Below are 56,268 nucleotides of genomic sequence, written 5' to 3'. Positions count from 1 at the left end.
CTGCATGAAGTCGGCTCAAACAATCCGGACGGCATCGAAATTAAGGGGAAGAAGGACACAAACGGCATTCCGCTCGACGGCATTCCGTTCCATCCGTACTACTCCGTGCACGACTTCATGGGCGTCTCGGTGTTTCTGATCATTTTCGCCGTGATCATCTTTTTCGCGCCGGAAATGGGTGGGTATTTCCTTGAAGCGAACAACTTCATTCCCGCCAATCCGCTGCAAACGCCGCCGGAAATTGCGCCAGTGTGGTACTTCACCGCGTTCTATGCGATGCTGCGCGCCACCACCGATCCGTTCAAGATCGTGCTGATGATCATCATCGCGCTGCTGGGCCTGCTCGCGCTGGTGCGCGCGCGCGGCAAGTGGAAGAAGCTTGGGCTTCCGGTGCTCGCGGTGCTGGTGATTCTGGCGATGGCGTTCACCGAATCGAAGTTCTGGGGCGTGGTGGTGATGGGCGGCGCGGTCATCTCGCTGTTCTTCCTGCCGTGGCTCGATCGTTCGCCGGTGAAGTCGATTCGCTATCGGCCGTTTTTTCACAAGGTGTTCTACGGGATCTTCGTGCTCGCTTTCCTGACGTTGGGCTTCCTCGGCACCAGACCGCCGTCGCCGGCTTCAACGTTGATTGCGCAGGTGTGCGCGCTGATCTACTTCGCGTTTTTCCTCGGTATGCCGTTCTGGACGCGGCTTGGCACGTTCAAGCAGCCGCCCGAACGGGTGCGGTTCAAGCCTCACTAATCGCGAGCCAGGAGAACATGAAATGAAAAAGCTGCTTTCGACGTGCGCGCTAATTGGCGCGACACTGCTCGCGGTGCTGGCAGGTCCGGCGCACGCGGACGAGAATTTTCCTCTCGACCGCGCGCCCGATAACGCGGAGAATTTCGCTTCCTTGCAGCACGGCGCGCAATTGTTTGTAAACTATTGCCTGAATTGCCACAGCGCGAACCTGATGCGCTACAACCGGCTGACCGACCTCGGCATTACGCCGAGCGCAATTCAGGCGAACCTGTTGTTCACCACGGATAAAGTCGGCAACACGATGACCGTGGCGATGCGCCCGGACGACGCGAAAGCGTGGTTCGGCGCGAGTCCGCCGGATTTGTCGGTGGAAGCGCGAGCGCGCGGCAAGGACTGGCTGTACACGTATCTGCGCAGCTTTTATCGCGACAATACGCGGCCGACCGGCTGGAACAATCTGGTGTACGAAAACGTGAGCATGCCTCATGTGCTGTGGCAGCTTCAGGGGCAACGTACCGCGAAGTTCGGCGACGAAATCGACGAAAAAACAGGCGAAACGGTGCACAAATTTGTCGGTTTCCAACAGGTCACGCCGGGGACGATGTCGCCGGTAGATTATGATTCTGCTGTGGCCGACCTTGTGTCGTACCTGTCATGGATGTCCGAACCGACGCAGAAAACCCGCAAACAGCTTGGCGTGTGGGTACTGCTGTTCCTTGGCATCCTGAGCTTTTTCGCCTGGCGATTGAACGCCGCGTACTGGAAACATATCAAATAATCACGCCGTCACCGGCGTGGGGCCGGCGCCAGGAAAAACCTGCTGAACGGTTTTTCCGCGCGCTGGCCCTTCAGCTTTTTGAGGAAACGTAAACATGATGGTTCTGTATTCCGGCACAACTTGCCCGTTCTCCCAGCGTTGCCGGCTGGTGTTGTTCGAAAAGGGCATGGACTTCGAGATCCGCGACGTCGACCTGTTTAACAAGCCGGAAGACATCGCTGTGATGAATCCGTATGGTCAGGTGCCGATTCTCGTCGAACGGGACCTGATTCTGTACGAATCGAACATCATCAACGAGTACATCGACGAGCGCTTCCCGCACCCGCAACTGATGCCGGCCGATCCGGTTCAGCGCGCCCGTGCCCGCCTGTTCCTGCTCAACTTCGAAAAGGAATTGTTCGTCCACGTCGGCACGCTCGAAAACGAAAAGGGCAAGGCCGCTGAAAAGAATCACGAAAAGGCACGCCTCGCGATCCGCGATCGCCTGACGCAGCTCGCACCGATCTTCCTGAAGAACAAGTACATGCTCGGCGAAGAGTTCTCGATGCTCGACGTGGCGATCGCGCCGCTGCTGTGGCGTCTGGATCACTACGGCATCGAGCTGTCGAAGAACGCTGCACCGCTGATGAAGTACGCCGAGCGCATTTTCAGCCGCCCGGCTTATATCGAAGCGCTGACGCCTTCGGAAAAGGTGATGCGTCGTTGAGTTTGGCTTTGGGGTGAGGGCGCCGCGCTCATGGTTTTGCGCGGGTCCGCACCGGTAAGAGGACTGTTGATGCAAGAGATTTCCACCAAGCCTTATCTGTTGCGCGCGCTGTACGAGTGGTGCACGGACAATGGCTACACGCCGCACATCGCGGTGCGGGTCGACAATCAGACGCGGGTGCCGCGTCAGTTCGTGCGCGATAACGAAATCGTGTTGAACATCAGCTTCGAGGCTACCAGTCAGTTGCAGATGGGCAACGAGTGGATCGAGTTCAGCGCGCGTTTCTCCGGCAAGTCGCACAAGATCGAAGTGCCGATCGCCAATATTCTCGCGATTTACGCGCGCGAAAACGGGCAAGGCATGGCATTCCCGGTCGAATCGGCGGGCGGCGAGGCGCTGGATTCGGGCGCCGATGCAGAGCTGGCGGACGAAACCGAGTCGCCGGCCGCGCCGAGCGGAACTGCACCGCGCGCGGTTGTTGCGTCGCCGGCTGCGGACAGCGCGTCCACTAAAGCGGATGACACGGCCGACGGACCGCAACCTGACGACGATGGGTCGAAAGGTGGCGGAAGAGCTCGCCTCAAGATCGTGAAATGAAGTAGAATTACGGCCTCATGCCGGCTTAGCTCATCAGGTAGAGCGCTTGACTTGTAATCATGAGGTGGCGGGTTCGAGTCCTGCAGCCGGCACCAGTAGTACGAAACGGGTTTCTGAAAATTTTCAGAAACCCGTTTTTTTTATTTTAAGCAGCGTTTAGGCGCGTTCAACGCGCAAGCAATAACCCGGCGCAATGCGGGGGAGTAGTTGGCTTTGATTGAGATGTGAATGTGGCTTTAACGCGCAAGCTGGCTAAGTAATAGCTGATTCAGCTGATTCGGAAAAATACTAGTTGCGGACGCAATATGTGTCCGCAACTGAATGTTGGCTTTTTTGAATCGATGCTGTAGGAGTTGTTGTAAATGCGCCAGCGCCACTCTCTCAGGTTCTATTTTGCAACGGTGTGTCCCCGTAGTTGATGCGACTATACAGAAGCTATACGGGTCTGTCTAATTTCTTGCCGGAAAGTGAATATGCATTTTGAATGAACGGACGTGTTTTTGTTCTGGTGAGTGGTGCCGATTACCCATGCAGACAGGTATTTCTATACTGCAGCGCGAATGTTTGCGCTGTACGAAATTCTCACCCGTGACTCAATCGAGACACACTCGGGTGAATCGGCAAAGCGCGCTATTCGGCCACGTGCGCGAGATGGTCGAGGGGAGGCGCTTGTATAATCGTTTCCCGGATATTTAACAAACAAGGCCGCCGTGTCCGACAAGCGTCAGCAGATTCTCGATACCGCAACGATCCTGTTCAGCAAGCATGGCTACCATGCCGTCGGCGTGGACTGGATCATTGCCGAATCGGGCGTCGCGAAAATGACCATGTACCGGCACTTCCCGTCCAAAACCGATCTGGTCATTGCGGTGTTGCGGCAGCGTCAGGAACAATGCGCGGTGTCGCTCAAGGCGTTTGTCGCCGAGGCGGATTCGCCGTTCGCCCGTCTCGAGCGTGTCTTCGAATGGCATCAAGACTGGTTCAGAAGCGCGATGTTCACCGGCTGCATGTTCGTCCACGTCGCTTCCGAATTCGCCGATAAAGGCAGCAGCATCCACGGTATTACCGTCGAGCAGAAGGCCGACCTGACGCAATTTATCGAGCAACTGGCCGCCGACATCGTGCCTGCCGAGCAGGCAAAGGCACTGGCACCGGTGATCGTGATGCTGCTCGACGGCGCCACGCTCGCGGTGCAAATCTCCGGCCGCAAAACTGCCGCAACCGATGCCTGGAGCGCCGCACGCGACTTGCTGGCCATGCATTCGACGTCCGCGGCGTAGTGCGGGGCAGGGCCGTCGGTCAGGCCACGCCGATGCAAAAACAGCCGTTTCTGCCCAGATCTCTTTCACCTTGTCGATATTAGACTTTTTGGTCTACGAGGCGCGCTTTGAAGGCGGCAAAAGCCGTGGCATCGGCATCCTCAGCGGCGTTCGCTAACGAATACCGCACCGCGAACCGAGGCGACAGAGTTACTATTCGGGCGTCAGTCGGCATCGCAAGAAAATCACTCCGGCGGGCAAAGCCCCCGACGACGCGCCGTTTCACCGCGTCACGCCCGCAAAACACATCCCACCTCATCATGATCAGCCCCGCAACCATCACCTGGCCCGAAGCCGACGGCCCCCGCACTGCGCGTTGGCGCTCCGAAGCAGCAGTGCCGCCGCCAAAGCGCGTCGTCGTCGCCGATGACCGCACGACCGCCGACTCTGCCTACCGCCTCGCGTGCGAAGGCACCGCGCTGCTCTGGAACGGCGACTTCCAGAATGCCCGCCAACTATTGCAAGCGGTCACGCGCCGTCTGGAGCGTAAGCCGCGCAAGCAGGGCGAGACGCCGCTCGATGCGTTCAACCTGCATCGTCAGGCGCAGTCGCAACGCGCCCGCACGCTCGGTATGATCCTGATCCCGCTCGATGCCGCCTACGCAATACCGCTGCGCCGCGCGCCTGAAGTGCAGCAGGCTTGCATCGAAACCTATGGACCGTCGACTGATGAGCCGTCGGTCGTGTCGCTGCGCGAATTGCTCGGACTGATCGGTGCGCACGAGTGGCGCAAGAAAGGCGTCGACATTCCCGCGCTGGGCGAGCGCATTCATCCGCACTACGGTGTGTTTTCACCGGTGCGCGGCGAATATGTGGACCTCGTCGCACGCACGCCGTTGCCGTCGCTGAACAAGGCGTTCGATATCGGCACCGGCACGGGCGTGCTGGCTGCGCTGCTCGCCAGACGCGGGGTGAAGAAAATTATCGCGACAGATCGGGATCCGCGAGCCCTCGCCTGTGCACGCGAAAACCTCACGCGTCTTGGTTACGATCAGCAGGTCGATGTCGTGGACGCGGATCTGTTCCCCGAAGGCCGCGCGCCGCTCGTGATCTGCAATCCGCCATGGGTGCCGGCACGGCCCGCGTCGCCGATCGAATACGCGGTCTACGATCCGGAAAGCCGCATGTTGCTAGGCTTCCTCAACGGCCTGGCGGAGCATCTGTCGCCAGGCGGCGAAGGCTGGCTGATCATGTCGGATTTCGCCGAGCATCTCGGTCTGCGCACGCGCGAATGGTTGCTCGCCGCGATCGAAAAGGCCGGGCTGACGGTGGTCAGCCGCGAGGACATTCGTCCGCGTCATCCGAAATCGACCGATGAGACCGATGCGCTGCACGCGGCGCGTGTGGCTGAGGTGACGTCGCTGTGGCGGCTGAAAGCGCGCTAGGCCACGGACGATGAAGCGCGACGCGCCGCTGAAAAGAAAGCGGCGTGCTAGACCGGCGCGTCGCGCGCCGCGAGATACGCTAGCGCGCCGCGTCCCGCCACAAGGCCGCTAGCGAAGCAGGCCGTCAGCAGATAGCCGCCGGTCGGCGCTTCCCAGTCGAGCATCTCGCCCGCGCAGAACGCGCCGGGCAGACGCTGGATCATCAACTGCGCGTCGAGCGCTTCGAAAGGTATCCCGCCAGCGGTGCTGATCGCTTCCTCGATTGGCCGCGTGCGGATGAGCCGTACCGGCAGCGCCTTGATTGCCTGAGCCAGTTGGTTGGTGTCAGCGAAAGCTTCCTTCGACAGAATCTCGTGCAGCAACGCGAGTTTTACGCCTCCAATACCGATTCTGCCTTGCAGATGACTCGACATTGAACGCGAGCCGCGCGGCCGCGTGACTTCGGCGACGATGCGCTCCAGCGTCAAGCCTGGCACCAGATCCAGCGTGATCGTGACGTCGCCGTCGGCGAGAATTCGCTCCCGGATTACTGCCGACAAGGCGTAAATCAGGCTCCCTTCGAGGCCTGTTTCGGTCAAAAGTATTTCACCTTGTCGATTGTGGACTTTTTTGTCTATATCCTTGACCGCTATGGCGACGGGCTTGACCGGCTCGCCTGCGAAACGCTCACGCAGATAGGGGCTCCAGTCGGCATCGAAGCCGCAGTTCGCGGGCCGTAACGGCGTCACCTGCACCTCGCGCGCGCGCATCAGCGGCACCCAGGCGGCGTCCGATCCGAGCCGTGGCCAGCTTGCGCCGCCGAGCGCGAATACGACGGCGTCGCAGCTCACGGTTTGCTCGCCTTCGGATGTTGCGAAGCGCAGGGCGTGCGGAGCGACGTTGTTGTCCTGGTCGCACCAGCCGATCCACTTGTGGCGCATATGAAAGCGCACCCCCGCTTCTCGCAATCGATGCAGCCACGCGCGCAGCATCGGCGCGGCTTTCATATCGGTCGGAAAAACCCGGCCCGAACTGCCGACAAAGGTTTCGACGCCGAGCTCGTGCAACCAGGCACGCAACGCCTCGGGGCCGAACGCATCGAGTAGCGGCGTGATCTGTGGGCGGCGCGGGCCATAACGGCCGAGAAACGGCTCGAGCGGCTCAGAGTGGGTGATGTTCATGCCGCCTTTGCCCGCCATCAGAAATTTGCGGCCAACCGACGGCATGGCGTCGTAGACGTCGACCTGCACGCCATGGCGGGTCAGCGCCTCGGCGGCCATCAGACCGGCGGGGCCGCCGCCGATCACGGCGACACGAGTGGAATCAAAGGAGGGTGACATGCGGTCCTGCAGATGAGCGGAGAGGCGGCGCGTTTGCACGATGCAATGATCGAGCGGCGCGAAGGGCGCTATTTTCACACTGCCGGCACGCCAGGGCAAACGGGCAGCTCCGCTGGCTGGCCGAAAACGTCTGAGTTCGGGCGTTTTGGCATTCGTTGAACTCGCGCGCGCTGCTATGCAATTCAGGTGCGCGAACTATACTTTTCAAAGACCTTCCATCGGACGCCGTTCGCGTCTTCCCCACGCCAAACCGGCTCAACACCTCCATGTCGCTCGACGCTGCCGTTGCGCTGCGGGTCGGTGAGATGGTTTGCGCGCGTGCTGTTGCCTAGATGACGGAGACTGTCATGACCCGCAAATATATCGACTGCCGTGAGTTTCCAAGCGAAATGAATTGCACGGTTGCGTTGTCCGCCGATACCGAGAGCGAATTGCTCGACGCGGCTGTGCAGCACGCGGTCACGGTTCACAAACACACGGACTCGCCGGAACTGCGCTCCCAGCTAAAGACGCTGTTTCATGAAGGCACGCCGCCGACGGAGGCGCCGCGCAAGTGATCTGTTCTTTCGTGAGAGTGGATGCCGGCTGACGAGAACGGGCGGCATGCGTTGCCCGCTTTCGTCGCGGCGTTGCTGGTTCAGCCGGGGTACGCCTCGTCCACTTTGAGGCCGGCGAGCTTGAAGATCACCCGCAGCGTTTGCGGTTTGATGTCGCGGCGCGAAGCGAGCGTGGTCATGACGAAGTCGAGCACCTTCGCGTATTTGAGCATTGTCAGGCATGTTTCCATGTCCACGCGGCCGTCGCGCATGACTTCGGCCAGACGCAGCATTTCGGTGGAGATATCGCGCGCCATCTCCAGTTCGAGTTGCTGCTTCTCCGACCACGCGGGCGTGGCGGTGAGCTTCGCCATCATTTCCTGAAACTTCTGCTCGACGTTTCCGTTGGGTATCGTATCCATTGCTGCCTCTTCTATTATCCGAGCGCGCTTCCGTTTGAGATCGCGGCGCGCTGCTGGTTACGTAACGTTCGGCCCGTGTTCCGGGTCCGCCATCCCCACATGCATTCGGTTCGCGTAATCGACGCGACGGCCGGCAGCCTGTTGTTATGCGTATGCCGGCTTGGGCTGTTGGTCGAGCCGGCACGCATGGTGTGTTGCGCCGCTTTGGAAACGTTCCGCGTACCGTTCGTCCAGCAGGAAGTGTTCCAGGATGCGGTGTTTTTCGTACGGCCTTCGCGGCTACTCAGGTGAGCAGGCCGCGCTTTGGGTAAACTGGCAGCAACTTTCCCTTTTTTCCGTCATCTGTCGCACGTTCGCGTTGCAATTGATGGCGGTACCCACGATGTCCAGCAAAACCCACGAAATCCGTCCGAACCAATCCGTCGAACTGCTGAAGGAACTTCATATCCTGACGCGCGACGGCAAGATGAACCAGGACAGCCGCCGCAAGCTGAAGCAGGTCTACCACCTGTTCCAGTTCATCGAGCCGCTGCTCAAAGAGCTCAAAGACAAGCAGGGCGACGTGACGCTCGTCGACCACGGCGCGGGCAAGTCATATCTAGGTTTTATCCTGTATGACCTTTTCTTCAAGGAGTTTCAGGGCGCCGCTGGTGGTGTTTCGCACATATACGGCATTGAGACGCGCGAGGATCTGGTGACCAGGTCCGAGGCACTGGCAGCACGGCTTGGCTTTACGGGGATGTCTTTTCTGAATCTGTCGGTGGCTGATTCGATCACTTCGGAGCGCTTGCCCGCAGAGATCGATATTGTGACGGCGCTGCATGCGTGTAATACCGCTACTGACGATGCGATTCGGTTTGCTTTGGAAAAGCATGCCAAATTTATTGTTGTGGTGCCGTGTTGCCAGGCTGAAGTGGCTGGGGTCTTGCGACAGAATAAGGGTAAATCACTCGGGAATGTCTTGACGGAGATCTGGCGGCATCCTTTGCATACGCGAGAGTTTGGGAGTCAAATTACTAACGTATTGCGGTGTTTGCAGCTGGAAGCTCATGGATATCAGGTGAGTGTTACCGAGCTCGTCGGGTGGGAGCACTCCATGAAGAATGAACTCATTATTGCGCAGTATAAGGATTTGCCGGGACGGCGGTCTGCTGAGCGGCTTAATGAAGTTATGGAGACGCTTGGGATTGGGGAGTTGAAGGAAAGGTTTTTTGTGTAAAGGTGATTTTCCTTGCAGGGGCGGCGCTGATGAACCAATAAGACAAAAAAAGCCAACGCCGCGGGCAAGCAACCAATCACTCGCCGCTGCGTTCCATCAACTCATTCCAGCCTGCAAGGCCGATCCTCCTGAGAGTCTCCTGATTCCGCTCGTAAATATCCTCCGCATCAGGAAAGGCCTGAACAGCTCGTTCAATACTTTCCTCGCGGAGCAAATGAAGAATCGGATACGGTGCCCGATTAGTATAATTTTCAATATCATCCGGCCCGCTGCCTTCAAACTGGTAATGAGGATGAAAACTGGCAATCTGAATTACACCTTCAAGTCGAAGCTGCTTGATCATCCGATCACAAAAAAACAAGCAATCGTTAAATTCCAGAAAATCGCCAAGCGTCTGCGGAAAAATTAACAGAGTGGTATCCACCGCATCAGGATCGGCGGCGACCAGCGCCTGAAGCTCGTTTTCGAGATCGATCAAAACCCCTTCCATATCGGCCGCCTCGCTAACGGCATAGCGAATTTGCCCCTTCACATGCACGGCCTTGGCAAAAGGGCACAAATTGAGCCCGATCACCGCTTTCGTCAGCCAATGACGGGTAGCAGCAACAACGGCATTACGAGACTCGGCAGGCAGCGGCATAAGAAAGCGGCAACGAAAGAGAAAACGTTATCTTACCGGGCCAAAGCCGGCCTGCCATGGCCCCAAAGTTCAAGCCACCGGCGCCGCACCGCATGAAGCGGCAATTAACTGCGCCGCCACCTTGGGTGCGGCAAGAATCGGCCCGCAACCCGGTCCGTAAGTCTGGCTGGCCGCATACACGCCCTCGATCATCAAACCCAGCGCATTGGCCAATGCCACGGGATTATCCGCCCCCGCAGCGGTCGTCAGCTCCGTGATCCGCGCAATCAGCCGTTCCTTGTTGCGAAACACGAACTGGCGAGCCGGATGCGACGTGTCCGGGAATTCCACTGAAACATTCACGAACGGGCAACCGCGGTAGTCATCGATCGACGCACGCGCCGCCAGGTCGTCGAAATACTGCTGGAGTTGCTTCGCCGGTTCGCCAGGATGCTTCGCAAAGCTCTTCTCCACGTACCCAAAAAACTGCTGGTCCTTGCGCTCCAGGTACGCCATCACCAGTTCGTCTTTCGACGAAAACTGGCGGTACAAGCTCATCTTGTTCACGCCGGCGCGCTCGACCACCGCGTCGACACCGACTGCTCGCACGCCCTCGCGGTAGAACAGTTCGTCCGCGGCGCGTAGCAAATGCTGCTGCGCTAGCGGCCCGGCGGTTTGCGCGCCGCGCGCGCGCCGTACACCGGCTGGCTTGGGAGTTTCGCTATCGGACATGGCGTGTCACCTGAATTGAATTGACGCCTTGACATGTTACCGATCAGTAACTAACATCGCAACACCAATTGTGACTGATTTGTCACAAGTCTTTTACCGAAGCTGTAACAATACGAAGCGGCGCAGCCTGCGGGGTACGCGTCGATTGGAGAGCCGATGAACTGGGCAGCGAGACTGATTGGCGGGCGTTTCCACTACGGCTGGTTGACCGTGGCGGTGGTGTTTCTGGTGTTGTTGGCGGCGGCCGGCACGCGCGCGACACCGAGCGTGATGATGGTTCCGCTCGAGCATCAATTTGGCTGGAGCCGTGCGACGATCTCGCTCGCGATCTCCGTGAACATCGCGCTTTACGGCCTGATGGGGCCGTTCGCGGCCGCCGCGATGCAGCGCTTCGGCGTGCGCCCGACGCTGCTCGCCGCGCTCGGCACGATGGCGGCGGGCGTGGCGCTGTCGTCGCTGATGACGCATCCGTGGCAGATGGTTCTGATCTGGGGCGTGATGGTCGGCGGCTCGACGGGTGTGGCGGCGCTGTCGCTGTCGGCCACCGTCGTGACCCGCTGGTTCACCACGCATCGCGGGCTGGTGATGGGGATTCTCACCGCCAGTTCGGCCACCGGCCAACTGGTGTTCCTGCCGATGCTCGCGGCCATCGCCGAGCATTACGGCTGGCGCCAGGTTGTGTGGGTCGTTGCCGGCGCAGCCGCGATCGTGTTGCCGCTGGTCGCATTTCTGCTGCCGGAGCGGCCGGCCGACATGAAGCTGCGTCCTTTCGGCGAACCGGCCAATGCCCCGATCACCACGACCGTCACGAAGCAGAATCCGCTGGCGATCGCCTTCGGCACGCTCGCAATGGCCAGCAAGACGCGCGATTTCTGGCTGCTGTTCTTCAGCTTCTTCATTTGCGGCGCGAGCACCAACGGCTACGTCGGCACGCATCTGATCGCGATGTGCGGCGATTACGGGATGACCGAAGTGCAGGGCGCATCGCTGCTCGCCGCGATGGGCATCTTCGATCTGTTCGGCACGACGCTGTCGGGCTGGCTTTCGGACCGCTTCAATAGCCGCGTGCTGCTGTTCTGGTATTACGGCCTGCGCGGCTTGTCGCTGATGTATCTGCCGCACGCGTTCGGCATCGACTTCTTCGGCCTGCCGGTTTTCGCCGTGTTCTATGGCCTCGACTGGATCGCCACCGTGCCGCCCACCGTCCGGCTCGCCACGGACGTCTACGGCAAGGAATCGGCTCCTGTCGTGTTCGGCTGGGTGGTCGCCGGTCACCAGCTGGGCGCAGCGTTCGCGGCGCTCGGCGCGGGCATGCTGCGTGCGAGCCTCGGCACCTACACAGTGGCGTCGATGATTTCGGGCGGCTTGTGCCTGGTCGCCGCCGTCATCGTGCTGCGCATCAACCGGCCGGCTCGGGTGCCGGAGGCGCAGGCGGTTTAAAGCCACACGTCAAAGCCAAGCGCTTGAACGCCAACGGCCCGCACGGGGCCGTTTTCCATTGCACTCTACGTAAAAACTAACTGCACGCTTGATGGAGCGCGTGCGGTAAAGCCCGGTTATGCTATGTGGCCCCGGGCAGCCGCCCGTCGATCATGAATTTCGACCGAGACAAGCGTATGGCCAACAAACCCGCTCCTACCGAAGTTGCCATTCACGAACTGATTGCGGGCCGCTGGAGCCCGCGTGCGTATTCGAGCGAGCCGGTGAGCCGCGAGCAACTGCATGCGGTTCTTGAAGCGGCGCGCTGGGCGCCGTCTTCGTATAACGCGCAACCGTGGCGTTTCCTCGTTTTTGACCGCAGCGTCGATGAAGTGGCCTTCAAGCAGGCTTTCGCCACGCTGGTGCCGTTCAACCAGGGCTGGAATGCGCCGGCGCCGGTGCTGATCGCCGTGACCACGCACACGCTTACCAGCAAGGGCGAAGTGAACCGTGCTGCGTCGTACGATGCGGGTGCGGCGGCGATGTCGTTGGTGTTGCAGGCGCACGCACTCGGTCTCGCCGCGCATCAGATGAGCGGCTTCGACCCGAAAGCGTTCCGCACGGCATTCACGCTGCCGAACGACGTCGACGTGATCGCGATCATTTCGCTCGGCCACTATGGCGACGCCGATAAGCTCGATCCGGTGTTGCGCGAGCGTGAGAAGTCGGTGCGTCAGCGTCTGCCACTCGCCGACATCGCATATGGCGGTGGCTGGAAGAAGGCGTTCTGAGCGCCGCGCAGTCGTAGCCGGTTGTAGTGTCAGGAAGCGCGCGGCGGCCGGCCGCGCGATTATTATTCGGCGTCGTCCGCGACGCTCGACAGCGGCGCGGCGACATGCTCCAGCGATTTGCGCTCGGCATCCACGCCCCAGATCGCGGCGATCACTGCCGCCGCCAACATCAGGCCCGAGCCGACCAGATAGCCCGAAAACACTTCGCTGCGTTGATGCGTGTCGATCAGCCGGCCGAAGAACGCCGGACCGACGATGCCGCCGAGCGCCGTGCCGAACGCATAGAACACCGCGATCGCCAGGGCGCGGATTTCGAGCGGGAAGGATTCGCTGACCGTCAGATACGCCGAACTGGCCGCGGCCGACGCGAAAAAGAAGATCACCATCCAGGCGATCGTCTGCGTGACGACAGTCAGCAGCTGTTGCTCGAACAGATAGCCGCTCAGTGTCAGCAGAATCGCGGAGAGTCCGTAGGTCGCCGTGATCATCTTGCGTCGGCCGATTACGTCGAAGAGCCGGCCCAGCACAAGCGGCCCGAGGAAGTTGCCGAGCGCGAACGGCAGCAGATACCAGCCGATGCGCTCGCCCGGCACCTGATAGAAATCGGTGAGCACCAGCGCATAGGTGAAAAAGATCGCGTTGTAGAAGAACGCCTGCGCGGTCATCAGCGAAAGTCCGACTAGCGCACGGCGTCGATGCAGGTTGAACAGCGTGTGGAACACCTCGCGCAGCGGCGTATGTCCGCGCGAGCGCAGGCGCAGCCCTGTCAGTTCATCGTCCACGAGTTGGTGGCCTTTGTCGCGAAATCGCGTTTCGATGCCCTCGACAATCGACCGCGCGTGGGGTTCACCGCCGTGCGTGAGCAACCAGCGCGGGCTTTCCGGCACCCACATGCGCATCGGCAAGATCGCGAGTGCCAGCACTGCGCCAATGAAGAAGCACGCGCGCCAGCCCCAATCGGCAGGTAGCAGGCGCGGATCGAGCAACACCAGCGAACCGGCCGCGCCCAACCCGGCGCCGACCCAGAACGTGCCGTTGATACCCAGATCGGTCCAGCCACGCACGCGTGCCGGGGTGAATTCCTGGATCGTAGAATTGATCGCCGTGTATTCGCCGCCGATGCCCGCGCCAGTCAAAAAGCGAAACAGCAGAAAGCTGGCGAGATTCCACGCCAGCGAGGTGGCCGCGGTGGCGGCCAGATACAGCGTCAGCGTGATGAAGAACAGCTTGCGCCGGCCGAGCCGGTCGGTCAGCCAGCCGAAGCCGAGCGCGCCGAGCACCGCGCCGGCGATGTAAGCACTGCCGGCGAGGCCCACTTCGGCGTTGGTAAAGTGCAACGATGGGCTAGACTTCAACGCACTTGCCACGGCGCCCGCCAGCGTCACTTCAAGACCGTCGAGCAGCCAGGTCACGCCCAGCGCCACGACGATCAGCGAATGGAAGCGTCCCCAGGGCAAGCGGTCGAGCCGCGAAGGGAGATCGGTTTCGATGACAGCGGACGTTTTTTCGTCGACAGCGGCGGTGGGCGGCGCGTGCATTGCTAGAAGTCTCCTGAATCTCGAAAATTGGCGGCGTATTCTGTCCGACTGAGCAATTTTCGTTCCGCTGAGCCGGTCGTGGTCAGGGTGGCGAGCGTCCCCGACGCGTTAGTTGATGCTAATTGGGCTTTCGTGATACAAAGCCGCTCCTCCTTCTGTCCGCGCCAGCCGTGAGCGGCGATTCCTGCCATGAACTATTGCGCGATTGACTTCGGTACTTCCAATTCGGCTGTCGCTGTGCCCGACGGCGCCGCGCTGCGGCTTGCGCCGGTCGAGGGCGCCTATACGACGCTGCCGACCGCCGTCTTTTTCAACACCGACGAAGACACCCGCGAATTCGGGCGCTCGGCGCTGGAGGCGTACATCGACGGTTTCGACGGCCGCCTGATGCGCTCGATGAAAAGTATTCTCGGCTCGCCGCTCGCCGAGAATTCGACCGATCTCGGCGACGGCTCGGCGATCAAATACACCGATGTGATCGCGATCTTCGTCGATCACCTGAAACGTTCGGCTGAAGCCAGCGCCGGTGGTCCGATCAGCCGCGCCGTGCTGGGCCGCCCGGTATTTTTCGTCGACGACGATCCGCGCGCCGACCAACTTGCGCAGCAGCAGCTCGAAGCGGCGGCGCGCTCGGTCGGTTTGCGCGAGATTCACTTCCAGTATGAGCCAATCGCCGCAGCGTTCGACTACGAATCGCATCTGACGGAAGAGGGCCTCGTACTGGTGGCCGACATCGGCGGCGGTACGTCGGACTTTTCGCTGGTGCGGGTCGGGCCGGAGCGGATGAAGCGCGCCGAGCGTAAAGACGACGTGCTGGCGCACCACGGCGTGCACGTCGCGGGCACCGACTTCGACCGTCGCGTCGAACTCGTGACGATCCTGCGCGAGCTGGGTTATCAAACGCTCGACCCGGAAGGCCGCGAGATTCCGAACCGGATCTATTTCGATCTGGCGACGTGGCACCTGATCAACACCGTCTACGCGCCGAAACGTGTCAGCGAACTCGCGCTGATGCGGCATCTGTTCACCGAGATCAAGCATCATGACCGGCTGATGCGGGTCGTGGAGCGCCGCCTGGGGCATGCGCTGGCGGCGCACGCGGAAGAGGCGAAGATCGGCGTGGCCGCGGGCGGCGAGACTGTGATCGATCTCGATCAGGTGGAAGACGATTTGCGCCTCGCGTTCGACGAGGCTCAGCTCATCAAGGCCGGCCACGACGAGACGCTGCGTATCGTGCAAGCGGCGCGTGACACGGTGCAGGCAGCCGGCGTAGCCACACGCGACGTCGGCGCGATTTACTTCACGGGCGGTTCGACCGGTCTGGCGTTTCTGTCCAGCGCATTGGCGGCTGCCTTTCCGGATGCGAAAGCGGTATTCGGCGATCGTCTCGCCAGCGTTGCAACAGGCCTTGGGATTCACGCACGGCGGGTGTTCGGATAACCAATCGCATACAGCGAAGATAATCCGTCTACCCAATTGCGACGGATATAAAAAAACCCCGCCGAGGCGGGGTTTTTTGCGTCCAGAAGGAAGCGTGCTTGCTTACACCGGCTTGATGTTAGCAGCTTGCTTGCCCTTCGGGCCCGTCTTCACTTCAAACGTAACCTTTTGGTTTTCTTGCAGCGTCTTGAAGCCTTCCGTGCGGATTTCCGAGAAATGCGCGAACAGATCTTCGCCACCGCCGTCCGGCGTGATGAAGCCAAAGCCCTTTGCGTCATTGAACCACTTGACGGTACCGGTTTCCATATTACTTGTTCCTAAAGATGGTGAATAAGGCCGAAGCCCAATGGGTGCATGAAAATCAAGGAAGGGGGTAATGGGACCAACCGGAGTACCGTTGATGGGCGAACTACGAAAGACCAATTCACTCGCCGCTTGAAATCCTGCCCGAACGTTATACGGCGATTTCGAGAGAAGGTCAACTGTCTCCCCTCATCTTTACGGAAATTCGATCAATCGGCGCAAAAATTGCTTACAAACCTTGCTATTCGTCCGAGAATTTTGCCAGGGAGAACCCTTAATTCCGCTGCAGCGGAAGGGTGCAACCGTTAAACTACGCGCCGCGCACCGGTTGCACCGGTCGCGCATGCATGCGCGTCACCCGTTTCCAGCGCCACAAGCGATGTCACGCGGTGTCGACACATGGTTTTGATGCAATCTGCATGGGACCGGAGTAAGTGCTATGGGACCGGAGTAAGTGCTATGGGACCAGAGTAAGCGCTAAAGCGCCAACTCTGATCGACGCGCCAACTCTGGTCGACACGCTCACTCCGGCCGACACAGGAGAAGACGTGAATAGTTCTATACAGAGGAACATCGGGCCGGTCGCGTTGCTGCTGACCGGCTTGGGTTCGATCATCGGCTCGGGCTGGCTGTTCGGCGCATGGAAGGCCGCAAAAATTGCCGGGCCGGCTGCCATTTGTGCATGGGTAATCGGTGCGGTCGTGATTCTCGCGATTGCGCTGACCTATGCCGAACTCGGCGCGATGTTCCCGGAGTCCGGCGGCATGGTGCGTTACGCGCGCTATTCGCACGGCGCGCTGGTTGGCTTCATCAGTGCATGGGCCAACTGGATCGCTATCGTCTCGGTGATTCCAATCGAGGCCGAAGCATCCATTCAATACATGAGCACGTGGCCGTATCCATGGGCGCATGCACTATTCGTGAATGGAGAATTAACGGCCAATGGGCTATTGCTATCCGCCGCATTGGTGATCATTTACTTCCTGCTGAACTATTGGGGCGTCAAGCTGTTCGCGCGTGCCAATTCGGCGATCACGATCTTCAAGTTCCTGATTCCGGGTGCGACGATTGCCGGTCTGATGTTGACGGGCTTCCACAAGGAAAACTTCGGCGAAGCGAGCACCTTCGCGCCGTACGGTTGGTCGGCTGTGCTGACGGCAGTGTCGACGAGCGGTATCGTGTTCGCGTTCAACGGTTTCCAGAGCCCGATCAACCTCGCCGGTGAAGCGCGCAATCCGGGCAGGAGCGTGCCGTTCGCGGTAATCGGCTCGATCCTGCTGGCGCTGGTGATCTACGTGCTGCTACAGGTCGCGTATATCGGCGCGGTGAACCCGAGCGACGTGATGAAGGGCTGGGGCCACTTCAATTTCGCTTCGCCGTTCGCTGAACTGGCGATCGCGCTGAACCTGAACTGGCTGGCCATCCTGCTGTACGTCGACGCGTTCGTCAGCCCGAGCGGTACCGGCACGACCTACATGGCGACCACCACCCGCATGATCTACGCGATGGAGCGCAACAACACGATGCCGAAAATGTTCGGCAACGTGCACCCGTTCTACGGCGTGCCGCGTCAGGCGATGTGGTTCAACCTGCTGGTGTCGTTTATTTTCCTGTTCTTCTTCCGCGGTTGGAGTTCGCTGGCTGCGGTGATTTCGGTCGCGACGGTGATTTCGTACCTCACCGGCCCGATCAGCCTGATGGCGCTGCGCCGCGCGGCGACGGATCTGGAGCGTCCGCTGCACATTGCGGGCATGAAGATCATCGCGCCGTTTGCATTCGTGTGCGCGTCGCTGATTCTGTACTGGGCGAAGTGGCCACTGACCGGCGAAATCATTCTGCTGATGGTCGTTGCGCTGCCGGTGTATTTCTACTTCCAGGCGAAGTCGGGCTTCGGCGGCTGGGGCCGCGATCTGAAGGCAGCCTGGTGGCTGGTGGCCTATCTGCCGATCATGGCGATCCTGTCGCTGATCGGCAGCAAGGAATTCGGTGGCCGCGGCATCCTGCCGTACGGCTGGGACATGCTGGTGGTGATCGCGTTTTCGCTGGTGTTCTACTACTGGGGCGTGAATAGCGGCTACCGCTCGGAGTATCTGGAAGAGCGTGAAACGCACGACGAAGTGCTCGAAGGCATGAGCGTGCATTAAGTTGCTGCGCTGACCCTGTCCGCCGGATCGCGGTCCGGCAGAACATGCGGAAAAAGCCCGCCTGAATTGCTCAGGCGGGCTTTTTCGTTGGTGCGCCGTTGGTGCGTTCCAATTTCAGTCAGGCGGTGCCGAACACGTAGTTCGTCATTGCCAATGAGCGCTGGTAGGTCCCGAGTGACTGAATCGCCAGCGAATAATCGTCGTCGGCCGCACCGAGCGCCGCGAATACCGGCAGCAGATGCTCGTCGGTCGGATGCATCAGCACCGCGTGCGGCGCCTGACGGCGATAGTCGAGCAACGCATCGATGTCGTGCGCGGCGAGCCTTGCCTCGAACCAATCGGTGAATTCGGCGACGCGCGGATCGGCGTCTTCTGGTCGAGCCGAAAAGTCGGCGGCGCGCAGGTTGTGCGTGATCTGGCCCGAGCCGATCACCATCACGCCGTCGTCCTTCAGCGCACGCAGCGCCCGCCCGACGCGGAAGTGATGTGCGGCGTCCATGTGCGGCTGGATCGACAACTGCGCGACCGGCATGTCGGCTTGCGGAAACATCAGCAGCATCGGCACCCACGCGCCGTGGTCCAGGCCGTGCGGCTGGGCATCGGTGAGGATGCCGTGTTCGCCGAGCAGCACGGCGGCGCGGCGCGCTACGTCGGGCGCGCCCGGAGCCGGGTACTGAATCTCGTACAACTGACGCGGAAAACCATAGAAATCGTGGATGGTCTCCGGCGCGGTGGAAATGCTCGCCACCGGTTGTGCCGTGCCCCAGTGGGCCGACAGCATCAGAATGGCTTCCGGACGTGGCAGTTGCGCCGACAGCGTCGCGAATTCCGCCGACGGCAGCGATGGGTCGATCGGCAGCGTGGGCGCGCCGTGGGAGAGGAAAAGCGACGGTAAGCGATTCATGGCAGCAATGCCGCCGCGTAGGGGCGGCGCAGAGGTTGGGTTGCTATCAATATAGATCTGCACCGGCGTTTGATAAACGGGTGAAAACAGAATTGATTGTGTCGCAGACGTTGTTAATTGGTTCGACGCAGCGACCCAGCTCTGGCCCAAACGCGATGCAAGCGTGAATTATTCCTGTGCGCCGCGCAATCCCCGCCAAGCTGGCGACAACGCCGGACCGAGCGCGAACAGATCCAGCACGCGTGCCACCGTATGATCGACCATCTCATCGATCGAGGCAGGCTGGTTGTAGAAGGCGGGTAAGGGCGGAAAGATCACGCCGCCCATTTCGGTGACAGCCGTCATGTTGCGCAGATGCGCGAGATTGAACGGCGTTTCGCGGACTAAAAGTACGAGGCGGCGGCGTTCTTTCAGCGTCACATCGGCTGCGCGGGTAATCAGGTTGTCGGAAAGGCCGTGCGCGACGCTGGCGAGCGTTTTCATTGAGCAAGGGGCGACCACCATGCCGTCGGTCGCGAACGAGCCGGACGCGATGCTCGCGCCGACGTCGCGGACCGAATGGACGACATCCGCGAGCGGATGCACGTCTTCTTTGCTCAACTGCAGTTCGTGCTGGATATTGAGCCAGCCGGCGCTCGAAATCAGCAGATGGCTTTCGACCCCGCCTAGCTTGCGCAACGTCTCGAGCAACCGGATGCCGTAGATGGCGCCGGTTGCGCCGGTGATCGCGACGATCAGCCGGCGGGGCGCCGCAGCGCGTGTTTCCATGGCTCGCGGCGCCTTATTGGAGCGGGTCTTCGAACAGCGGTCGTTCAGACCGCAGCAAACAGTTGCTGCAGTTCGCCCGATTCGTACATCTCCATCATGATGTCGGAGCCGCCGACGAATTCGCCCTTCACATAGAGCTGCGGAATGGTCGGCCAGTTCGAGAACTGCTTGATGCCCTGGCGGACTTCGTCGTCTTCGAGCACGTTGACGGTCTTGAACTCGCTGACGTTGCACGCCTTCAGGATCTGGATGGCGCGGCCCGAGAAGCCGCACATCGGGAACTGGGCATTGCCCTTCATGAAGAGCACGACGTTGTTTTCGTCGACGATTTGCTTGATGCGTTGTTGCGTATCCATGACTGACCTTGCGGTTCCGTTATGTGTAGGGAATAGGCTGAAATGATAGCGGATTTCAGTAAGACCGGCCGAGGCCTGCTCTGGCCTCCTGGCTATTAAAGCCAGTAATCTTAGCCGGGCAACCGCCCGCCGCTGATTCGCTCGATGCCGGCAAGATCCTGCTCCGAGTGGACTTCTACGAAACCTTGTGCGGAAAGAAGCGCGCGAACGGCTTCTGCCTGATCGTACCCGTGTTCGATCAACAATACGCCATTGGCGCTCAAACGTGTTGGCGCGCCGGCCACGATGATGCGGATCGCGCTAAGGCCGTCGGCTTCGTCGGTGAGCGCGCCGCGCGGCTCGAAGCGCAGATCGCCTTCGGACAGATGCGGATCGCCGCTCGCAATATAGGGTGGATTGCTGACGATGACGTCGAAGCGCCGCGTTGTGTCGAGGGTGTCGTACCAGTTGCTTTGCATGAGCACCAAAGCGCCGCCGGGACGCCTTGCGTCCAGCAGGCGCGTGGCATTGCGCGTGGCGACCACCAGCGCTTCGACGGAACGATCCAGCGCCCAGACTTGCGCATCCGGACGCATCGACGCAATCGCCACCGCGATCGCGCCGGTGCCGGTGCCGAGATCGAGCACGCGCGGCCGCGAGACGCCTTCCATCGCTGTCAGCGCTGTTTCGACCAGCAGTTCGGTTTCGGGGCGCGGTATCAGCACATCCGGTGTGACGTCGAAGTCGAGTCCGAAAAACTCCCGCGCGCCGATCAGCTGTGCTACCGGCTCGCCGGCCGCGCGCCGCGCTTCAAGCGTCTGGTAGCGGGCGAGCGCAGCCGCGTCCAGCACATCGTCGCCGCGCGTAATCAACTCGGTGCGCCGCCAGCCCAGCACGTGCGTTAGCAGAATGCGCGCTTCGAGCGGCGGCAACGGCGAGGCGCGCAACAGTGCGGCGGGCGTGTCCGGGCTCATTCGCGCTTAGTCCGCGTCGCCCAGCGAAGCCAGCAACTCCGCCTGATGCTCGCTGACCAGTGCCGCGATCAATTCGTCGAGATCGCCGTCCATGATCGCGTCGAGCCGATATAGGGTGAGATTGATCCGGTGATCGGTCAGACGCCCTTGCGGGAAGTTGTACGTGCGAATCCGCTCCGAGCGATCGCCCGAGCCGATCAGGCTCTTGCGCGTTGCCGCTTCCTTCGCTTGCTGCTCGTGCGACTGCTTGTCCTTGATGCGCGCGGCCAGCACCTTCAGCGCGCGATCCTTGTTCTTGTGCTGTGACCGATCGTCCTGACATTCGACGACGATGCCGGTCGGCAAGTGCGTGACCCGCACGGCCGAATCGGTCTTGTTGATGTGCTGCCCGCCCGCACCGGACGCACGGAACGTGTCGATCCGCAGATCGGCCGGATTGATCTCGACTTCGCCGATTTCATCCGCTTCCGGCATCACGGCGACCGTGCACGCCGACGTGTGAATGCGACCCTGCGTTTCGGTCGCCGGCACGCGTTGCACGCGATGCCCGCCGGACTCGAACTTGAGCTTCGAATAGGCCGCTTCGCCGGCGATCCGCACGATCACTTCCTTATAGCCGCCGAGATCCGATTCGCTCGCCGACATCATCTCGACTTGCCAGCGATTGCGTTCGGCGAAGCGCAGATACATCCGCAGCAGGTCGCCCGCGAACAGCGCGGATTCGTCGCCGCCAGTACCGGCGCGGATTTCGAGGAAGATGTTGCGGTCGTCGTTCGGATCTTTCGGCAGCAGCATTTTCTGCAATTCGGCGCCGAGCTTGTCCATCCGCTCGCGCGCCGCGCGAATTTCCTCTTCCGCGAAGTCGCGCATCGAGGTGTCCGCCAGCAGTTCCTGCGCGGTTGCCGCGTCGGTCATGGCCTGGCGCCACAGCGCGTAATGCTCGACGACCGGCCCAAGCTCGGCGTGTTCGCGCGTGAGCTTGCGGTATTGGTCGAGATTCGCGGTGATGTCCTCGCGGCTCAACAGGTCGTTCAGTTCGGCCAGCCGGGTGGTGAGCTGGTCGAGCTTGCGTTGCATGCTCGTTTTCATCGGACGGGTTTCGGAGCGGGCTCCGGAAAGGACGACGACTAGGGAAGTAGGCAGATGCCCTGATCAGAAGCACGTCGCGGGCCACTTTCGGGTGGCGCGGACGGCGCGGCAGTGGCTGCGCCGCTAACGCTCCGAAGAACCGGAGTGTTTGTAGAAACCGCTCATCAGTTCGATGAGCGTGTCACGGTTTTCGCTGCTCGCGCGATTGAGCGCGTGCGTCGGCCCGTGGATCAGTTTGTTGGTCAGCGATTGCGACAGCGCCTCGAGCACCGCGGCCGGATCGTCGCCGCGCGCGAGCATTTTCTGCGCGCGTTCGACTTCGGCGCGGCGCAGCACGTCGGCTTGCGTATGCATGTGACGAATCACCGGCACGATGCTGCGCGCGTCGAGCCATTGCATGAAATTCTGCACGCGCGTTTCGATGATCGCTTCGGCCTGCGCAACGGCGGCTTGCCGCGATGCGTTGCCTTCGCGGACGATCGCGCCGAGGTCGTCGACGGTGTACAGGAAGACGTCTTCGAGCTGGCCGACTTCAGATTCGATGTCGCGCGGCACCGCCAGGTCGACCATGAAAATCGGCCGATGACGGCGCGCTTTCACCGCCCGTTCCATTGCACCCAGACCGATGATCGGCAAAGTCGAAGCGGTACACGACACGATGATGTCGAACTCATGCATCCGCGTGGGCAATTCCGACAGTGGAATGGCGCGCCCGCTAAAGCGTTCGGCGAGCCGCGTGCCGCGCTCGGCCGTGCGGTTCGCGACCACCAGTTCGCGTGGCTGCTGGGCGGCGAAATGGGTTGCGCACAACTCGATCATTTCGCCCGCGCCGATGAACAGCACGCGCTGGTTCGAGACCTTGTCGAAGATGCGCTGAGCGAGCCGCACGGCCGCCGCTGCCATGGAAACCGACTGCGCGCCGATTTCGGTCGTGCTGCGCACTTCCTTCGCGACGGCGAAGGTGCGCTGGAACAACTGGTTCAGATACGTGCCGAGCGCGCCGGCTTCGGACGCAGTGCGCACCGCATCCTTCATTTGTCCGACGATTTGCGTCTCGCCGAGCACCATCGAATCCAGCCCCGAGGCGACGCGAAACGCGTGGCGCACGGCTTCCGACTGCGGCAACGCATACACATGCGGCGCGAGTTCGTCGACGGGCAGTTTGTGGTACTTCGAGAACCACTGGATCGCGGCTTCACGCGCGGCATGGTCGTCGGTCGCGCAGTAGAGTTCGGTGCGGTTGCAGGTGGACAGAATGGCCGCTTCCGGCGCCGTGCGCGCGGTGCGGCCGAGCCAGACGCTCTTGAAGGTGTCCAATGCAGGCTTGATCTGTTCGAGCGGAAACGCCACGCGTTCGCGCAAGGCGACAGGCGCAGTGTGGTGATTGATTCCGATCGTTAGAAGCTGCATATGGGGAACTATGATTTAGCCCAATATTATAGCGTTTTCACGATTCTTTCATTCTGCGCGCATCATCCGGCCTCCATCGCGGCTTCCGACGGCACTGCATCGAGCTGGTAGCCGTAGCCGTAGAGCGGCGTCAGGCAATAGCCGTGCTCGGGGCGCAATTGCAATTTGGTCCGCACGCGCGACGCATGGGTGTCGACGGTACGCGACCTTAGGTCGCGGTGGCGCGTCCAGACGGTTTCGAGAATATGCGCGCGCGAGACCGGCCGCGACAGATTGGCAAACAGCAGCAGTGCAAAGCGGAATTCCTTCGGGGTCAGTATGGCGGTCTGGCCGCGGAAAGTGACGGAGAAGTGTGCGGCGTCAAACGCATAGCCGCCGATAGTGTCGCGCCGCCGGTTCTGCGGACGGCGCAGGCCCGCACGGCGCAGCAGGGCGTTGACGCGCGCCAGCATTTCCGGTCCGCGCACCGGTTTGCTCAGGCAGTCGTCAGCGCCGGCGTGCAGCGCGGCGACGATCTGGCTTTCGCGTGGCTCGGACAACAGAACGATCACCGGCAAGCTCGGCAGAATCGCGCGGGCGCGCGGGATCACGTCCTCGGCGGGGCGGTCGCCGGCCCAGCTTTCAGTGAGAAGAAGATCGAAGAATTCGTCTATGGCGCGGCTCAGGAACGGCGCACTGGTGGCGAAGTGCTGGCAGGCATGGCCGCCGGCAAAGATCAGCCGGCCAACCAGTTCAGCGTGACGCAAGTCCGGCTCGATAAGGGCGATTCGCATGACGCCTGTTTGCAGGCCACACACCGGCGCTAGGCTTCTTCGTAAGGCTTACAACTTGCCTAACATCACCCCGACCCCTAAACTCAACCGCTATGCGGAAAGCGCCGTGCAGACCTATATAGTGAAAGAGATAAAAATGCTAACTGGAGAGGCGGCGTGCGGCCATGAGACGAATCTGAAACTGCGCGAGGCCGGTCGCTGATGGGGCGGCCCGGAATCGTGGTGCTGGGCGCGGTGATCGGCCTCGCGGGCTGGTGGCTGCATCCGCAGCGCCGTTCGAGCCGCGCGCAATGGTGGATGGCGCTGCTGGCGGGCGTATTGGGTGCGGGTGTCGCGCGAATGGCCGGCAACGTGGTTGGTCTCTTTCATGATGGTGATACGCTCGAATGGCCGGTGTGCACCGCCGTTGCGTTGATCGCCGTTGCCGTGACGGTCGGCTTGCTTTCCCGTCGATGAATACTTGCAGGTGACTCCGATGAATGCCCGACTTCCCGAAACTTCCTCGATTCCCGAACGGCTCGCCACATTGCGCCACGCAATGGCGCGCGAAGGCGTGGCCGCCTACCTGGTGCCGTCCGCCGATCCGCACCTGTCCGAATATTTGCCTGGCCGCTGGCAGGGCCGGCAGTGGTTGTCGGGCTTCACCGGCTCGGCCGGCACCTTGATCGTTACCGCCGATTTCGCCGGCGTGTGGACCGACAGCCGCTATTGGGAACAGGCCAATGCGCAACTTGCCGGCACCGGCGTGCAGTTGATGAAGATGACCGGTGGCCAGCAAACCGCCCCGCATTTCGACTGGCTTGCGCAGAACGTTGCGACGGGCGGCACCGTCGGCGTCGATGGCGCGGTGCTCGACGTGGCGGCGGCGCGAGCGTTGACTCAGGCGCTCACCGCGCGCGGCGTGAAGCTGCGCACCGACGTCGATCTGTTCGATGCGGTCTGGCCGCAGCGTCCGCCGCTGCCCGCCGCCGCCGTGTTCGAGCATGCGGCGCCGCATGCGAGCGTGGCCCGCGCGGAAAAGCTCGCGCAGATTCGCCGCGCGATGGTGGAGAAGGGCACGCAATGGCACTTCATCTCCACGCTCGACGATCTCGCGTGGCTGCTCAATCTGCGCGGCGCCGACGTGAGCTACAACCCGGTGTTCGTCGCGCACGCGCTGATCGGTCTGGAGCACGCGTCGCTGTTCGTCTCGGACGGCAAGGTGCCGCAGGCGTTGGCCGACGCGCTCGCGCGTGACGGCATCAGCGTCGAGCTGTACGCGAAGGCGGCAGACGCGCTCGTCGCGCTGCCTGGCGACAGCACACTGCTGATCGACCCGCGCCGGATTACTTTTGGTTCGCTGCAATCGGTGCCGCCGACGGTGAAGATCGTCGAGGCAGTCAATCCGTCCACGTTCTTCAAATCGCGAAAAACCGAAGCCGAAGCGGAGCACGTGCGCGAGACGATGGAGCAGGACGGGGCGGCGCTCGCGGAATTTTTCGCGTGGTTCGAAAGCGCGCTCGGCCGTGAAACGGTCACTGAACTGACCATCGACGAACGCCTGACGGCAGCGCGTGCGCGCCGTCCGGGCTTTGTGTCGTTGAGCTTCGCGACCATCGCCGGCTTCAACGCGAACGGCGCGATGCCGCACTACCGCGCGACCGAAGAATCGCATTCGGTGATCGAAGGCAACGGCCTGTTGCTGATCGATTCGGGCGCGCAGTACCTGAGCGGCACCACCGATATCACCCGCGTCGTGCCGGTCGGCACCATCAGCGATGAGCAACGGCGTGATTTCACGATCGTGCTGAAAGGCACGATGGCGCTGTCGCGCGCGCAGTTCCCGCGTGGCATCCGTTCACCGATGCTCGACGCGATCGCCCGCGCGCCGATCTGGGAAGCCGGCGCCGATTATGGTCACGGCACGGGCCACGGCGTGGGCTACTTCCTGAACGTGCACGAGGGCCCGCAGGTGATCTCGCACTACGCGCCGGCCGAACCGTGGACGGCGATGGAAGAGGGCATGATCACGTCGGTCGAGCCGGGCATTTACCGGCCGGGCAAGTGGGGCATCCGGATCGAGAACCTTGTGCTGAACGTTCCGGCGGAGAAAACCGAGTTCGGCGATTTCCTCAAGTTCGAGACGCTGACGCTGTGCCCGATCGACACGCGTTGCCTCGACATGTCGCTGTTGCGCGACGACGAACGCGCGTGGTTGAACGCTTATCACGAGACGGTGCGCACGCGCCTGTCGCCGCATGTGTCGGGCGACGCGAAGGCGTGGCTGGCGTTGCGTACGCAACCTGTCTGATCGCAGCAACGACGTTGCTCACGGAGAATGGATGGCCATCAAGGCAGTCGTGTTCGATTTCGGCGGCGTGCTGATCGACTGGAGCCCCGAGTATCTGTATCGCCATTTGATTCCGGACGAGCCCGAGCGCCGCTGGTTTTTGGCCCACGTCTGCTCGATGGACTGGGTGATTCGTCAGGACGGCGGCCAGCCGATCGTCGAGGCGACTGACGAGCTGATCGCGAAATTTCCGGATCACGAGCCGCTGATTCGCGCGTTTTACGAGCGTTGGCACGAGATGCTGGGCGGCGTGCTGGAAGCGGGCGTGGCGACGATGGCAAAGCTCGAGGCCGCTGGCGTGCCTTTGTTTGGGCTGACGAACTGGTCGGCGGAGACGTTTCCGTATGCATGGGAGCACTACCCGGTGCTGCGGCGGTTTCGCGACATCGTCGTGTCGGGTCGTGTGAAGCTGGTGAAGCCCGATCCGGCGATCTTCGCGGAAATGCGCCGGCGCATTGAAGCGCAATTGCCCGGCATCCAGCCCGCCGAACTCGTTTTCATCGACGACAATCTGAAAAACGCTGAGGCCGCGACGGCACTCGGCTGGCACAGCGTGCATCACACCAGCGCCGCGCGAACCGAAGCGAAGTTGCGCGAGTTGGGTTTGCCGGTTTAAGCGGTGAGGCATCGGCGTTTAGCGCCGATGCCTACTATTTACCGCGTGATCGGCTTGTAACGCAGGCGCTTCGGACGCGCGCCTTCTTCGCCGAGACGCGCGCGCTTGTCCGCTTCGTATTCCTGGTAGTTGCCGTCGAAGAACGTGACTTGCGAATCGCCTTCGAACGCGAGGATGTGCGTCGCGATCCGGTCGAGGAACCAGCGATCGTGCGAAATCACCAGCACGGAGCCGGCAAATTCCAGCAACGCGTCTTCGAGCGCGCGCAGCGTTTCGACGTCGAGGTCGTTCGACGGTTCGTCCAGCAGCAGCACGTTGCCGCCCTCGATCAGCGTCTTCGCCAGATGCAGCCGCCCGCGCTCACCGCCCGACAGATTGCCGACGACCTTCTGCTGATCGCCGCCTTTGAAGTTGAAGCGGCCGATATACGCACGCGAAGGCGTTTCGTACTTGCCGACCGTCAGCACATCCGCACCGCCGGAGATTTCCTCGAACACGGTCTTCGAACCGTCGAGCGCGTCGCGGCTTTGGTCCACGTACGCGAGCTTGACCGTCGGCCCTTGCACGATCTCGCCCGAATCCGGCTGTTCGCGGCCGGTCAGCATGCGAAACAGCGTCGACTTACCCGCGCCGTTCGGCCCGATGATGCCGACAATCGCACCCGCCGGAATCTTGAAGCTGACGTTATCGAGCAGCAAACGGTCGCCATACGATTTGCTGACGTTCTTGAACTCGATCACTTCATTGCCGAGGCGGTCGCCGACCGGAATGAAGATTTCCGAGGTTTCGTTGCGCTTCTGGTAGTCCTGGCTGTTCAGTTCCTCGAAGCGTGCGATACGCGCCTTCGACTTCGCCTGACGGCCCTTCGGATTCTGGCGGACCCACTCCAGTTCCTTCTTGATCGCCTTCTGGCGCGCCGATTCCGACGACTCTTCCTGCTTCAGGCGCTCTTCTTTCTGGTCGAGCCAGCTGCTGTAGTTGCCCTTCCACGGAATGCCGTGGCCGCGGTCGAGTTCGAGAATCCACTCGGCGGCGTTATCGAGGAAGTAGCGATCGTGGGTCACGGCGACGACGGTGCCCGGGAAGCGCGTCAGGAACTGTTCCAGCCAATCGACCGATTCCGCGTCCAGGTGGTTGGTCGGCTCGTCGAGCAGCAGCATGTCCGGTTTTTCGAGCAGCAGCTTGCACAGCGCGACGCGGCGCTTTTCGCCGCCGGACAGATGCTCGATCTTCGCGTCCCATGCCGGCAGACGCAGGGCGTCGGCGGCGATTTCGATCTGCTGCTCGGCGCTGCCGCCATCGCTGGTGGCAAGGATCGCTTCGTACTTGGCTTGTTCAGCGGCGAGCGCGTCGAAGTCGGCGTCCGGCTCCGCGTAGGCCGCGTAGATTTCGTCGAGTTTCTTTTGCGCGTTGAAGACGTCGCCGAGACCTTCTTCGACCGCTTCACGCACCGTCTTTTGCGAATCGAGTTGCGGTTCCTGCGGCAGATAGCCGATGTTCAGGTTCGGCATCGGCGTGGCTTCGCCTTCAATGTCCTTGTCCACACCGGCCATGATGCGGATCAGAGTCGACTTGCCCGAGCCGTTCAGGCCGAGCAAACCGATCTTCGCGCCGGGGAAAAACGACAGCGAGATGTCTTTCAGGATTTGACGCTTGGGCGGCACGATTTTGCCGACGCGGTTCATGGTGAAGACGTATTGGGCCATTTGCTTGCAATAGACGTTGACGCCGCCAGCCGCGTGAGGGCGGCGGTCGTGGGTGGATGGGTAATGGTGTTATGACCGGCTGGTGCGCCGGTTCCGGCCAGCGCGGCGTCGAGCTGAAGTTGCCGCGCGCGCGGGCGGTGAGGTGCCATTGTACTTCGGGGGGAGGGTGGGACGGCAGCGGCGTCAGTTCGCGCGTCGTCCCGTCGACGGATCGAAGAAATGCAGATGCTGCGCGGGCAATGCCACTTGCAGCGCTTCGCCTGCCGCCGGCCGGTGCGCATGCGGCAAGCGCACCGTCACGTCGTGCTTGCCCCAGCGTCCGTGCGCGAGGTTGTCCGCCCCGAGCAGTTCGCAGGAGTCGACAGTGAGCGTGGCGTGCGTTGCGTCCGCTTGATCCGGCGTCATGTGTTCCGGGCGAATGCCGAGCGTCCATTCGCGTCCTGCCTTCACTGCCTCGCCAATCGAAGCCACACCTTGCAAGGGCAGCTTCGGACCGTTGCCCACCACCTCGAACGTCGAGCCGTCGTCGGATAGGCGGCCCTCCAGCAGGTTCATCCCCGGCGAGCCGATAAAGCTCGCGACGAACACCGTCGCCGGCCGTTCATAGACTTCGGTCGGCGCGCCGATCTGCTCGGCGTGGCCTTTGTTCATCACGATCACGCGTTGCGCCAAGGTCATGGCTTCGATCTGATCGTGCGTGACGTAGAGGCTGGTGGTGGCAAGCCGCGCATGCAGGCGTTGGATTTCGAGGCGCATCTGTACGCGTAGCCGCGCATCGAGATTCGACAGCGGCTCGTCGAACAGAAACACCGCCGGTTCACGCACGATCGCGCGGCCCATCGCGACGCGTTGCCGTTGTCCGCCCGACAGTTCGCGCGGCTTGCGTTGCAGCAGCGCTTCGAGTTCCAGGATCTGCGCGGCGGCCTGCACGCGGCTGGCAATCTGCGTGCGATCGATGCCCGCGATCTTCAGCGCGTAACCCATGTTCTCGGCGACGCTCATATGCGGATACAGCGCGTAGTTCTGAAACACCATCGCGATGTCGCGATCCTTCGGCTCCAACTGGTTGACCACTTTGCCGGCGATCGAAATGGTGCCTTCGGAGATGCGCTCGAGCCCTGCCACCATCCGCAGCAACGTCGATTTGCCGCAACCGGACGGGCCGACCATCACGACGAACTCGCCGTCGGAAACGTCCACGTCGATGCCATGCAACACGAACTGTTTGCCGTCATAGGTTTTTTTAACGCTTTGCAGAGTCAGTGCAGCCATGCCGTTTTAGCCTTTCGTTGCATTCGCGGATCGCGCGGTGTTTTCAATTCAATGACGCAGCTCGCCGTGCGGCGGTTGTTACTTTTCCGAGTCGACCAGTCCCCGCACGAACCAGCGCTGCATCGTCAGCACGACAGCGAGCGGCGGCAACATGGCCAGCAGTGTCGCGGTCATCACCAGATGCCACTCGGTCGCGGTGTCGCCAGAGGCGATCATGCTCTTGATCCCGACCACGGCCGTCGTCAGCGATTGCTGGCTGGTAATCAGAATCGGCCACAGATATTGATTCCAGCCGTAGATGAACGTAATGACGAACAGCGCCGCCATGTTCGTTTTGGACAGCGGCAGCACCACGTCCCAGAAGAAACGCATTGCACCGGCGCCGTCGATGCGTGCCGCTTCCATCAGTTCATCCGGCAGCGTCATGAAGAACTGCCGGAACAGGAAGGTGGCGGTGGCCGACGCGATCAGCGGCAACGTCAAACCGCTGTATGTATTGCTCAGATGCATCGACGACACGACCTGCACGGTCGGAAAGATGCGCACTTCGACCGGCAGCATCAGCGTGACGAAGATCAGCCAGAACGCCAGATTGCGAAACGGAAAGCGGAAGAACACGATCGCGTACGCGGAGATCATCGACACGGCGATCTTGCCGATCGAGATCACCAGCGCCATCACGAGGCTGTTGAACAGCATGCGGCCGAACGGCGCAGCCGCATTGCCGCTGCCTTGCGTCCAAACGGTGGCGACGTTCTCGAACAGATGCGTGCTCGGCACCAGCGACAGCGGCACGCTGAACACTTCGTGCTCGCTCATGGTCGCCGCGCAGAACGCGACGTACACGGGAAACACCACCAGCACGACGCCGAGAATCAGCACCGCATGGCAGAACAGGTCGAAACCGCGGCGGTTCTCGATCATGAGTATTGAACCCTGCGTTCGATGAAGCGGAATTGCACGACTGTCAACGCGACGACGATCACCATCAGCACGACCGACTGCGCGCCCGAACTGCCGATGTCGAGTCCCTGAAAACCTTCGGCGAAGATCTTGTAGATCAGCGTACGGGTCGATTGCGCGGGGCCGCCGCCGGTGGCCGCGTCGATCACCGGGAAGGTGTCGAAGAATGCGTAGGTGATGTTGATCACCAACAGGAAGAAGCTGGTCGGCGACAGCAAAGGCAGCGCGATACCGAAGAAACGCCGCACCGGACCGGCGCCGTCGATTGCGGCAGCTTCGATCAGCGAGCGCGGGATCGCCTGCAAACCCGCATAGAAGAACAGGAAGTTATAGCTCACCTGTTTCCACACCGAAGCCAGCACGACGAGAAACATTGCCTGGCCCGCATTCAACGCGTGATTCCACACGATGCCGTACTTCGCGAGCCCATACGTGACAAGCCCGATGCTCGGGTTGAACAGGAACGACCACAGCACGGCGGCAATCGCGGGCGCGACGGCATACGGCCAGATCAGCAGCGTCTGATAGGCCTTTGCGCCGCGCGTCACGCGATCGGCGCAAACCGCCAGCAACAGCGAGATCACCAGTCCCGACACGGTGACGAGCGCGCAGAAGATCAGCGTCGTATTGAACGACGACAAGTAAAGCGGATCGGCGAACAGCTGCTTGAAATTGGCCAACCCGACAAACTCGCTCGATGTGCCGAACGCGTCCTGAGTCTGCGTGGATTGCCACAGCGCCTCGCCGGCCGGCCACAGAAAGAACAGCAGCGTAATCACGAGTTGCGGCGCAACCAGCAGGTAGGGCAGTACGCTGGTGCCGAAGCTGGAGCGCTTTTCCATCGAGAATTCCCAAGGTTCTGCAAAGCGGGTATCGGTGCGAACACACCGATACCCGTTGTGCCGCATGCTTAGCTACCGGCTTTCTCGAAGCGGCGCAGCAACTCGTCGCCACGCGACACGGACGAATCGAGCGCTTCTTGCGGCGTCTTCTTCTGCGCCCAGACCTGTTCGAGTTCTTCGTCGATGATGGTGCGGATCTGCGGCATGTTGCCCAGACGCAGGCCCTTCGTGTACGGCAGCGGCGGCTTGTTGAGCATCTGCTTGATCGCGGTGTCGCTGCCCGGGTTCTTCTCGTAGAAGCCTTGCTGCTGCGTCATTTGATATGCGGCGGTCGTGACCGGCAGATAACCGGTGTCCTGATGCCACTTCGCCGCCACCGGCGGCGACGACAGATACGCGAGGAATTTCGCGACGCCCTTGTACACCGCCGGATCCTTACCCGAGAGCACCCACAAGCTCGCGCCACCGATGATCGCGTTTTGCGGCGCGCCCTTCACGCTGGCGTCGTACGGCATCATGCCAGTGCCGAAGTTGAACTTCGCGTACTTCTTGATCGTGGCGAGCGAACCGGACGAGTTCGTGATGATCCCGCAATCGCCGCTATAGAACTTCGACACCGGTTCGTCCTTGCGGCCGACATAGGTGAACGTGCCGTCCTTCTGCATGTTTTGCAGGAACTGGATGTGCGCGACTTGCAGCGGCTTGTTGAATTCGAGTTGGGCATTCGCGCCGTCGAAACCGTTGTTCTCCGACGCAAACGGCGCACCCTGCCACGCGCTGTAGTTTTCAAGCTGAATCCAGCTCTGCCAGCCGGACGAATAGCCGCACGCCATGCCGGCAGCTTTCAGCTTCTGCGCGTCCTGTTGCACTTCGGCCCAGGTTTTCGGCGGCTGATTCGGGTCGAGCCCGGCTTTCTTGAACGCGTCCTTGTTGTAGTACAGCACGGGCGTCGAACTGTTGAACGGCATCGAGATCAGCTGACCGGTTTTAGAGTCGCTGTAATAACTTGCAATGGTCGGCACGAAAGCCTTTTCGTCGAGCGGCACGCCGGCTTGCTTGAACACGTCCGAGACCGGGATCACCGCTTTCTTCGCCTGCATCATTGTCGCAGTGCCGACTTCGTAGACCTGCAAGATAGCGGGCGCGTTGCCGCTGCGGTAGGCGGCGATGCCGGCGGCGAGTGTCTGGTCGTAGGCGCCTTTGAACACCGGCACGATCTTGTAGTCGCTTTGCGACGCGTTGAACGCGTTGGCGATGTCGTTCAGACGTTCGCCCAGGGCGGCCTCCATGGCATGCCAGAACTGGATTTCAGTGGCGGCGTGAGCCGTCTGGCTAATGCCGAGACTCAACACGGCGGCAACGGAAAGCGAACGGAACAGCGGCTTGCAACTCATCGATTTGTCTCCTAGTCGGAACGGGACGCGGATGCGGATCGCGCGATTCTATTTGTGTTCGATGACATTCCGGCGTCGCTGGCCGGGCGACGGCCTACTTTTGACAAACGCAGAATGCCGCAATTTAGCACCGGCCGCCATGCCGGTTATCCTGTCTCGGAGTCGATGCGGTGCTGTCGGATTCGCCGTCGAAGATGGCGGCCATCAGAGATAGTGTCGCGATGCCGCTGCGGTGTGCGGCACGCGGCGCAGCGGGCCCGCAGTAAAACAACAAGCCCGCATCGAGCGGGCTTGTTGTTTTCGGGGCGTTGCTACGACGCTCGGCGTTTCGCCAATTGCCGCCAGGCGGTGTGACCGAACGTCAAACGTTGAACAGGAAGTTCATCACGTCGCCATCGTGCACGACGTATTCCTTGCCTTCGGCGCGCATCTTGCCGGCTTCCTTCGCGCCTTGCTCACCCTTGTAGGTGATGAAGTCGTTGAAGGCGATTGTCTGCGCGCGAATGAAGCCGCGCTCGAAATCGGTGTGAATCGCGCCCGCCGCCTGCGGCGCGGTATCGCCGACATGGATAGTCCACGCGCGCACTTCCTTCACGCCGGCGGTGAAATACGTTTGCAGGCCCAGCAGCTTGAAACCCGCGCGAATCACGCGGTTCAGGCCCGGCTCGTGCATGCCCATGTCCTCGAGGAACACTTCCATGTCGGCTTCGTCGAGGTCGGCGATTTCCGCTTCGATCGCCGCGCACACGGCGACGACCGGTGCGTTTTCCTCTGCCGCGAACTTCGCGACCGCGTCCAGATGCGGGTTGTTTTCGAAACCGTTTTCCTTCACGTTGGCGACATACATCGTCGGCTTCGCGGTGATCAGGCAGAATGGCTTGAGCAGCGCTTTTTCTTCGTCCGACAGATCGAGCGCGCGAACCGGCTTGGCCTGATCGAGCTGCGCGCGGACTCTTTCCAGCACGGCGGCGTTTTTGGCTGCTTCCTTGTCATTACCCGACTTGGCGGCCTTCGAATAGCGCGTGAGCGCCTTCTCGACGGTCGCGAGGTCGGCCAGCGCCAGTTCGGTGTTGATCACTTCGATATCAGACAACGGATCGATCTTGTTCGCGACGTGAATCACGTTCTCGTCTTCGAAGCAACGCACCACGTGCGTGATCGCGTCGGTTTCGCGGATGTTCGCGAGAAACTGGTTGCCCAGACCTTCGCCCTTGCTCGCGCCGGCCACGAGGCCCGCGATGTCGACGAATTCCACCACCGCCGGCAGGATGCGCTCCGGCTTGACGATTTCAGCGAGCGCCGTCAACCGCGCGTCCGGCACTTCGACGATGCCGACGTTCGGCTCGATCGTGCAGAACGGATAATTTTCGGCGGCGATGCCCGCCTTGGTCAGCGCATTGAACAGGGTGGACTTGCCGACGTTAGGCAAGCCGACGATGCCGCATTTGAGGCTCATGGAAATCCTTCAGTGAATCAGCAAGTTGCGTGATGCGCTCGACGCTGTGTGCTGGATGCGAAAGCGTTCGTGATGGCGCGGCAATGGGCCGCAGCGGAGCGAGACAAGACACCAAATCGGGGCGTTGGCTCAACGATTTAGTGCGAGTTTTGTCACGGAAGTCGCGATTGTAACTCTTTCGGGTGAGCTTTCCGGGTGAGGGAGCTGGAAGGCCGGAACGGACACTGGCATGGCCGCCGGTTTTCGAGCCGAAATGCCGCACCTACCGATCCGTCCCCTGCAACCCCCGCAGCTATAATGCGCGGATGAATGCACACCACCAGACCTTTGATGTCGCCGTGGTCGGCGGCGGGCTCGTCGGCAAGACCGCGGCGCTTGCGCTGACGCAAAACGGGCTGCGCGTGGCGCTGCTCGCGCAACCTTGTGCGCCGTTGCCGGCCGGAGCCATGTTCGACTCGCGGGTCTACGCGCTGTCGTCGAGTTCACAGGCTTTGCTGGAGCGATTGCGGGTCTGGCAGGCGCTCGATCTGTCGCGTCTGGGTCCCGTCTACGACATGCGGGTCTATGGCGACGCACACGCTGAACTGCATTTCTCCGCATTTCAGGCGTCCGTGCCGCAACTGGCGTGGATCGTCGAATCGTCGCTGATCGAGCGCGCGCTGGATGCCGCGCTGCGTTTCCAGCCGAATCTCACCTGGATCGACTCGCGCGCGCAGGCGCTCGATTTCAATGCCGATGGCGCGAGCGTCGGTCTGGGCAACGGCAACGTGCTCGAGGCCGATCTGGTGGTCGGCGCGGACGGCGCGCATTCGTGGGTGCGCGCGCAGATCGGTTCGAAGATGAACCGGCGCGATTACAGGCAAACGGGTGTGGTCGCGAACTTCAAGGCTGAGAAGCCGCACGGCGAAACGGCGTATCAGTGGTTCAAGGACGGCGAAATCATCGCGCTGCTGCCGATGCCGGACGGCCACGTGTCGCTGGTCTGGTCGGCGCGCACGGAACACGCCGAGCAACTGGTCGCGCTCGATCCGGCGCAACTCGCCGCCGAAGTCGAACGCGTGACGGGCGGCCAGTTCGGCGCGCTCGAATGCGTGACGCCCGCCCAAGGCTTCCCGCTTGCGTTGCAAACGGTCGACCGCCTGGTGGCGCCGCGCGTCGCGCTGGTCGGCGATGCCGCGCATCTGATTCACCCGTTGGCCGGCCAGGGCATGAACCTGGGTTTGCGCGACGTCGCCGCGCTCGCCGAGACGGTGGCCGGCAAGGAAGCATTCCGCGATCTCGGCGACATGGTGCTGTTGCGCCGCTACGAACGCGCCCGCCGCGAAGACATCCGCGCGCTGATGATCGCCACCGATGGTCTGCAAAAACTCTTCTCTGTTCCCGGTCCGCTCGCCAAGGCCTTGCGCAATACCGGCATGGCCTTCGTCGGCGCGCAACCGTTGATCAAGCGCTGGCTGGTGTCGGCGGCGTTGGGCTAGAGCGTGCGCCCGCCCGCATGCCCGGATCTGCGAGACGGGTATGATGAACGGACGGACGCCATTCTGGTCAGACCAAAGACGTCGCAAAAACGCGCGCCTCATACGCTAGAACCCAGGAATTCATTCAGTATGAAGAAATCACTCCGCATTGCGGCCGTTGTACTCGCGATTGCCGCCGTGACGGTCGGCTGCTCCGCGCAGGCCGATCAAGCCACCGACAAGCTCAAAGCCACGCTGCAAACGCGTCTCGCCGACGTGACGATCAAGAGCGTCACGAAGTCGCCGATTGCCGGCCTCTACGAAGTGAACCTTGGCACGCAGATCGTCTATAGCGACGCGAACGGCGATTACCTGATGCTCGGCGACCTCGTCGATGCGAAGACGCGCAAGAATCTGACGGAAGCGCGTCTGTCGGAAACCAACCGTATCGATTTCGCGAGCTTGCCGTTCGCGAATGCGGTGAAGGTCGTCAAGGGCAACGGCGCGCGCAAGATCGCCGTGTTCTCCGATCCGAACTGCCCGTACTGCAAGCAGCTCGAAACCACGCTCAAGTCGATCGACAACGTGACGGTTTACACCTTCCTGTACCCGGTGCTGTCGCCGGATTCGACGGCGAAGTCGAAGTCGATCTGGTGCTCGAGCGACCGCGCGAAGGCGTGGGAATCGTGGATGCAGGACCATCAGGCGCCCACTGCAGCCGGCACGTGCGATACCGCCGCGCTCGACAGGAACCTGGCGCTCGGCCGCGCGATGAATGTCGAGGGCACGCCCACCGTGTTCCTCGCCGACGGCCGCCGCTTGCCAGGCGCGGTACCGGCAGACCGGCTGGACAAGGAAATGTCCGCCGTGCACTAGGCGTGCAACACGAATTAAACAGAGGAGGCGCGGCGTGCGCCTCCTTTCACATCAAGCCCTGAATATCCTCGCCTGAAATCTCCCAACCGCCGCCGATGAAGCCGATCCGCTACACCATCGTTCCCAAGCAGCCCGCAGCACATCTGTTCGAAGTCACCGTGACCGTCGCCGATCCCGATCCGGCCGGCCAGCGTTTCATGCTGCCGGTGTGGATTCCGGGCAGCTACATGGTGCGCGAATTCGCGCGCAACATCGTCACGCTGCGTGCCTTCAACGACGCGGGCCGCAAAGTGCGCGTCGAGAAGACGGACAAGCAGACGTGGCAGGCCGCGCCGGTCAAAGGTGCGCTGACGCTGCGCTACGAAGTGTATGCATGGGATCTGTCGGTGCGCGCAGCGCATCTGGACGACACGACCGGCTTTTTCAACGGCACCAGCGTGTTTCTGTCGCCGCTCGGTCACGAGGAAGCGCAGTGCGTGGTGGATATTCAGAAGCCGGAGGGTCCGGCGTATCGCAACTGGCGGGTCGCGACCGCGTTGCCGGAAGCGCGCGGAACCCGGCGCTACGGTTTCGGCGAGTACCGCGCGCAGAACTACGACGAGCTGATCGATCATCCGGTCACGCTGGGTGAATTCGCGCTGGCGACCTTCAAGGCGCATGGCGTGCCGCACGACATCGTGATCGCCGGGCGTGTGGTCGGGCTCGACATGGCGCGGCTGTCCGCCGACCTGAAGCGCATCTGCGAAGCGCAGATCGCGTTGTTCGAGCCGAAGTCGAAGAAAGCGCCGGTCGAGCGCTATGTGTTCATGACGCAGGCTGTTGCCGACGGTTACGGCGGCCTGGAGCATCGCGCGTCGACGGCGCTGATCTGCAGCCGCGGCGATCTTCCGGTGGAAGGCCGCGAAGCGCTCACCGAAGGCTACCGAACCTACCTCGGCCTGTGCAGCCACGAATATTTCCACACGTGGAACGTGAAGCGCATCAAGCCGGCCGTATTTGCGCCGTACGACCTCACCCGCGAGAACTACACGTCGCTGCTGTGGCTATTCGAAGGCTTCACGTCGTATTACGACGATTTGATGCTGGTGCGCAGCGGCGTCATTACGCAGGAAGACTATCTCGGCATGGTCGGCAAGGTGATCGGCGGCGTGCTGCGCGGCAGCGGCCGCCAGAAGCAGACGGTCGCCGAGAGCTCGTTCGACGCGTGGGTCAAGTATTACCGGCAGGACGAAAACGCGCCGAACGCGATCGTCAGCTATTACACGAAGGGCTCGCTTGTCGCGCTGGCGTTCGATCTGACGATTCGCGCGCAAACCAGTAACCGCAAATCGCTCGATGACGTAATGCGTCTGCTGTGGCAGCGCTTCGGGCGGGACTTTTATCGTGGCAAGCCGAGCGGCGTCGAAGAAAGCGAGATCGAGGCGATTTTCGCGGAAGCGACCGGCGCGCAGCTGGGCGAACTGTTTGCCGACGCCGTGCACGGCACGCGCGACCTGCCGCTCGACACGCTGCTGGCGCCGTACGGTGTCACGCTCGCACCCGAGCCGGACAAGAACGGCAAGCCTTCGCTCGGCGCGCGCGTGCGCGGCGGCGCGGATTGCACGCTAACGGCCGTCCACGACGGCAGCGCGGCGCAAAAAGCCGGGCTGTCGGCCGGCGACGTGCTGATCGCGATCGACGGCCTGCGCGTGACCGGCTCGAATCTTGACACGCTGCTGTCACGCTATCTGCCGGGCGCGAAAGTTGAGGTTCACGCGTTCCGCCGCGACGAGCTGCGCACCGCGCAAGTCAAGCTGGACGGCCCTGAGGTGGCGCGCTACAAGCTCACCGCGAGCGACGGGCGGCCCGCCGCGCGCAAGGCGCGTGGCCGCTGGCTGGTAAGCTGATCGTAATCATGGCCGTCGTAAATCGACGGCGCAGGGCGGCGGATTGTTCTATCCATGCAACAATCCGTCGCTGCCGGATGGCTTTTTCCCGGGCTGGTAAAAAAACACAATGGCTCCACTCGCGCAACACTGCGCGCCCCTACTGGAGTCAACCATGACCACGATCCTGCAAATCAACTCGGCAGCCCGCTCGCAAGGCGCAAACTCGACGTTGCTCGTCAACGAACTGACCGCCAAGCTGCAACAATCGAATCCGGGCGCGCAAGTCGTCGTCCGTGACCTGCAAGCTGAACCGCTGCCGCACCTGGACGACGCCGTCCTCGGCGCGTTCTTCACGCCGGCCGACCAGCGCACGCCGGAACAAGCCGCGATTTCTGCACGCAGCGAAGCGCTGATCGCCGAACTGCAAGCCGCCGACATCGTCGTGATCGGTGCGCCGATGTACAACTTCGGTATTTCGTCGCAACTGAAGACGTACTTCGACTTCATCGCACGCGCTGGCATCACCTTCCAGTACACGGCGAACGGTCCGGAAGGTCTCGTGAAGGGCAAGAAGGTTTACGTGGTGTCGGCACGCGGCGGCAAGTATCTGGGCACCCCGAACGACAGCCAAACCCCGTATCTGAAGAGCTTCCTCGGCTTCCTCGGCATGACCGATGTGAACTTCATCTACGCCGAAGGCCTGAACATGGGCCCGGACGCAGCAGGTGCGGCGCTGGCGAGCGCGCGCGAAGCGATCGCTGCTGCGTAAGGTGTGCTCCGCCGCGCCAGTTTTATCGCGGCGAATGAAAAAAACGCCACGGAATGTAAGTTCCGTGGCGTTTTTGTTTGTGCTTCAGCGCTGACGAAAACGCGGCTTTACGCGAGCATTTGCGCTTCGTCGGGCAAGCGCCAATCGATCGGTTGGCGGCCGTGCTTGGCGAGATACGCGTTGGCCGACGCAAAATGCCCGCAGCCGAGAAAGCCGCGGTGCGCCGACAGCGGCGACGGATGCGGCGCTTCCAGCACGTAATGCGACTTGCCGCCGAGCAGCGCGCGTTTCGCTTGCGCATGCGCGCCCCACAGCATGAAGACCAGGCCGTCGTGGCGCATCGCCAGTTCGTGAATCAAGGTGTCCGTGCATTTCTCCCAGCCGCGTTTCGCGTGGCTCGCAGCCGAATTGCGCTCGACGGTCAGCACCGTGTTCAGCAGCAGCACGCCTTGTCTGGCCCAAGCGTCGAGGCAGCCGTGACGCGGCGGCTCGTAGCCCAGGCTCGCGGCGATTTCCTTGAAGATGTTGCGCAGCGACGGCGGCGGACGCACGGCCGGCGGCACGGAAAACGCGAGTCCGTGGGCTTGCGGCGTGCCGCGGTCTTCGCCGTGGTACGGATCCTGGCCGAGGATCACGACTTTTACTTCGTCGGGACTGGTTAGGCGCAGCGCGCGAAAGACGTCGGCGGGGTAGACGGTTTTGCCGGCCGCGCGCTCACCGTCGATGAACCGGCACAGCGGCGCGTAGGCGTCGCTTTCGGTGAACGGACGGAGATGCTCGCGCCAGGCGGGTGGCAGGGCGGCGAATTGGGCTTCTAGCGTTGGCGGGGCATCGGTGCTGGCTGATTGCATCTGCATGGCCGCTGCGTTGGCGGGCGTGGTGGTGGCGTCGCCGAACAACGAGGCCTGCGACGGATTGGTGCGGTTGCGGGAAGCTGAGGTCATGGCGGAGAAGTGTCGCAGCAAACGCGCTGTTGCTCAAGATGCGTTCGCTGCGCGGCGTTGGCGCAAGGCACAGTCTGACGGGAAGCGGGCGGAGCGGGTGTCATGCGGCCGCGCGTGATTGGTTTTATGGTTGGCCTGTAAGGCGAGCAGCGACCCGAACTGCAACCGGCCCGACCAGCGCGATGCGTCGTCGCGCTTGCCACCACCGCTCAGGCTGCCCGCAACTGATACCCGCGTTGCGCTTTGCTGATGTTGTCCGGCGCAAGGCCGGCGACCTGTTTGCCGAGCTCGCTCGCGAGCGTGTTCAGCGCGGCTTCATCGCCGGATTTCAGTTCGAGTTCGACTTCTGAGATCGGCGCGCGGCGGGTTTCGCCGTTTACCTCCGCGAGCACGTCGCCTTGGTCGATCGCGGCTTCGACTTCTGAGCCGTCCAGCTCGATATGCCAGAGCGTGCGCGTGAAGTTCGTGCGGAACAGTTCGATCAACGCCGGCGCTGCCTGGCGCAAGGCCTCTGCGGCAGCGGGTTCGTCGCACGCGTGCAGCAAAGCGTCGATCTCGAGTTTTTCACCGGCCACCGGCATTTCCCATTCGTGCCGGCTGTGCAAACCATGCTTCGCATTGCCCACCGTCTTGTAGGTTTGCAGCCAGCCGTCCGGCGTGTGCCGCAGGCGCAGCGCGCTCTTCGCACTCGCTAAAGCCAGTTTGGGCGTATCGAAGTAAATATTCGCCAGCTTGACCGGGCGGCCCTCGTCGCCGGTGCGCGCGACGAACCACCGCGTCGCCGCGTTCACCTGGCTCACCGGCAGCGCCAGCTTGATTTCCCGTTCCATGCTCATGATTGGTTCCGCTACATGCTGCGTGCTGAAGCCGCGTTCAGAAAAACATCCGCGCAAGTTCCACGCCCGGCTCTTCTGCGCGCATGAACGCCTCGCCGACGAGGAATGTATGCACGTCCATCGCCCGCAACCGTTCGACATCGACGCGCGACAGGAGACCCGACTCGGTGACGACGATACGGTCGTCCGGAATCGATTCGAGCATGCCGATGGTCGTGTCGATCGACGTTTCGAACGTGCGCAGATTGCGGTTGTTGATGCCGATTAGCGGCGTCTTCAGCGTGAGCGCTTCCGTCAATTCGTTGCGGTCATGCACTTCGACCAGTACCGCCAGACCCAGCGAATGCGCGAGCGCTTCGAGATCCTGCATCTGCGACGTTTCGAGCGCGGCAGCGATCAGCAGGATCGCGTCGGCGCCCATCGCGCGGGCCTCGACGATCTGATACGGATCGACGATGAAGTCTTTGCGCAGCACCGGCAGGCTGCAGGCGGCGCGCGCCTGTTCGAGATACGCAATGCTGCCCTGGAAGAACTGCACGTCGGTGAGAACGGAGAGACAGGCTGCGCCGTGTTTTTCGTACGAGCGGGCGATATCCGCCGGCACGAAATGCTCGCGTAGCACGCCCTTGGATGGGCTCGCTTTTTTCACCTCGGCGATCACGGCGGCAAGACCTGCTGCGTGTTTCGCGCGCAGTGCGCCGACGAAATCGCGAATATCGCGTGTCGACGCTTCGAGGCGCAGTTCTTCAAGCGGCGCGCTCTGTTCGGCCGCGCGGACTTCTTCGCGTTTGACCGCGATGATGCGGTCGAGGATGTCGCTCATGAGTGTCTCGCTACGTGGTTACTGCTTGAATTGCTGGGTGAATCGGATCAGTTCGTCGACCTTCGCGCGTGCTTTGCCGCTCGCGATCGCTTCCCGCGCCAACTGGATGCCGTCCGCAATCGATGCCGCCACGTTCGCCGAATACAGCGCCGTGCCGGCGTTCAGCGTGACGATTTCGCGCGCGACGCCAGGCTTGTTGTCGAGCGCTTCGAGCAGCATCACTTTGGATTCGGCGGCGTCGGCCACTTTCAGTGTGCGGTTCGACACCATCTGCATGCCGAAGTCTTCCGGATGAATCTCGTACTCGTGCACCTCGCCGTCGCGCAGTTCGCCGACTTGCGTGGCCGCGCCGAGCGAGACTTCGTCCATGCCGTCCATACCGTACACCACCAGCACGTGTTTCGCGCCGAGGCGCTGCATCACGCGCACCTGAATGCCGACGAGGTCGGCGTGGAATACGCCCATCAGCTGATTCGGCGCGCCGGCCGGATTGGTCAGCGGTCCGAGAATGTTGAAGATGGTCCGCACGCCGAGCTCGCGGCGCACTGGCGCGATATTCTTCATGGCCGGATGATGGTTCGGCGCGAACATGAAGCCCATGCCGGTTTCGGCAATCGATGCCGCCACCTGTTCCGGCTGCAGATCGATATTGACGCCGAGCGCTTCGAGCACGTCCGCGCTGCCCGACTTGCTCGACACGCCGCGATTGCCGTGCTTCGCGACCTTTGCGCCGGCCGCGGCGGAGACGAACATCGTTGCCGTGGAAATGTTGAAGGTGTGCGAACCGTCGCCGCCGGTGCCGACGATATCGACGAAGTTCGAGTTGTCCTGCACCTCGACGTGCCGGGCAAATTCACGCATCACCGTGGCGGCAGCGGTGATTTCGCCGATGGTCTCTTTTTTGACGCGCAAGCCGGTGATGATCGCCGCCGCCATCACGGGCGACAGTTCGCCGCGCATGATGAGGCGCATCAGGTGCAGCATTTCGTCGTGGAAAATTTCGCGGTGCTCGATCGTGCGCTGCAACGCTTCCTGGGGCGTAATCGTCATGATGTCGTCTCTCTTCATCAAGCGTTGCGTGGTGTCGCGGCGGTCTTCGACTGCTTTACGAAATTCTCGAGCAGCGCGTGGCCGTGTTCGGACAGGATCGACTCCGGATGGAATTGCACGCCTTCTACAGCCAGCTCCCTGTGACGCACGCCCATGATTTCGCCGTCCTCGGTCCATGCGGACACTTCGAGGCAGTCGGGCAGCGATTCGCGTTCGATCGCGAGCGAGTGATAGCGGGTCACGACGAAATGCTTCGGCAGGTCGGCGAATACGCCTTTGCAGTCGGTTTCGATGGTGCTCACCTTGCCGTGCATGATGGTTTGCGCACGCACCACGCGGCCGCCGAACGCTTCACCGATCGCCTGATGGCCGAGGCAGACGCCGAGAATCGGCATCTTGCCGGCGAATTCGCGCAGTACGTCCAGCGTAATGCCGGCGTGTTGCGGATTGCTCGGGCCAGGCGACAGGCAGATGCGCTCGGGGTTGAGTTTTGCGATTTCGTCCAGCGTGATTTCGTCGTTCCGATAGGTGCGCACGTCTTCGCCAAGTTCGCCGAAGTACTGCACCAGGTTGTAGGTGAACGAATCGTAGTTGTCGATCATTAGCAGCATGGTCTGTCTCCGGTCAGAAGTCGCTATCGAGGCCGTCTTGCACCTGCTCGGCGGCGCGCAATACCGCACGCGCCTTGTTCTCGGTCTCTTGCCATTCGGATTCCGGCACCGAATCCGCGACCACACCCGCTGCCGCCTGCACATACAGATTGCCGTTATGGATCACGCCGGTGCGAATCGTGATGGCCATGTCCATTTCGCCCGTGAACGACAGATAGCCGACTGCGCCGCCGTACAAGCCGCGCTTCACGGGTTCCAGTTCGTCGATCAACTCCATTGCGCGGACCTTCGGCGCGCCGGACAGCGTGCCGGCCGGGAAGGTAGCGCGCAGCACGTCGAAATTGGTGGTGCCGGGTTTCAGCTTGCCTTCGACCGAACTCACGATGTGCTGCACGTGCGAGTACTTTTCGATCGCCATCTGATCGGTGACGGTCACCGAGCCGATCTGCGAAATACGGCCGACGTCGTTACGCGCGAGGTCGATCAGCATCACGTGCTCGGCGATTTCCTTCGGATCGTTCAGCAGTTCGGTGGCGAGTTCTGCATCGCGTTCCGGCGTATTGCCGCGCGGACGCGTGCCGGCGAGCGGGCGGATCGTCACGATGCGGTCTTCGCCGCGCTTTTCCTGGCGCACCAGGATTTCCGGCGACGCACCGACCACGTGGAAGTCGCCGAAGTTGTAGTAATACATATACGGCGACGGATTCAGCGAGCGCAGCGCGCGATACAGCGACAACGGATTGTCGCGATACGGCTTGGTCAGACGCTGGCCGACCTGAACCTGCATCAACTCGCCGGCGGCGATGTATTCCTTCGCCTTGCGCACGGCGGCCAGATAGTCGTCTTTCGCGAATTCGCGGTAGGTCTCGGTGCGCACGCTGGCCGACGTGACCGGCGGCTGCACGGTCGCGCGCAAACGCTGACGCAAATCACGCAGACGCTGTTTGGCTCGCGTGTAGGCTTCCGGCTGCGTCGGATCGGCGTAGACCACGAGGTAAAGCTTGCCCGCGAGGTTATCGATCACCGCAACTTCTTCGGTCAGCAGCAACTGGATGTCGGGCAGGTTCAGATCGTCTTTCGGCGCGGTGTGAGCGAGCTTTTTCTCGATGTAGCGCACTGCATCATAGCCGAAGTAACCAGCCAGCCCGCCCGCGAAACGCGGCAAGCCGGGGCGTTGCGCGACTTTGAAGCGGCTCTGGAATTGCTGGATGAACTCGAGCGGATCGCCTTCGTGCGTTTCGACGACCTTGCCGTCCCGCACCACTTCCGACACGCCGTTACGGGTGCGCAGCAGCGTGCGCGCCGGCAGGCCGATGAACGAATAGCGGCCGAAGCGTTCGCCGCCCACCACCGATTCCAGCAGGAACGAGTTGGCGCCGTTGCGTTCGCTTTGCGCGAGCTTCAGGTAGAGCGAGAGCGGCGTTTCGAGGTCGGCGAGCGCTTCGGCGATCAGCGGAATGCGATTGAAACCCTCATTGGCGAGGGACTGGAATTCGAGTTCGGTCATGTTCCGATCCTGTTCGTACGTCCGGCGGCAGCGTGCGTCGGACAAAGCGGGGCGTTGCGCGGCCGGTCAGGCATTCGTTCGACGTTTCGACACGATGATACCGACCGGCGCGAGTTTCCCATCGACGCATGCAACGGGTTTCAGCACATAAGCGGTACTTTGCGGGTACACGAAGGCCGAATCAACCGATGTAGCGAAACAAGGTGATGGAAAAAACGCGTGAGCGCAGCGAAGTAAAAAACGGTTGCGGAAGACGAGCTTCAGCGTACCTCAGGCGAGGTTAGCGCGACCAGCGACGCCAGGGCCAGGCTCCCCGGTCGATGCTAATCAGACTCCGTTTTTTATTCAGAAACATGAGGATGAAGGACTTTTCAAGTCGTGGATTGGTGCGCTGCGATAGCCTTCGCGGCATCGAGCAGCGAGGCAACTATACCATCGGATTTTATTGTTTGTATAGCTTGGCCGTGGTTGTAGCCGTAAGGCACCGTCAGCGTCGCCATGCCTGCGGCGCGGCCTGCCAGCGCGTCGTTTTCCGAATCGCCGATGGCTACCGTGGCTTGCGGCTCGACACCTAACTGTGCCGCGGCGGTGAGCATCGGCAACGGATCCGGTTTCTTCTTCGGCAGGCTGTCGCCGCCGAGCACGACACTGAAATACTGGTTGAGCCCGTACTGCTGCAGCAATTCAACCGCGAAACGATGCGGTTTGTTGGTGACGCAGGCGAGCTTGAGGCCGGCATCGCGCATGGCGATCAGCCCGGCTTCGACATCGGGATATAGCCGCGTGTGCAAGCCATTGATCTTCGCGTACTCCGCCTGATAGATCGCAAGCGCCTCGTCGAAACGGTCCTGCGCGTGGGCCGTTTCGAAGCGCGGCGCCAGCACGCTGCGGATCAGATGCTCCGAACCCTTGCCGACATAGCCGACCACTTCCTCGCGCGAAGTCTCCGTCGCATCGAGTTGCGCGAGCATGCCGTTCAGGCCGGCGGTGAAATCGTCGGCGGTGTCGATCATCGTGCCGTCGAGGTCGATGATTGCGGCTTGCAGACGCGGGCCGGTGAAGGTCGGGGTAGGGAACGCAGTCGTCATGCTCAGTATTCGATCTCAGTGCTGGATGTTGGCGAGCGCGCTGCGCATCTTGTCGATCACGGCCTTGTGATCCGGCGCGCCGAAGATCGCCGAGCCGGCCACGAACGTGTCCGCGCCAGCCGCCGCGATTTCGGCGATGTTGTCGATCTTCACGCCGCCGTCCACTTCGAGATGAATCTCGCGGCCGGTCTTTTCCGTGTACGCGTCGATCCGCTTGCGCGCCTCGCGTAGCTTGTTGAGCGCCTCGGGAATGAACGATTGGCCGCCGAAGCCCGGGTTCACCGACATGATCAGCACCAGGTCGAGCTTGTCCATCACGTGATCCAGATAATTCAGCGACGTAGCCGGATTGAACACGAGACCGGCCTTGCAGCCGTGGTCGCGAATCAGCGACAGCGTGCGGTCGATATGGTCCGAGCCTTCCGGATGGAAGCTGATCAGGTTGGCGCCGGCCTTGGCGAAATCCGGCACGATGCGGTCGACCGGACGCACCATCAAGTGCACGTCGATCGGCACGTCCACGTGCGGGCGGATCGCTTCGCAGACGAGCGGGCCGATCGTCAGATTCGGCACGTAGTGGTTGTCCATCACGTCGAAGTGAATCCAGTCGGCGCCGGCGGCGACAACGTTGCGGACTTCTTCGCCAAGGCGCGCGAAATCGGCGGACAGGATGCTGGGAGCGATGCGGAATTGCGTCATGGCGGGGGGCGGATGCAAGCGGGAAAACGCCATTTTACCGGTTTGTGCGGTTGCGAACTGGCTCGCGGGTGCATCGATGTGGGTTTCGAATGGCGTGCCGAAGGCGACAAAACGCCTTAAAAGCCCTTGGCCGAAGGGATTTGTCCGGTTGCGGGCGTGCCGCGCATCAAGCAGAATGCCAAACCATAAGCGCCGCTTCGCCAATGCACCCGCGAACCATTGGCGCTCGGGCCTCCCCGCGATTTTCCAGCCCCCCGTTTTATCAAACCGGAATCAGGATGAGTCAGTACGAATTCAGCGTCTCGGCGCAGGTGCAGTATCTGCTCGAAGAGTCGGACCCGGAGCGCCGCCAGTATGCGTTTGCATACACGCTGACTATCCGTAACAGCGGCCAGGTGCCGGCGCAACTGATTGCGCGCCACTGGGTGATCACCGATAGCGACAAGAACGTGCAAGAGGTGAAAGGTCTTGGCGTGGTCGGCCATCAGCCGCTGCTCAAACCCGGCGAGCAGTTCGAATATACGAGTTGGGCGGTGATCGCCACGCCCGTTGGCACGATGCGCGGCGAGTATTTCTGCGTGGCCGAGGACGGTGAACGCTTCGACGCGCCCGTGCCCGAGTTCATCCTGCGCATGCCACGTACGTTGCATTGAACCGAGGGCGCGGCCCGCGGTCTTTAAAGAGCTTTGCCGTGCAGCGTTACTGCGGTTTTTTCTGCTTTTGCTGTTCACTATTGTTGGCGCGTGCGGCTTTTTTCTTGCCGGACGATGTCCACACAACGATAAAGACGAGCAGGAAGAGCGCGAGGAGCGATTCCAGCGCGAAGATGAGCATCGGGTATTCGTCGAACAGATCAGACATGGCGGTTTCCATCAAGAACGAACATTGTATGCGTTTTGTCCGCACGGCCGGGGCATGGCTCGGGGCGCTTTCGGTTGCTGTCATGCTGGCTTCCTGCGGTGGCAGCGGTGCAGTCCGGCCTTCGGTTTCGCCGCCCACGGGCACCGCGATCATACCTGGACAGATTGCCCCGGCGCGGCTCACAGCAGTAGCATGGCAGCAAGTGCCGGGCTGGCAGGACGACTCGCTGATCGGCGCAACGGCCGCGTTGCGGCAAAACTGTCTGAGGCTGGCACGACAACCGAACTGGGCGCGCGCATGTGCGGCGGCCGCGCAGATCGACGACCTCGACGTTACCGGCGCGCGTGCATTTTTCGAGGCCTATTTCACGCCTTTCCAGCTAGCCAATAACGACGGCACGCTCGACGGCCTCGTCACCGGTTACTACGAGCCGTTGCTGCGCGGTTCGCGCACGCGGCACGGTGTGTACCAGACTGCGCTGTATCGCTGGCCGTCCGGTTATCGCGCCGGCGCGCCGCTACCGGCGCGTGCGCAACTCGAGCGCGCGGGCGTGCTAAACGGTAATGAACTGGTATGGGTCGACGATCCGATCGAAGCGTTCTTCCTGCAAGTACAAGGGTCCGGACGCATCGTGATGGAAGACGGCAGCGTGATGCGGCTCGGCTTTGGCGGCACGAACAATCAGCCGTACAAGTCGATCGGACGCTGGCTGCTCGATCGCGGCGAACTTACGCCGGCGCAGGCGACCATGCAGGGCATCAAGGCATGGGCGCGCGCAAATCCGGCACGGGTCGATGCGCTCCTCGACACGAATCCGCGTTTCGTGTTCTTCCGCGAAATGCCGTCCGGCGAGAGCGTACCGAGTGGCGGCGCCGACGGTCCGATCGGTGCGCTGGGTGTGCCACTGACGCCGGAACGGTCGATTGCCGTCGACCCGTCTTCGATTCCTCTTGGTACGCCGGTGTTTTTGCAGACCACGCGTCCATTGACGAACTCGCCGATGAATCGCCTCGTATTTGCGCAGGACACGGGTTCCGCGATCAAAGGCGGCGTGCGCGCCGATTACTTCTGGGGCCTCGGCGACGATGCCGGCGATCTGGCCGGCAAGATGAAGCAGGGCGGCCGGATGTGGCTGTTGCTGCCGAACTCCTGAGGGATTGGCGGCGCGCGGGCGGCATTGTCCTGACTGGGCATGCCGCCCTTGGCCGATCTTCTGCCCTGGCGTGTTGCAGTTGCGATGGCCTTCTGCTTTCACCCACCGGCGGCCGTCCGCCGGCTCAAGGCCCGGACTTGCGCTTGTCCACCACTCGTCGCGCCTTGCCCACCGAACGCTCGATTCCGTTCACAGCCAGCACATTGACTACCGCGCTGACCCCGATCAGCGCCTTGATGTCATAGGTCAGCGCCTGTTTTGCCGCGTGCAGCGCGGCTGTATCCGGCGCCGCTTCCGGGCAGGGCTCGACGTTCAGCGTCAATACATCGAGCGGACCTTCCTTCGTCAGCACGATTTGATAGTGAGGCGCGAGGGCGTGCTGCTTGAGCAGCAATTCTTCAATCTGCGTCGGGAACACGTTGACGCCGCGCACGATCATCATGTCGTCCGAGCGGCCGGTGATCTTTTCCATCCGGCGCATGGTGCGGGCGCTGCCCGGCAAGAGGCGTGTCAGATCGCGCGTCCGGTAACGGACGATCGGCAGCGCTTCCTTGGTCAACGACGTAAACACCAGTTCGCCGAGTTCGCCGTCCGGCAGCACCTCGCCGGTTTCGGGATCGATGATCTCGGGATAGAAATGATCTTCCCAGATGGTCGGGCCGTCTTTGGTCTCGACACACTCCGACGCCACGCCCGGTCCAATTATTTCGGACAAGCCATAAATATCGACCGCGTCGATGCCCATGCGTTTTTCAATCGCCTGGCGCATGTCGTTGGTCCACGGCTCCGCGCCGAAGATGCCGATGCGCAGCGAGCAGCTGGCCGGATCGACGCCTTGCCGTTCGAGTTCGTCGGCGATCGACAGCATGTAGCTTGGCGTCACCATGATGATGTCCGGGCGGAAATCCTGGATCAGTTGCACCTGCTTTTCGGTCTGACCGCCGCCGAACGGGATCACCGTCAGGCCCGCGCGCTCAGCGCCGTAGTGCGCGCCGAGGCCACCCGTGAACAGGCCATAGCCGTAGCTCACATGCACCTTATCGCCACGCTTCGCGCCGGCGGCACGGATCGAACGCGCCACGAGATTCGCCCACGTGTCGATATCGCGCGCGGTGTAACCGACCACCGTCGGCTTGCCCGTCGTTCCCGACGATGCGTGAATCCGAGATATCTGTTCCTGCGGCACTGCGAACATGCCGAAAGGGTAGTTGTCGCGCAGATCCTTCTTGGTTGTGAAGGGGAAGCGCGACAGGTCGGCGAGGGTCTTCACGTCGCTCGGATGAACGCCCGCTTCATCGAATTTGCCCCGATATACCGGCGAATTCTCGTAAGCGTGGTTCAGCGACCATTTGAGCCGTTCGAGCTGAAGCGCAGCAAGTTCGTCACGGCTGGCTGTCTCGATCGGATCGAGCGGGAGGGCGGTAGTCATCGAATGTCTCCTTGCTGCTTCAATGCTTGAGTCTGGTGAGCGGTGCGCGATCGGGTGTGAAAATCGGGGCTACGGGCTACGGGCTGCTCGGCGGGCTGGCTATCCATGCGCCGTTAATGTGCCGTTCAGTCACCCATAGGAATCAGGTTGCCTTTGATTTGCGCCGATTTGCCGCGAAACATCGCCACGGTTTCCTGAGCGCGATTCGTCACGCGAATATCGTAGATGCCGGTGCGGCCGCTCAGCGTTTGCTCGAAGGCTTCAGCCGTCAGCACGTCGCCGCCTTGCACCGGCCGCAGAAACTCGATCGAGCAGCCGGCCGCGACTGTGTTGATGTTGTAGGTGTTGCAGGCGAAGGCGAACGTGGAATCTGCGAGCGTGAAAATCAGGCCACCATGGCAGATCTGATGGCCGTTGAGGAAGTCGTCGCGCACGGCCATGCGCAAGCGCGCATATCCTGCGCGCACTTCTTCCACTTCGAGTCCGAGCGCCTGGCTGCATGCGTCGTTTTCGTACATGGCGGCAGCGGTTGCGCGGGCGAGTTCGTCCGGCGTCATGTGGGCGGGGCGGTTCGGTTGTGTAGACATGTCAGCAGCCCTCGAAGCGCGGCGCACGCTTTTCCACGAACGCTTGCACACCTTCGGCGTAATCGTGCGACGCACCGAGTTCGCGCTGCAAATCGCGTTCGAGATCGAGTTGCTGGTCGAGGGTTTGCGTTGCGCCCGCACGCATGGCCTGCTTGATCGCGGCGATGGCGCGCGTGGGTTGCTGTGCGAGTTGGGCCGCTAGCCTGGCCGCGGTGGCGGCGAGCTCCGCATCGTCAACCGTCTGCCAGATCAGCCCCCAGCTTTCGGCTTTCTCCGCGCTCAGTTTGTCGCCGGTGATGGCGAGGCCCAAGGCGCGTGCCATGCCTACGCGCTGTGGCAAAAACCAGGTGCCGCCCGAGTCCGGCACGAGACCAATCTTCACGAACGCTTGAATGAAGCTGGCCGAGCGAGCGGCAAGCACGAGATCGCAAGCCAGCGCGAGATTGGCGCCGGCTCCGGCAGCCGTGCCGTTGACCGCTGCGATCACCGGCAACGGCAGCGCTTGCAGCCGACGAATCAGCGGATTGAAATGCTCGTCGATCAGCTCGCCGAGATTGGTCATCGCGCCCGGCGTGAAGTCGAGATCCGCGAGATCCTGCCCGGCGCAGAAGCCGCGGCCCGCGCCGGTGAGCACGAGCGCACGTGCGCCGGATGCTTCGACCTGGCCGAGCGCGGCACTCAGTTCCCGATGCATCGCGCGCGTAAAGCTGTTGAGCTTGTCCGGGCGGTTTAGCGTGATGGTCGCTACATGGCTCGAGGCGTCGACGTCGACGCGGATCGCTTCATATGACATTGGGTGTCTCCTCAAAGTCTCTTTGACCGGTGCTCGCGGCGGCTCGACGTGATGTCAGAGCCGCTCGATCACCAATGCGATGCCTTGGCCGACGCCGATGCACATCGTGCAAAGCGCAAAGCGACCGTCGGTTCGTTCCAGCTGATACAGCGCTGTGGTGATCAAACGGGCGCCCGACGCGCCAAGCGGATGACCGAGTGCGATCGCTCCGCCATTCGGATTGACCCGTGGATCGTCGTCGCGCAGCCCAAGCGTGCGCAGAACTGCAAGTCCTTGCGATGCGAAGGCCTCGTTCAGTTCGATCACGTCGAATTGGTCGAGCGACATGCCCAGTTGCTTCAACAGCTTTTGCGTGGCCGGCGCCGGGCCGATGCCCATGATGCGCGGCTCGACCCCCGCCGTTGCCATGCCCACCACGCGTGCGCGGCGCCGCAGTCCGTATTGTTCGGCAGCCTCCCGATTCGCGAGCAACAGTGCGCAGGCGCCGTCGTTCACGCCCGATGCGTTGCCGGCGGTCACGCTGCCGTCGGCGCGGACCACGCCCTTGAGCTTGCCGAGGCTGTCGAGCGAAGTCTCGCGCGGATGTTCGTCAAACGTTACGCGCATGGGGTCGCCTTTCTTCTGCGCGATTTCGACGCCGACGATTTCCTGAGCCAGTGTGCCGTCGCGCTGTGCGCGAGCCGCCTTTTGCTGGCTCGATAGCGCAAAGACATCCTGATCCGCGCGGCTTATGCTGAATTCGACGGCGACGTTTTCCGCGGTCTCCGGCATCGAATCGACGCCGTATTGGCGCTTCATCAGCGGATTGATAAAGCGCCAGCCGATGGTCGTGTCGTGAATATCAGCTTGCCGCGAAAACGCGCTACTGGCCTTGCCCATCACGAACGGCGCACGCGTCATGCTGTCGACGCCGCCCGCGATCATCAGACGCGCTTCGCCCGCCTTGATGGCGCGCGCCGCGGTGCCGACCGCGTCCATGCCCGAGCCGCACAGGCGGTTGATGGTCGCGCCGGGCGCATTGGTCGGCAAACCAGCCAGCAATGCCGACATGCGGGCAACGTTGCGATTGTCTTCACCGGCCTGATTGGCGCAGCCATAGATCACATCGTCTAGCGCGAGCCAATCCACCCCTGGATTGCGCTCGATCAGCGCCTTGATCGGTACCGCACCGAGATCGTCGGCGCGGATATCCTTCAGGGCGCCGCCATAACGGCCGATAGGGGTGCGAATCGCGTCGCAAATGAAGGCGTCGTTCATGTGAGATTCCTGCTGGGACAGATCGGCGCGAAATGCCAATCCGATGTCTCATGTTAGTTAGGGTGCACGGTGCGGTCTATTCGGCCAAACGGCATAGGACGACAGCCGTGCTTTTGTCTTACGCCGTTTAGCCAGCTACCGCCGGCGCCGCTTTCGGTTCAACATGAACGCGGCTCTGAACTACGCGGAAGCGGTTCGCGACGAATGCGGCGTCAGCGAGCGCGGCGTTTGCTGCCGGATTCGCACCGGTGCCGTGGAAGTCGGAGAAGGCCGCCGATTGATTGACGAACACGCCGCCCGTCAAATTGATCGACAGTGCCACGCCGCCGCGAATCGACGCTTCATGCGCCTCGTCGAGCACAGCTTCGTCCGTGCTGTAGACCGACAGCGTCAGCGCGCCGTGCTCGGCGGCAGTCGCGCCGGCGAGATCGAGCGACTGCGCGGTCGAGTCCGTCGCGATGACGAACGAGATCGGGCCGAACCACTCCTTGGTGAACTGCGCGTGGTCCGTGGCGGCATCCAGCTGGAGCACAAGTGGTGTGCGCACGCGTGCGCCGGCAAAAGCAGGGTGTTCGAGCGACTGGCTCGCCACGAGAACGCGGCCGAGCTTGCCCGCTTCGTCGATACGTTGGGTTACGCCGTCGTTCTGAATCGCGCCGAGCAGTTCCACGGCACGGGCTGGGTCGGCAACCAGTTTTTGCACGGCGCCGGCAATGGCTTGAGCGACTTCGTCGAAACCAAGTGTGCCGTCAGCGGTGCGGATGCCGTCGCGCGGCACATAGATGTTTTGCGGAGCAGTGCACATCTGGCCCGAGTACAGGGCGAGCGAGAACGCGATATTGCGGGCGGCGGCTTTGATGTCGTCGACCGAGTCGATCACGATCTGGTTGACGCCGGCTTTTTCGGTGTAGACCTGCGCCTGATGCGCATTGCGCTCGAGCCACGTGCCGTTTTGCGTGCTGCCAGTGAAGTCGATCAGCTTGATGTCCGGGCGCAAGGCCAAATCCTGGACGAGCGGGCCATCGTTCGGTTCGGTCGCCAGCAGGGTGACGACGTTCGGATCGAAACCGGCTTCGCGCAGCACGTCGCGCGCGATTCGCACGGTCAGTGCGAGCGGCAGGATCGCCCCCGGATGCGGTTTGACGATGACCGTGTTGCCGGTGGCCAGATCGGCGAACAGGCCGGGGTAGCCGTTCCATGTCGGGAAGGTGCAGCAACCGAGCACAAGGCCAGTGCCGCGCGGCACAACGGTATAGCGCTTGTGCATCGCGAGCGGCGGATTTTTGCCCTGCGGCTTTTCCCAGTGGGCGTCCGCGGGGATACGGCGCAATTGGTCCCATGCATACACGACGGCTTCGAGCGCGCGGTCCTGTGCATGCGGGCCGCCGGCCTGGAAGGCCATCATGAATGCCTGGCCGGTTGTGTGCATTACGCTGTAGCCGATTTCGAAGCTGGCACGATTTACGCGAGCAAGGATCTCGAGACACACGCCGATCCATGCTTGCGGACCGGCTTCGCGCCAATCGCGCTGTGCGGCAGCGGCGGCGGCGATCAGCGCGTCAGGATCGGCCTTCGGATAGCGGACACCAAGCGGGAACCCAAACGGCGAGACTTCAGCCCCGACGGTTTCGCCGGTCGACGGCTGGTCAAGTTCGAAGGCCTTGTTCAGGTGTGTCTTGAACGCGGCTTCGCCGTCGGCGTTCGCTGTTTCCCCGTACACTTTCGGACTGGGCGTCTCGACGAATGGGCTCCAGTAGCCGCGCGTTTCAACCGCGGTGAGCGCCTTTTGCAGCGTGTCTTCGTGTTTGGTGAATAGCGGATGTGTCATGGCAGAGGGCTTGGCTGTACGTTGGGGAAAAGCCTGTCTAATAATTGACCGACCGGTTGGTTGGTGAATGTTAGCATTATTAAGACGGTCGCGCGAAGCGTTTTCGCGCGCCATCCACACTAGGAGGCGGCATGGCTTACGAGAACATTCTGGTTGAGACGCGGGGACGGGTCGGTTTGGTTACGCTGAATCGCCCGAAGGCGTTGAACGCTTTGAACGATGCGCTGATGGATGAATTGGGTGCTGCGCTGCGTGAGTTCGATGCGGACGACGCGATTGGTGCAATCGTGGTGACGGGAAGCGAGAAAGCGTTTGCCGCCGGCGCCGACATCGGCATGATGGCAACCTATTCCTATATGGACGTCTATAAAGGCGACTACATCACTCGCAACTGGGAAACGGTGCGCTCTATCCGCAAGCCGATCATCGCCGCCGTGGCCGGCTTCGCGCTTGGCGGCGGCTGCGAACTGGCGATGATGTGCGACATCATTTTTGCCGCTGACACCGCAAAGTTCGGCCAACCGGAAATCAAGCTCGGCATCATGCCGGGCGCAGGCGGCACGCAACGTCTACCGCGAGCTGTCTCGAAGGCGAAAGCAATGGACCTCTGCCTGACCGCCCGTTTCATGGATGCGGCTGAAGCGGAGCGCGCAGGATTGGTCTCGCGCATGATTCCGGCTGCGTCCTTAATTGACGAGGCAATCGCCGCGGCCGCGACCATCGCCGAGTTTCCTTTGCCTGCGGTGATGATGGTGAAGGAGTCGGTGAATCGCGCATATGAAACAACGCTGGCAGAAGGCGTGCATTTCGAGCGCCGCCTGTTCCACTCCCTGTTCGCGACTGAGGATCAGAAAGAGGGGATGGCCGCGTTCGTGGAGAAGCGGAAGCCTGTTTTCAAGCACCGTTAATATGCTTGTCAAAATAACGCTTGCAAGCCGTCGTCCGGCTCGCTAGAATCTCGCTCTTTCGCGCTTCGGACAACGGGGCGCGGGA

The 56,268-nt window shown here is 62.0% G+C and carries 56 protein-coding genes and 1 tRNA gene (1 of these 57 only partly in view); 24 read left to right on the top strand and 33 right to left on the bottom strand.

Going from position 1 to position 56,268, the window contains the following annotated elements; all coding sequences use genetic code 11:
• From SB772_RS34555 to SB772_RS34525, 7 genes are all read left to right on the top strand, one after another.
• Positions 1-741, top strand: the 3' portion of a protein-coding gene (locus SB772_RS34555; RefSeq protein ID WP_410837616.1) for a cytochrome b. Its footprint begins 642 nt before the window's first position; 741 of the gene's 1,383 nt are visible here — the last part of the coding sequence; its start codon lies off the left edge, out of view; the stop codon is at positions 739-741.
• A 22-nt stretch (positions 742-763) separates the two neighbouring features.
• The gene (locus tag SB772_RS34550; RefSeq protein WP_410837615.1) at positions 764-1,519 is read left to right on the top strand and encodes a cytochrome c1; all 756 of its coding nucleotides are present in this window, start codon (positions 764-766) and stop codon (positions 1,517-1,519) included.
• Positions 1,520-1,613: 94 nt separating this feature from the next.
• Positions 1,614-2,225, top strand: a complete 612-nt coding sequence (locus tag SB772_RS34545; RefSeq protein ID WP_006052302.1) for a glutathione S-transferase N-terminal domain-containing protein — start codon at positions 1,614-1,616, stop codon at positions 2,223-2,225.
• A 69-nt stretch (positions 2,226-2,294) separates the two neighbouring features.
• Positions 2,295-2,822, top strand: coding sequence for a ClpXP protease specificity-enhancing factor (locus SB772_RS34540; RefSeq protein WP_410837614.1), 528 nt, complete (start codon positions 2,295-2,297; stop codon positions 2,820-2,822).
• 19 nt (positions 2,823-2,841) lie between these two features.
• Positions 2,842-2,917, top strand: a tRNA-Thr gene (locus SB772_RS34535).
• 615 nt (positions 2,918-3,532) lie between these two features.
• Positions 3,533-4,102 (top strand): TetR/AcrR family transcriptional regulator, encoded by a 570-nt coding sequence (locus SB772_RS34530; RefSeq protein ID WP_410837613.1) that lies wholly within the window; start codon positions 3,533-3,535, stop codon positions 4,100-4,102.
• A gap of 299 nt (positions 4,103-4,401) precedes the next feature.
• Positions 4,402-5,526, top strand: coding sequence for a methyltransferase (locus tag SB772_RS34525; RefSeq protein ID WP_410837612.1), 1,125 nt, complete (start codon positions 4,402-4,404; stop codon positions 5,524-5,526).
• 47 nt (positions 5,527-5,573) lie between these two features.
• On the opposite strand, the gene SB772_RS34520 is transcribed toward SB772_RS34525, so the two are convergent.
• Complete coding sequence (locus SB772_RS34520) at positions 5,574-6,845, bottom strand: TIGR03862 family flavoprotein (protein ID WP_410837611.1); 1,272 nt, start codon at positions 6,843-6,845, stop codon at positions 5,574-5,576.
• Positions 6,846-7,192: 347 nt separating this feature from the next.
• On the opposite strand from SB772_RS34520, the gene SB772_RS34515 reads away from it, so the two are divergent.
• On the top strand, positions 7,193-7,402 hold the full coding sequence (locus SB772_RS34515) for a DUF1059 domain-containing protein (protein ID WP_410837610.1): 210 nt from the start codon (positions 7,193-7,195) through the stop codon (positions 7,400-7,402).
• A gap of 80 nt (positions 7,403-7,482) precedes the next feature.
• On the opposite strand, the gene SB772_RS34510 is transcribed toward SB772_RS34515, so the two are convergent.
• The gene (locus SB772_RS34510) at positions 7,483-7,803 is read right to left on the bottom strand and encodes a DNA-binding protein (protein WP_410837609.1); all 321 of its coding nucleotides are present in this window, start codon (positions 7,801-7,803) and stop codon (positions 7,483-7,485) included.
• A 382-nt stretch (positions 7,804-8,185) separates the two neighbouring features.
• On the opposite strand from SB772_RS34510, the gene SB772_RS34505 reads away from it, so the two are divergent.
• On the top strand, positions 8,186-9,022 hold the full coding sequence (locus SB772_RS34505; RefSeq protein WP_410837608.1) for a class I SAM-dependent methyltransferase: 837 nt from the start codon (positions 8,186-8,188) through the stop codon (positions 9,020-9,022).
• Between the two features lie 76 nt (positions 9,023-9,098).
• Here the strand turns inward: SB772_RS34505 and SB772_RS34500 are convergent, their stop codons facing one another.
• Together SB772_RS34500 and SB772_RS34495 are read right to left on the bottom strand one after the other, a co-directional pair.
• Positions 9,099-9,662: a DUF1415 domain-containing protein gene (locus SB772_RS34500; protein ID WP_410837607.1), complete on the bottom strand. Its 564-nt coding sequence runs from the start codon at positions 9,660-9,662 to the stop codon at positions 9,099-9,101.
• A gap of 69 nt (positions 9,663-9,731) precedes the next feature.
• The gene (locus tag SB772_RS34495; protein ID WP_410837606.1) at positions 9,732-10,373 is read right to left on the bottom strand and encodes a TetR/AcrR family transcriptional regulator; all 642 of its coding nucleotides are present in this window, start codon (positions 10,371-10,373) and stop codon (positions 9,732-9,734) included.
• 156 nt (positions 10,374-10,529) lie between these two features.
• Between SB772_RS34495 and SB772_RS34490 the strand changes: the two genes are divergently transcribed.
• Together SB772_RS34490 and SB772_RS34485 are read left to right on the top strand one after the other, a co-directional pair.
• Entirely contained in the window at positions 10,530-11,813 is a 1,284-nt protein-coding gene (locus tag SB772_RS34490; protein ID WP_410837605.1) for an MFS transporter, read from the top strand.
• A gap of 176 nt (positions 11,814-11,989) precedes the next feature.
• Positions 11,990-12,583: a nitroreductase family protein gene (locus SB772_RS34485; RefSeq protein WP_410837604.1), complete on the top strand. Its 594-nt coding sequence runs from the start codon at positions 11,990-11,992 to the stop codon at positions 12,581-12,583.
• 62 nt (positions 12,584-12,645) lie between these two features.
• Here SB772_RS34485 and SB772_RS34480 read toward each other — a convergent pair whose 3' ends face one another.
• Entirely contained in the window at positions 12,646-14,121 is a 1,476-nt protein-coding gene (locus SB772_RS34480; RefSeq protein WP_410837603.1) for an MFS transporter, read from the bottom strand.
• A 189-nt stretch (positions 14,122-14,310) separates the two neighbouring features.
• On the opposite strand from SB772_RS34480, the gene SB772_RS34475 reads away from it, so the two are divergent.
• Positions 14,311-15,561: an Hsp70 family protein gene (locus tag SB772_RS34475; protein WP_410837602.1), complete on the top strand. Its 1,251-nt coding sequence runs from the start codon at positions 14,311-14,313 to the stop codon at positions 15,559-15,561.
• 102 nt (positions 15,562-15,663) lie between these two features.
• Here SB772_RS34475 and SB772_RS34470 read toward each other — a convergent pair whose 3' ends face one another.
• On the bottom strand, positions 15,664-15,867 hold the full coding sequence (locus SB772_RS34470; RefSeq protein WP_007180251.1) for a cold-shock protein: 204 nt from the start codon (positions 15,865-15,867) through the stop codon (positions 15,664-15,666).
• A gap of 545 nt (positions 15,868-16,412) precedes the next feature.
• Between SB772_RS34470 and SB772_RS34465 the strand changes: the two genes are divergently transcribed.
• Entirely contained in the window at positions 16,413-18,008 is a 1,596-nt protein-coding gene (locus SB772_RS34465) for an APC family permease (protein ID WP_410837601.1), read from the top strand.
• A gap of 118 nt (positions 18,009-18,126) precedes the next feature.
• Here SB772_RS34465 and SB772_RS34460 read toward each other — a convergent pair whose 3' ends face one another.
• The 7 genes from SB772_RS34460 to SB772_RS34430 all read right to left on the bottom strand — a co-directional run bounded on the left by SB772_RS34460 (position 18,127) and on the right by SB772_RS34430 (position 24,261).
• On the bottom strand, positions 18,127-18,912 hold the full coding sequence (locus SB772_RS34460; RefSeq protein ID WP_410837600.1) for a DODA-type extradiol aromatic ring-opening family dioxygenase: 786 nt from the start codon (positions 18,910-18,912) through the stop codon (positions 18,127-18,129).
• A 168-nt stretch (positions 18,913-19,080) separates the two neighbouring features.
• The gene (locus SB772_RS34455) at positions 19,081-19,680 is read right to left on the bottom strand and encodes a UbiX family flavin prenyltransferase (RefSeq protein WP_410837599.1); all 600 of its coding nucleotides are present in this window, start codon (positions 19,678-19,680) and stop codon (positions 19,081-19,083) included.
• Positions 19,681-19,724: 44 nt separating this feature from the next.
• Positions 19,725-20,036 carry a Grx4 family monothiol glutaredoxin gene (gene grxD, locus SB772_RS34450; protein ID WP_410837598.1) on the bottom strand — a complete coding sequence of 104 codons (312 nt, stop codon included), beginning with the start codon at positions 20,034-20,036 and terminating at the stop codon, positions 19,725-19,727.
• Between the two features lie 110 nt (positions 20,037-20,146).
• Positions 20,147-20,989 (bottom strand): peptide chain release factor N(5)-glutamine methyltransferase, encoded by an 843-nt coding sequence (prmC, locus tag SB772_RS34445; RefSeq protein ID WP_410837597.1) that lies wholly within the window; start codon positions 20,987-20,989, stop codon positions 20,147-20,149.
• Positions 20,990-20,995: 6 nt separating this feature from the next.
• On the bottom strand, positions 20,996-22,078 hold the full coding sequence (gene prfA, locus SB772_RS34440) for a peptide chain release factor 1 (RefSeq protein WP_410837596.1): 1,083 nt from the start codon (positions 22,076-22,078) through the stop codon (positions 20,996-20,998).
• A 123-nt stretch (positions 22,079-22,201) separates the two neighbouring features.
• A complete protein-coding gene (gene hemA, locus SB772_RS34435) occupies positions 22,202-23,488 on the bottom strand; it encodes a glutamyl-tRNA reductase (RefSeq protein ID WP_410837595.1) in 1,287 nt (428 codons plus the stop codon).
• 62 nt (positions 23,489-23,550) lie between these two features.
• Positions 23,551-24,261 carry a response regulator transcription factor gene (locus SB772_RS34430; RefSeq protein ID WP_410837594.1) on the bottom strand — a complete coding sequence of 237 codons (711 nt, stop codon included), beginning with the start codon at positions 24,259-24,261 and terminating at the stop codon, positions 23,551-23,553.
• Positions 24,262-24,316: 55 nt separating this feature from the next.
• Here SB772_RS34430 and SB772_RS34425 point away from each other — a divergent pair, with 55 nt between their 5' ends.
• The 4 genes from SB772_RS34425 to SB772_RS34410 are packed head-to-tail and all read left to right on the top strand — an operon-like array spanning position 24,317 to position 27,206.
• A complete protein-coding gene (locus tag SB772_RS34425; protein WP_410837593.1) occupies positions 24,317-24,463 on the top strand; it encodes a hypothetical protein in 147 nt (48 codons plus the stop codon).
• Positions 24,463-24,717: a hypothetical protein gene (locus tag SB772_RS34420; protein WP_410837592.1), complete on the top strand. Its 255-nt coding sequence runs from the start codon at positions 24,463-24,465 to the stop codon at positions 24,715-24,717. The genes SB772_RS34425 and SB772_RS34420 overlap by 1 nt, the downstream gene beginning before the upstream one ends.
• Positions 24,718-24,736: 19 nt before the next feature.
• A complete protein-coding gene (locus SB772_RS34415) occupies positions 24,737-26,551 on the top strand; it encodes an aminopeptidase P family protein (RefSeq protein WP_410837591.1) in 1,815 nt (604 codons plus the stop codon).
• A gap of 31 nt (positions 26,552-26,582) precedes the next feature.
• On the top strand, positions 26,583-27,206 hold the full coding sequence (locus tag SB772_RS34410) for an HAD family hydrolase (RefSeq protein WP_410837590.1): 624 nt from the start codon (positions 26,583-26,585) through the stop codon (positions 27,204-27,206).
• Positions 27,207-27,244: 38 nt separating this feature from the next.
• Here the strand turns inward: SB772_RS34410 and ettA are convergent, their stop codons facing one another.
• From ettA to ychF, 6 genes are all read right to left on the bottom strand, one after another.
• On the bottom strand, positions 27,245-28,912 hold the full coding sequence (gene ettA / locus SB772_RS34405; protein WP_410837589.1) for an energy-dependent translational throttle protein EttA: 1,668 nt from the start codon (positions 28,910-28,912) through the stop codon (positions 27,245-27,247).
• Positions 28,913-29,095: 183 nt separating this feature from the next.
• Positions 29,096-30,184 (bottom strand): sn-glycerol-3-phosphate import ATP-binding protein UgpC, encoded by a 1,089-nt coding sequence (locus tag SB772_RS34400; RefSeq protein WP_410837588.1) that lies wholly within the window; start codon positions 30,182-30,184, stop codon positions 29,096-29,098.
• Positions 30,185-30,262: 78 nt separating this feature from the next.
• A complete protein-coding gene (ugpE, locus tag SB772_RS34395; RefSeq protein ID WP_410837587.1) occupies positions 30,263-31,108 on the bottom strand; it encodes a sn-glycerol-3-phosphate ABC transporter permease UgpE in 846 nt (281 codons plus the stop codon).
• Complete coding sequence (gene ugpA, locus SB772_RS34390; protein ID WP_410837586.1) at positions 31,105-31,989, bottom strand: sn-glycerol-3-phosphate ABC transporter permease UgpA; 885 nt, start codon at positions 31,987-31,989, stop codon at positions 31,105-31,107. Before ugpA ends, ugpE begins: the two co-directional genes overlap by 4 nt.
• 68 nt (positions 31,990-32,057) lie before the next feature.
• Positions 32,058-33,383: a sn-glycerol-3-phosphate ABC transporter substrate-binding protein UgpB gene (ugpB, locus tag SB772_RS34385; RefSeq protein ID WP_410837585.1), complete on the bottom strand. Its 1,326-nt coding sequence runs from the start codon at positions 33,381-33,383 to the stop codon at positions 32,058-32,060.
• Positions 33,384-33,744: 361 nt separating this feature from the next.
• Positions 33,745-34,839: a redox-regulated ATPase YchF gene (gene ychF, locus SB772_RS34380; protein ID WP_410837584.1), complete on the bottom strand. Its 1,095-nt coding sequence runs from the start codon at positions 34,837-34,839 to the stop codon at positions 33,745-33,747.
• A gap of 305 nt (positions 34,840-35,144) precedes the next feature.
• Between ychF and SB772_RS34375 the strand changes: the two genes are divergently transcribed.
• From SB772_RS34375 to SB772_RS34360, 4 genes are all read left to right on the top strand, one after another.
• Positions 35,145-36,317, top strand: a complete 1,173-nt coding sequence (locus tag SB772_RS34375) for a UbiH/UbiF family hydroxylase (RefSeq protein WP_410837583.1) — start codon at positions 35,145-35,147, stop codon at positions 36,315-36,317.
• A gap of 129 nt (positions 36,318-36,446) precedes the next feature.
• Positions 36,447-37,172 (top strand): DsbC family protein, encoded by a 726-nt coding sequence (locus SB772_RS34370; protein ID WP_410837582.1) that lies wholly within the window; start codon positions 36,447-36,449, stop codon positions 37,170-37,172.
• Between the two features lie 95 nt (positions 37,173-37,267).
• Positions 37,268-39,058, top strand: coding sequence for a M61 family metallopeptidase (locus tag SB772_RS34365; protein WP_410837581.1), 1,791 nt, complete (start codon positions 37,268-37,270; stop codon positions 39,056-39,058).
• Positions 39,059-39,212: 154 nt separating this feature from the next.
• Positions 39,213-39,809 (top strand): FMN-dependent NADH-azoreductase, encoded by a 597-nt coding sequence (locus SB772_RS34360; RefSeq protein WP_410837580.1) that lies wholly within the window; start codon positions 39,213-39,215, stop codon positions 39,807-39,809.
• A 107-nt stretch (positions 39,810-39,916) separates the two neighbouring features.
• On the opposite strand, the gene SB772_RS34355 is transcribed toward SB772_RS34360, so the two are convergent.
• The 8 genes from SB772_RS34355 to rpe form a co-directional block, all read right to left on the bottom strand.
• Entirely contained in the window at positions 39,917-40,753 is an 837-nt protein-coding gene (locus tag SB772_RS34355; protein ID WP_410837579.1) for a uracil-DNA glycosylase, read from the bottom strand.
• A gap of 209 nt (positions 40,754-40,962) precedes the next feature.
• Complete coding sequence (locus SB772_RS34350; protein ID WP_410837578.1) at positions 40,963-41,589, bottom strand: CYTH domain-containing protein; 627 nt, start codon at positions 41,587-41,589, stop codon at positions 40,963-40,965.
• A 37-nt stretch (positions 41,590-41,626) separates the two neighbouring features.
• The gene (gene trpC / locus SB772_RS34345; RefSeq protein WP_410837577.1) at positions 41,627-42,412 is read right to left on the bottom strand and encodes an indole-3-glycerol phosphate synthase TrpC; all 786 of its coding nucleotides are present in this window, start codon (positions 42,410-42,412) and stop codon (positions 41,627-41,629) included.
• Positions 42,413-42,430: 18 nt separating this feature from the next.
• A complete protein-coding gene (gene trpD, locus SB772_RS34340) occupies positions 42,431-43,462 on the bottom strand; it encodes an anthranilate phosphoribosyltransferase (protein WP_341315698.1) in 1,032 nt (343 codons plus the stop codon).
• Positions 43,463-43,479: 17 nt separating this feature from the next.
• A complete protein-coding gene (locus tag SB772_RS34335; RefSeq protein ID WP_410837576.1) occupies positions 43,480-44,073 on the bottom strand; it encodes an aminodeoxychorismate/anthranilate synthase component II in 594 nt (197 codons plus the stop codon).
• A 13-nt stretch (positions 44,074-44,086) separates the two neighbouring features.
• On the bottom strand, positions 44,087-45,580 hold the full coding sequence (trpE, locus tag SB772_RS34330) for an anthranilate synthase component I (protein WP_410837575.1): 1,494 nt from the start codon (positions 45,578-45,580) through the stop codon (positions 44,087-44,089).
• Positions 45,581-45,951: 371 nt separating this feature from the next.
• A complete protein-coding gene (locus SB772_RS34325) occupies positions 45,952-46,668 on the bottom strand; it encodes a phosphoglycolate phosphatase (protein WP_410837574.1) in 717 nt (238 codons plus the stop codon).
• A 15-nt stretch (positions 46,669-46,683) separates the two neighbouring features.
• Positions 46,684-47,367, bottom strand: coding sequence for a ribulose-phosphate 3-epimerase (gene rpe, locus SB772_RS34320; RefSeq protein WP_410837667.1), 684 nt, complete (start codon positions 47,365-47,367; stop codon positions 46,684-46,686).
• 278 nt (positions 47,368-47,645) lie between these two features.
• On the opposite strand from rpe, the gene apaG reads away from it, so the two are divergent.
• A complete protein-coding gene (gene apaG, locus SB772_RS34315) occupies positions 47,646-48,020 on the top strand; it encodes a Co2+/Mg2+ efflux protein ApaG (protein WP_410837573.1) in 375 nt (124 codons plus the stop codon).
• 46 nt (positions 48,021-48,066) lie between these two features.
• Here apaG and SB772_RS34310 read toward each other — a convergent pair whose 3' ends face one another.
• The gene (locus tag SB772_RS34310) at positions 48,067-48,366 is read right to left on the bottom strand and encodes a hypothetical protein (protein ID WP_410837676.1); all 300 of its coding nucleotides are present in this window, start codon (positions 48,364-48,366) and stop codon (positions 48,067-48,069) included.
• Here SB772_RS34310 and SB772_RS34305 point away from each other — a divergent pair.
• A complete protein-coding gene (locus SB772_RS34305; RefSeq protein ID WP_410837572.1) occupies positions 48,257-49,381 on the top strand; it encodes a murein transglycosylase A in 1,125 nt (374 codons plus the stop codon). The two genes, SB772_RS34310 and SB772_RS34305, sit on opposite strands and share 110 nt — an antisense overlap.
• Positions 49,382-49,505: 124 nt before the next feature.
• Here SB772_RS34305 and paaK read toward each other — a convergent pair whose 3' ends face one another.
• The 5 genes from paaK to paaN form a co-directional block, all read right to left on the bottom strand.
• The gene (paaK, locus tag SB772_RS34300) at positions 49,506-50,810 is read right to left on the bottom strand and encodes a phenylacetate--CoA ligase PaaK (protein WP_410837571.1); all 1,305 of its coding nucleotides are present in this window, start codon (positions 50,808-50,810) and stop codon (positions 49,506-49,508) included.
• Between the two features lie 125 nt (positions 50,811-50,935).
• Entirely contained in the window at positions 50,936-51,397 is a 462-nt protein-coding gene (gene paaI / locus SB772_RS34295) for a hydroxyphenylacetyl-CoA thioesterase PaaI (protein ID WP_410837570.1), read from the bottom strand.
• A gap of 1 nt (position 51,398) precedes the next feature.
• Complete coding sequence (gene paaG / locus SB772_RS34290; protein ID WP_410837569.1) at positions 51,399-52,190, bottom strand: 2-(1,2-epoxy-1,2-dihydrophenyl)acetyl-CoA isomerase PaaG; 792 nt, start codon at positions 52,188-52,190, stop codon at positions 51,399-51,401.
• 54 nt (positions 52,191-52,244) lie between these two features.
• Positions 52,245-53,447 (bottom strand): 3-oxoadipyl-CoA thiolase, encoded by a 1,203-nt coding sequence (pcaF, locus tag SB772_RS34285; protein WP_410837568.1) that lies wholly within the window; start codon positions 53,445-53,447, stop codon positions 52,245-52,247.
• Between the two features lie 127 nt (positions 53,448-53,574).
• Complete coding sequence (gene paaN / locus SB772_RS34280; protein WP_410837567.1) at positions 53,575-55,275, bottom strand: phenylacetic acid degradation protein PaaN; 1,701 nt, start codon at positions 55,273-55,275, stop codon at positions 53,575-53,577.
• A gap of 131 nt (positions 55,276-55,406) precedes the next feature.
• Between paaN and SB772_RS34275 the strand changes: the two genes are divergently transcribed.
• On the top strand, positions 55,407-56,183 hold the full coding sequence (locus tag SB772_RS34275) for an enoyl-CoA hydratase (protein WP_410837566.1): 777 nt from the start codon (positions 55,407-55,409) through the stop codon (positions 56,181-56,183).
• Positions 56,184-56,268 lie beyond the last annotated feature (85 nt).

Source organism: Paraburkholderia sp. SIMBA_030, assembly GCF_046535245.1.
Classification (GTDB): domain Bacteria; phylum Pseudomonadota; class Gammaproteobacteria; order Burkholderiales; family Burkholderiaceae; genus Paraburkholderia.
This window is presented reverse-complemented; position numbering and strand designations above follow the sequence as displayed.

Coding starts and splice junctions, on each gene's coding strand:
- SB772_RS34415 (WP_410837591.1), top strand. CDS start 24,737: ATGAATGCCCGACTTCCCGAAACTTCCTCGATTCCCGAACGGCTCGCC.
- SB772_RS34475 (WP_410837602.1), top strand. CDS start 14,311: ATGAACTATTGCGCGATTGACTTCGGTACTTCCAATTCGGCTGTCGCT.
- SB772_RS34515 (WP_410837610.1), top strand. CDS start 7,193: ATGACCCGCAAATATATCGACTGCCGTGAGTTTCCAAGCGAAATGAAT.
- SB772_RS34420 (WP_410837592.1), top strand. CDS start 24,463: ATGGGGCGGCCCGGAATCGTGGTGCTGGGCGCGGTGATCGGCCTCGCG.
- paaN (WP_410837567.1), bottom strand. CDS start 55,275: ATGACACATCCGCTATTCACCAAACACGAAGACACGCTGCAAAAGGCG.
- SB772_RS34360 (WP_410837580.1), top strand. CDS start 39,213: ATGACCACGATCCTGCAAATCAACTCGGCAGCCCGCTCGCAAGGCGCA.
- SB772_RS34325 (WP_410837574.1), bottom strand. CDS start 46,668: ATGACGACTGCGTTCCCTACCCCGACCTTCACCGGCCCGCGTCTGCAA.
- SB772_RS34525 (WP_410837612.1), top strand. CDS start 4,402: ATGATCAGCCCCGCAACCATCACCTGGCCCGAAGCCGACGGCCCCCGC.
- SB772_RS34480 (WP_410837603.1), bottom strand. CDS start 14,121: ATGCACGCGCCGCCCACCGCCGCTGTCGACGAAAAAACGTCCGCTGTC.
- grxD (WP_410837598.1), bottom strand. CDS start 20,036: ATGGATACGCAACAACGCATCAAGCAAATCGTCGACGAAAACAACGTC.
- trpC (WP_410837577.1), bottom strand. CDS start 42,412: ATGAGCGACATCCTCGACCGCATCATCGCGGTCAAACGCGAAGAAGTC.
- SB772_RS34460 (WP_410837600.1), bottom strand. CDS start 18,912: ATGAATCGCTTACCGTCGCTTTTCCTCTCCCACGGCGCGCCCACGCTG.
- paaG (WP_410837569.1), bottom strand. CDS start 52,190: ATGTCATATGAAGCGATCCGCGTCGACGTCGACGCCTCGAGCCATGTA.
- SB772_RS34455 (WP_410837599.1), bottom strand. CDS start 19,680: ATGGAAACACGCGCTGCGGCGCCCCGCCGGCTGATCGTCGCGATCACC.
- SB772_RS34550 (WP_410837615.1), top strand. CDS start 764: ATGAAAAAGCTGCTTTCGACGTGCGCGCTAATTGGCGCGACACTGCTC.
- paaI (WP_410837570.1), bottom strand. CDS start 51,397: ATGTCTACACAACCGAACCGCCCCGCCCACATGACGCCGGACGAACTC.
- SB772_RS34510 (WP_410837609.1), bottom strand. CDS start 7,803: ATGGATACGATACCCAACGGAAACGTCGAGCAGAAGTTTCAGGAAATG.
- SB772_RS34540 (WP_410837614.1), top strand. CDS start 2,295: ATGCAAGAGATTTCCACCAAGCCTTATCTGTTGCGCGCGCTGTACGAG.
- prmC (WP_410837597.1), bottom strand. CDS start 20,989: ATGAGCCCGGACACGCCCGCCGCACTGTTGCGCGCCTCGCCGTTGCCG.
- rpe (WP_410837667.1), bottom strand. CDS start 47,367: ATGACGCAATTCCGCATCGCTCCCAGCATCCTGTCCGCCGATTTCGCG.
- SB772_RS34410 (WP_410837590.1), top strand. CDS start 26,583: ATGGCCATCAAGGCAGTCGTGTTCGATTTCGGCGGCGTGCTGATCGAC.
- ugpE (WP_410837587.1), bottom strand. CDS start 31,108: ATGATCGAGAACCGCCGCGGTTTCGACCTGTTCTGCCATGCGGTGCTG.
- SB772_RS34370 (WP_410837582.1), top strand. CDS start 36,447: ATGAAGAAATCACTCCGCATTGCGGCCGTTGTACTCGCGATTGCCGCC.
- pcaF (WP_410837568.1), bottom strand. CDS start 53,447: ATGAACGACGCCTTCATTTGCGACGCGATTCGCACCCCTATCGGCCGT.
- SB772_RS34275 (WP_410837566.1), top strand. CDS start 55,407: ATGGCTTACGAGAACATTCTGGTTGAGACGCGGGGACGGGTCGGTTTG.
- trpD (WP_341315698.1), bottom strand. CDS start 43,462: ATGACGATTACGCCCCAGGAAGCGTTGCAGCGCACGATCGAGCACCGC.
- paaK (WP_410837571.1), bottom strand. CDS start 50,810: ATGACTACCGCCCTCCCGCTCGATCCGATCGAGACAGCCAGCCGTGAC.
- SB772_RS34470 (WP_007180251.1), bottom strand. CDS start 15,867: ATGGAAACCGGTACCGTCAAGTGGTTCAATGACGCAAAGGGCTTTGGC.
- SB772_RS34305 (WP_410837572.1), top strand. CDS start 48,257: ATGCGTTTTGTCCGCACGGCCGGGGCATGGCTCGGGGCGCTTTCGGTT.
- SB772_RS34545 (WP_006052302.1), top strand. CDS start 1,614: ATGATGGTTCTGTATTCCGGCACAACTTGCCCGTTCTCCCAGCGTTGC.
- prfA (WP_410837596.1), bottom strand. CDS start 22,078: ATGAAAACGAGCATGCAACGCAAGCTCGACCAGCTCACCACCCGGCTG.
- SB772_RS34505 (WP_410837608.1), top strand. CDS start 8,186: ATGTCCAGCAAAACCCACGAAATCCGTCCGAACCAATCCGTCGAACTG.
- SB772_RS34375 (WP_410837583.1), top strand. CDS start 35,145: ATGAATGCACACCACCAGACCTTTGATGTCGCCGTGGTCGGCGGCGGG.
- ychF (WP_410837584.1), bottom strand. CDS start 34,839: ATGAGCCTCAAATGCGGCATCGTCGGCTTGCCTAACGTCGGCAAGTCC.
- SB772_RS34520 (WP_410837611.1), bottom strand. CDS start 6,845: ATGTCACCCTCCTTTGATTCCACTCGTGTCGCCGTGATCGGCGGCGGC.
- SB772_RS34335 (WP_410837576.1), bottom strand. CDS start 44,073: ATGCTGCTAATGATCGACAACTACGATTCGTTCACCTACAACCTGGTG.
- apaG (WP_410837573.1), top strand. CDS start 47,646: ATGAGTCAGTACGAATTCAGCGTCTCGGCGCAGGTGCAGTATCTGCTC.
- SB772_RS34365 (WP_410837581.1), top strand. CDS start 37,268: ATGAAGCCGATCCGCTACACCATCGTTCCCAAGCAGCCCGCAGCACAT.
- trpE (WP_410837575.1), bottom strand. CDS start 45,580: ATGACCGAACTCGAATTCCAGTCCCTCGCCAATGAGGGTTTCAATCGC.
- ettA (WP_410837589.1), bottom strand. CDS start 28,912: ATGGCCCAATACGTCTTCACCATGAACCGCGTCGGCAAAATCGTGCCG.
- hemA (WP_410837595.1), bottom strand. CDS start 23,488: ATGCAGCTTCTAACGATCGGAATCAATCACCACACTGCGCCTGTCGCC.
- SB772_RS34400 (WP_410837588.1), bottom strand. CDS start 30,184: ATGGCTGCACTGACTCTGCAAAGCGTTAAAAAAACCTATGACGGCAAA.
- SB772_RS34490 (WP_410837605.1), top strand. CDS start 10,530: ATGAACTGGGCAGCGAGACTGATTGGCGGGCGTTTCCACTACGGCTGG.
- SB772_RS34355 (WP_410837579.1), bottom strand. CDS start 40,753: ATGACCTCAGCTTCCCGCAACCGCACCAATCCGTCGCAGGCCTCGTTG.
- ugpB (WP_410837585.1), bottom strand. CDS start 33,383: ATGAGTTGCAAGCCGCTGTTCCGTTCGCTTTCCGTTGCCGCCGTGTTG.
- SB772_RS34495 (WP_410837606.1), bottom strand. CDS start 10,373: ATGTCCGATAGCGAAACTCCCAAGCCAGCCGGTGTACGGCGCGCGCGC.
- SB772_RS34430 (WP_410837594.1), bottom strand. CDS start 24,261: ATGCGAATCGCCCTTATCGAGCCGGACTTGCGTCACGCTGAACTGGTT.
- SB772_RS34350 (WP_410837578.1), bottom strand. CDS start 41,589: ATGAGCATGGAACGGGAAATCAAGCTGGCGCTGCCGGTGAGCCAGGTG.
- SB772_RS34500 (WP_410837607.1), bottom strand. CDS start 9,662: ATGCCGCTGCCTGCCGAGTCTCGTAATGCCGTTGTTGCTGCTACCCGT.
- SB772_RS34485 (WP_410837604.1), top strand. CDS start 11,990: ATGGCCAACAAACCCGCTCCTACCGAAGTTGCCATTCACGAACTGATT.
- ugpA (WP_410837586.1), bottom strand. CDS start 31,989: ATGGAAAAGCGCTCCAGCTTCGGCACCAGCGTACTGCCCTACCTGCTG.